At 39.0% G+C, this 57,671-nt stretch carries 58 protein-coding genes (1 of these 58 running past the window's edge); 45 read left to right on the forward strand and 13 right to left on the reverse strand.

All coding sequences use genetic code 11. The features are described 5' to 3' along the window. The 4 genes from IEU90_RS06055 to IEU90_RS06070 all read left to right on the forward strand — a co-directional run. Positions 1–195 (forward strand): LPXTG cell wall anchor domain-containing protein (locus tag IEU90_RS06055; protein WP_188357880.1); only part of this gene is annotated, 195 nt, incomplete at its 5' end. Between the two features lie 929 nt (positions 196–1,124). Then, the gene (locus IEU90_RS06060) at positions 1,125–2,306 is read left to right on the forward strand and encodes a PTS sugar transporter subunit IIC (protein ID WP_153709822.1); all 1,182 of its coding nucleotides are present in this window, start codon (positions 1,125–1,127) and stop codon (positions 2,304–2,306) included. Between the two features lie 253 nt (positions 2,307–2,559). Next, positions 2,560–3,117 (forward strand): elongation factor P, encoded by a 558-nt coding sequence (efp, locus tag IEU90_RS06065; protein WP_003674998.1) that lies wholly within the window; start codon positions 2,560–2,562, stop codon positions 3,115–3,117. A gap of 62 nt (positions 3,118–3,179) precedes the next feature. Next, positions 3,180–4,229: a hypothetical protein gene (locus IEU90_RS06070; protein WP_153709823.1), complete on the forward strand. Its 1,050-nt coding sequence runs from the start codon at positions 3,180–3,182 to the stop codon at positions 4,227–4,229. 76 nt (positions 4,230–4,305) lie between these two features. On the opposite strand, the gene IEU90_RS06075 is transcribed toward IEU90_RS06070, so the two are convergent. Together IEU90_RS06075 and IEU90_RS06080 are read right to left on the reverse strand one after the other, a co-directional pair. Further along, a complete protein-coding gene (locus tag IEU90_RS06075) occupies positions 4,306–4,584 on the reverse strand; it encodes a hypothetical protein (RefSeq protein ID WP_153709824.1) in 279 nt (92 codons plus the stop codon). 219 nt (positions 4,585–4,803) lie between these two features. Further along, positions 4,804–5,334 carry a GNAT family N-acetyltransferase gene (locus IEU90_RS06080; protein ID WP_153709825.1) on the reverse strand — a complete coding sequence of 177 codons (531 nt, stop codon included), beginning with the start codon at positions 5,332–5,334 and terminating at the stop codon, positions 4,804–4,806. A gap of 114 nt (positions 5,335–5,448) precedes the next feature. Between IEU90_RS06080 and IEU90_RS06085 the strand changes: the two genes are divergently transcribed. From IEU90_RS06085 to IEU90_RS06160, 16 genes are all read left to right on the forward strand, one after another. After that, on the forward strand, positions 5,449–6,450 hold the full coding sequence (locus IEU90_RS06085; protein ID WP_153709826.1) for a hypothetical protein: 1,002 nt from the start codon (positions 5,449–5,451) through the stop codon (positions 6,448–6,450). A 179-nt stretch (positions 6,451–6,629) separates the two neighbouring features. Beyond that, positions 6,630–7,022, forward strand: a complete 393-nt coding sequence (locus tag IEU90_RS06090) for a winged helix-turn-helix transcriptional regulator (RefSeq protein ID WP_153709827.1) — start codon at positions 6,630–6,632, stop codon at positions 7,020–7,022. Between the two features lie 285 nt (positions 7,023–7,307). Further along, positions 7,308–8,486 (forward strand): ammonium transporter, encoded by a 1,179-nt coding sequence (locus tag IEU90_RS06095; RefSeq protein WP_225431281.1) that lies wholly within the window; start codon positions 7,308–7,310, stop codon positions 8,484–8,486. Between the two features lie 47 nt (positions 8,487–8,533). After that, positions 8,534–9,052 carry an AmiS/UreI family transporter gene (locus IEU90_RS06100; protein ID WP_153709829.1) on the forward strand — a complete coding sequence of 173 codons (519 nt, stop codon included), beginning with the start codon at positions 8,534–8,536 and terminating at the stop codon, positions 9,050–9,052. Positions 9,053–9,085: 33 nt separating this feature from the next. After that, a complete protein-coding gene (locus IEU90_RS06105) occupies positions 9,086–9,388 on the forward strand; it encodes an urease subunit gamma (protein ID WP_035154116.1) in 303 nt (100 codons plus the stop codon). 30 nt (positions 9,389–9,418) lie between these two features. Further along, entirely contained in the window at positions 9,419–9,793 is a 375-nt protein-coding gene (locus tag IEU90_RS06110; RefSeq protein ID WP_035154118.1) for an urease subunit beta, read from the forward strand. Positions 9,794–9,808: 15 nt separating this feature from the next. Further along, positions 9,809–11,530 carry an urease subunit alpha gene (gene ureC / locus IEU90_RS06115; protein ID WP_153709830.1) on the forward strand — a complete coding sequence of 574 codons (1,722 nt, stop codon included), beginning with the start codon at positions 9,809–9,811 and terminating at the stop codon, positions 11,528–11,530. Between the two features lie 85 nt (positions 11,531–11,615). After that, a complete protein-coding gene (locus IEU90_RS06120) occupies positions 11,616–12,065 on the forward strand; it encodes an urease accessory protein UreE (RefSeq protein WP_153709831.1) in 450 nt (149 codons plus the stop codon). Positions 12,066–12,078: 13 nt separating this feature from the next. Beyond that, complete coding sequence (locus IEU90_RS06125; protein WP_153709832.1) at positions 12,079–12,789, forward strand: urease accessory protein UreF; 711 nt, start codon at positions 12,079–12,081, stop codon at positions 12,787–12,789. Positions 12,790–12,815: 26 nt separating this feature from the next. Continuing rightward, positions 12,816–13,442 (forward strand): urease accessory protein UreG, encoded by a 627-nt coding sequence (gene ureG, locus IEU90_RS06130; RefSeq protein WP_153709833.1) that lies wholly within the window; start codon positions 12,816–12,818, stop codon positions 13,440–13,442. Beyond that, positions 13,432–14,286: an urease accessory protein UreD gene (locus IEU90_RS06135; protein WP_153709834.1), complete on the forward strand. Its 855-nt coding sequence runs from the start codon at positions 13,432–13,434 to the stop codon at positions 14,284–14,286. Before ureG ends, IEU90_RS06135 begins: the two co-directional genes overlap by 11 nt. Before the next feature lie 20 nt (positions 14,287–14,306). Continuing rightward, complete coding sequence (gene crcB, locus IEU90_RS06140; RefSeq protein ID WP_182602755.1) at positions 14,307–14,687, forward strand: fluoride efflux transporter CrcB; 381 nt, start codon at positions 14,307–14,309, stop codon at positions 14,685–14,687. A gap of 16 nt (positions 14,688–14,703) precedes the next feature. Then, positions 14,704–15,114, forward strand: coding sequence for a fluoride efflux transporter CrcB (gene crcB / locus IEU90_RS06145; protein WP_153709835.1), 411 nt, complete (start codon positions 14,704–14,706; stop codon positions 15,112–15,114). Between the two features lie 30 nt (positions 15,115–15,144). After that, a complete protein-coding gene (gene cbiM, locus IEU90_RS06150) occupies positions 15,145–16,158 on the forward strand; it encodes a cobalt transporter CbiM (RefSeq protein WP_188357881.1) in 1,014 nt (337 codons plus the stop codon). Further along, entirely contained in the window at positions 16,127–16,972 is an 846-nt protein-coding gene (locus IEU90_RS06155) for an energy-coupling factor transporter transmembrane component T (RefSeq protein ID WP_188357882.1), read from the forward strand. Before cbiM ends, IEU90_RS06155 begins: the two co-directional genes overlap by 32 nt. Continuing rightward, positions 16,969–17,694, forward strand: a complete 726-nt coding sequence (locus IEU90_RS06160) for an energy-coupling factor ABC transporter ATP-binding protein (RefSeq protein WP_153709837.1) — start codon at positions 16,969–16,971, stop codon at positions 17,692–17,694. The genes IEU90_RS06155 and IEU90_RS06160 overlap by 4 nt, the downstream gene beginning before the upstream one ends. 84 nt (positions 17,695–17,778) lie before the next feature. Here the strand turns inward: IEU90_RS06160 and IEU90_RS06165 are convergent, their stop codons facing one another. After that, positions 17,779–18,489 (reverse strand): winged helix-turn-helix transcriptional regulator, encoded by a 711-nt coding sequence (locus tag IEU90_RS06165; protein ID WP_153709838.1) that lies wholly within the window; start codon positions 18,487–18,489, stop codon positions 17,779–17,781. A 125-nt stretch (positions 18,490–18,614) separates the two neighbouring features. Between IEU90_RS06165 and IEU90_RS06170 the strand changes: the two genes are divergently transcribed. The 11 genes from IEU90_RS06170 (at position 18,615) to IEU90_RS06220 (ending at position 30,270) form a co-directional block, all read left to right on the forward strand. Beyond that, positions 18,615–19,487, forward strand: coding sequence for a phosphate ABC transporter substrate-binding protein (locus tag IEU90_RS06170; protein WP_153709839.1), 873 nt, complete (start codon positions 18,615–18,617; stop codon positions 19,485–19,487). Positions 19,488–19,492: 5 nt separating this feature from the next. Then, positions 19,493–20,392, forward strand: coding sequence for a phosphate ABC transporter permease subunit PstC (gene pstC / locus IEU90_RS06175; protein WP_188357883.1), 900 nt, complete (start codon positions 19,493–19,495; stop codon positions 20,390–20,392). Further along, positions 20,392–21,273 carry a phosphate ABC transporter permease PstA gene (pstA, locus tag IEU90_RS06180; protein ID WP_153709841.1) on the forward strand — a complete coding sequence of 294 codons (882 nt, stop codon included), beginning with the start codon at positions 20,392–20,394 and terminating at the stop codon, positions 21,271–21,273. The genes pstC and pstA overlap by 1 nt, the downstream gene beginning before the upstream one ends. A 10-nt stretch (positions 21,274–21,283) precedes the next feature. Then, positions 21,284–22,039 carry a phosphate ABC transporter ATP-binding protein PstB gene (gene pstB, locus IEU90_RS06185; RefSeq protein WP_153709842.1) on the forward strand — a complete coding sequence of 252 codons (756 nt, stop codon included), beginning with the start codon at positions 21,284–21,286 and terminating at the stop codon, positions 22,037–22,039. A gap of 12 nt (positions 22,040–22,051) precedes the next feature. Next, positions 22,052–22,756: a phosphate signaling complex protein PhoU gene (gene phoU / locus IEU90_RS06190; RefSeq protein ID WP_153709843.1), complete on the forward strand. Its 705-nt coding sequence runs from the start codon at positions 22,052–22,054 to the stop codon at positions 22,754–22,756. A gap of 15 nt (positions 22,757–22,771) precedes the next feature. After that, entirely contained in the window at positions 22,772–23,938 is a 1,167-nt protein-coding gene (locus tag IEU90_RS06195) for an ATP-binding protein (protein ID WP_225431276.1), read from the forward strand. Positions 23,939–25,169: 1,231 nt separating this feature from the next. After that, on the forward strand, positions 25,170–26,483 hold the full coding sequence (locus tag IEU90_RS06200) for an MFS transporter (protein WP_153709844.1): 1,314 nt from the start codon (positions 25,170–25,172) through the stop codon (positions 26,481–26,483). A gap of 313 nt (positions 26,484–26,796) precedes the next feature. Beyond that, on the forward strand, positions 26,797–27,657 hold the full coding sequence (locus IEU90_RS06205) for a hypothetical protein (protein ID WP_153709845.1): 861 nt from the start codon (positions 26,797–26,799) through the stop codon (positions 27,655–27,657). A 4-nt stretch (positions 27,658–27,661) separates the two neighbouring features. After that, positions 27,662–27,805, forward strand: coding sequence for a hypothetical protein (locus IEU90_RS06210; RefSeq protein ID WP_188357884.1), 144 nt, complete (start codon positions 27,662–27,664; stop codon positions 27,803–27,805). Beyond that, positions 27,805–29,112 (forward strand): glycosyltransferase family 2 protein, encoded by a 1,308-nt coding sequence (locus IEU90_RS06215; RefSeq protein ID WP_153709846.1) that lies wholly within the window; start codon positions 27,805–27,807, stop codon positions 29,110–29,112. The genes IEU90_RS06210 and IEU90_RS06215 overlap by 1 nt, the downstream gene beginning before the upstream one ends. A gap of 27 nt (positions 29,113–29,139) precedes the next feature. Then, on the forward strand, positions 29,140–30,270 hold the full coding sequence (locus IEU90_RS06220) for a glycosyl hydrolase family 8 (protein ID WP_153709847.1): 1,131 nt from the start codon (positions 29,140–29,142) through the stop codon (positions 30,268–30,270). On the opposite strand, the gene IEU90_RS06225 is transcribed toward IEU90_RS06220, so the two are convergent. After that, a complete protein-coding gene (locus tag IEU90_RS06225; protein WP_153709848.1) occupies positions 30,267–31,025 on the reverse strand; it encodes an NADPH-dependent oxidoreductase in 759 nt (252 codons plus the stop codon). The two genes, IEU90_RS06220 and IEU90_RS06225, sit on opposite strands and share 4 nt — an antisense overlap. An 87-nt stretch (positions 31,026–31,112) precedes the next feature. Further along, on the reverse strand, positions 31,113–32,885 hold the full coding sequence (locus IEU90_RS06230) for an oleate hydratase (protein ID WP_153709849.1): 1,773 nt from the start codon (positions 32,883–32,885) through the stop codon (positions 31,113–31,115). Between the two features lie 155 nt (positions 32,886–33,040). On the opposite strand from IEU90_RS06230, the gene IEU90_RS06235 reads away from it, so the two are divergent. The 3 genes from IEU90_RS06235 to IEU90_RS06245 are packed head-to-tail and all read left to right on the forward strand — an operon-like array spanning position 33,041 to position 35,611. Then, entirely contained in the window at positions 33,041–34,384 is a 1,344-nt protein-coding gene (locus IEU90_RS06235) for a TrkH family potassium uptake protein (protein ID WP_188357885.1), read from the forward strand. Continuing rightward, complete coding sequence (locus tag IEU90_RS06240) at positions 34,377–35,045, forward strand: potassium channel family protein (protein WP_153709850.1); 669 nt, start codon at positions 34,377–34,379, stop codon at positions 35,043–35,045. The genes IEU90_RS06235 and IEU90_RS06240 overlap by 8 nt, the downstream gene beginning before the upstream one ends. 17 nt (positions 35,046–35,062) lie before the next feature. After that, the gene (locus IEU90_RS06245) at positions 35,063–35,611 is read left to right on the forward strand and encodes a class I SAM-dependent methyltransferase (RefSeq protein ID WP_153709851.1); all 549 of its coding nucleotides are present in this window, start codon (positions 35,063–35,065) and stop codon (positions 35,609–35,611) included. 53 nt (positions 35,612–35,664) lie between these two features. On the opposite strand, the gene IEU90_RS06250 is transcribed toward IEU90_RS06245, so the two are convergent. The 3 genes from IEU90_RS06250 to hemH all read right to left on the reverse strand — a co-directional run bounded on the left by IEU90_RS06250 (position 35,665) and on the right by hemH (position 39,190). Continuing rightward, positions 35,665–36,825 carry an Rpn family recombination-promoting nuclease/putative transposase gene (locus IEU90_RS06250; RefSeq protein ID WP_153709852.1) on the reverse strand — a complete coding sequence of 387 codons (1,161 nt, stop codon included), beginning with the start codon at positions 36,823–36,825 and terminating at the stop codon, positions 35,665–35,667. A 125-nt stretch (positions 36,826–36,950) separates the two neighbouring features. Continuing rightward, positions 36,951–38,255 carry an Nramp family divalent metal transporter gene (locus IEU90_RS06255; protein ID WP_153709853.1) on the reverse strand — a complete coding sequence of 435 codons (1,305 nt, stop codon included), beginning with the start codon at positions 38,253–38,255 and terminating at the stop codon, positions 36,951–36,953. 2 nt (positions 38,256–38,257) lie between these two features. Next, positions 38,258–39,190 carry a ferrochelatase gene (gene hemH / locus IEU90_RS06260; RefSeq protein WP_153709854.1) on the reverse strand — a complete coding sequence of 311 codons (933 nt, stop codon included), beginning with the start codon at positions 39,188–39,190 and terminating at the stop codon, positions 38,258–38,260. A gap of 307 nt (positions 39,191–39,497) precedes the next feature. Between hemH and IEU90_RS06265 the strand changes: the two genes are divergently transcribed. Together IEU90_RS06265 and IEU90_RS06270 are read left to right on the forward strand one after the other, a co-directional pair. Further along, positions 39,498–40,412 carry a PLP-dependent cysteine synthase family protein gene (locus IEU90_RS06265; protein ID WP_153709855.1) on the forward strand — a complete coding sequence of 305 codons (915 nt, stop codon included), beginning with the start codon at positions 39,498–39,500 and terminating at the stop codon, positions 40,410–40,412. A 192-nt stretch (positions 40,413–40,604) separates the two neighbouring features. Next, positions 40,605–41,141, forward strand: a complete 537-nt coding sequence (locus IEU90_RS06270) for a flavodoxin family protein (RefSeq protein WP_153709856.1) — start codon at positions 40,605–40,607, stop codon at positions 41,139–41,141. Between the two features lie 59 nt (positions 41,142–41,200). On the opposite strand, the gene IEU90_RS06275 is transcribed toward IEU90_RS06270, so the two are convergent. Next, positions 41,201–42,229, reverse strand: a complete 1,029-nt coding sequence (locus tag IEU90_RS06275) for a YeiH family protein (RefSeq protein ID WP_153709857.1) — start codon at positions 42,227–42,229, stop codon at positions 41,201–41,203. A 241-nt stretch (positions 42,230–42,470) separates the two neighbouring features. On the opposite strand from IEU90_RS06275, the gene IEU90_RS06280 reads away from it, so the two are divergent. Then, the gene (locus tag IEU90_RS06280) at positions 42,471–43,187 is read left to right on the forward strand and encodes an alpha/beta hydrolase (protein ID WP_153709858.1); all 717 of its coding nucleotides are present in this window, start codon (positions 42,471–42,473) and stop codon (positions 43,185–43,187) included. A 57-nt stretch (positions 43,188–43,244) separates the two neighbouring features. Here IEU90_RS06280 and abc-f read toward each other — a convergent pair whose 3' ends face one another. Next, positions 43,245–44,717, reverse strand: a complete 1,473-nt coding sequence (abc-f, locus tag IEU90_RS06285) for a ribosomal protection-like ABC-F family protein (protein ID WP_153709859.1) — start codon at positions 44,715–44,717, stop codon at positions 43,245–43,247. 264 nt (positions 44,718–44,981) lie between these two features. Further along, complete coding sequence (locus IEU90_RS06290; RefSeq protein WP_153709860.1) at positions 44,982–45,926, reverse strand: Dyp-type peroxidase; 945 nt, start codon at positions 45,924–45,926, stop codon at positions 44,982–44,984. A gap of 156 nt (positions 45,927–46,082) precedes the next feature. Between IEU90_RS06290 and IEU90_RS06295 the strand changes: the two genes are divergently transcribed. From IEU90_RS06295 to gtfA, 4 genes are all read left to right on the forward strand, one after another. After that, positions 46,083–47,600: a YfcC family protein gene (locus tag IEU90_RS06295; RefSeq protein WP_153709861.1), complete on the forward strand. Its 1,518-nt coding sequence runs from the start codon at positions 46,083–46,085 to the stop codon at positions 47,598–47,600. 12 nt (positions 47,601–47,612) lie between these two features. Beyond that, positions 47,613–48,947 (forward strand): dipeptidase, encoded by a 1,335-nt coding sequence (locus IEU90_RS06300; RefSeq protein WP_188357886.1) that lies wholly within the window; start codon positions 47,613–47,615, stop codon positions 48,945–48,947. Positions 48,948–49,254: 307 nt separating this feature from the next. Continuing rightward, the gene (locus IEU90_RS06305; RefSeq protein WP_153709863.1) at positions 49,255–50,472 is read left to right on the forward strand and encodes an MFS transporter; all 1,218 of its coding nucleotides are present in this window, start codon (positions 49,255–49,257) and stop codon (positions 50,470–50,472) included. A gap of 20 nt (positions 50,473–50,492) precedes the next feature. Beyond that, a complete protein-coding gene (gtfA, locus tag IEU90_RS06310) occupies positions 50,493–51,950 on the forward strand; it encodes a sucrose phosphorylase (RefSeq protein WP_153709864.1) in 1,458 nt (485 codons plus the stop codon). 132 nt (positions 51,951–52,082) lie between these two features. On the opposite strand, the gene IEU90_RS06315 is transcribed toward gtfA, so the two are convergent. Beyond that, a complete protein-coding gene (locus IEU90_RS06315; protein WP_153709865.1) occupies positions 52,083–52,880 on the reverse strand; it encodes a serine hydrolase in 798 nt (265 codons plus the stop codon). Positions 52,881–53,075: 195 nt separating this feature from the next. On the opposite strand from IEU90_RS06315, the gene IEU90_RS06320 reads away from it, so the two are divergent. Both IEU90_RS06320 and IEU90_RS06325 read left to right on the forward strand, forming a co-directional pair. After that, positions 53,076–54,320, forward strand: a complete 1,245-nt coding sequence (locus IEU90_RS06320) for a D-alanyl-D-alanine carboxypeptidase family protein (protein ID WP_188357887.1) — start codon at positions 53,076–53,078, stop codon at positions 54,318–54,320. Positions 54,321–54,503: 183 nt separating this feature from the next. Then, complete coding sequence (locus tag IEU90_RS06325; protein ID WP_153709867.1) at positions 54,504–54,944, forward strand: hypothetical protein; 441 nt, start codon at positions 54,504–54,506, stop codon at positions 54,942–54,944. A gap of 144 nt (positions 54,945–55,088) precedes the next feature. Here IEU90_RS06325 and IEU90_RS06330 read toward each other — a convergent pair whose 3' ends face one another. Further along, a complete protein-coding gene (locus tag IEU90_RS06330; protein WP_153709868.1) occupies positions 55,089–56,126 on the reverse strand; it encodes an aldose epimerase family protein in 1,038 nt (345 codons plus the stop codon). A 145-nt stretch (positions 56,127–56,271) separates the two neighbouring features. Here IEU90_RS06330 and IEU90_RS06335 point away from each other — a divergent pair, with 145 nt between their 5' ends. Beyond that, positions 56,272–56,451, forward strand: coding sequence for a hypothetical protein (locus tag IEU90_RS06335; RefSeq protein ID WP_153709869.1), 180 nt, complete (start codon positions 56,272–56,274; stop codon positions 56,449–56,451). Positions 56,452–56,819: 368 nt separating this feature from the next. Then, positions 56,820–57,671, forward strand: the beginning of a protein-coding gene (locus tag IEU90_RS06340; RefSeq protein ID WP_188357888.1) for a KxYKxGKxW signal peptide domain-containing protein. The gene runs 1,920 nt beyond the window's last position; the window shows 852 of its 2,772 coding nt (coding positions 1–852); the start codon lies at positions 56,820–56,822; the stop codon falls past the right edge of the window.

Below are 57,671 nucleotides of genomic sequence, written 5' to 3' on the forward strand. Positions count from 1 at the left end.
CCGGCAGCGCCTGAAGCACCAGCTGCGCCAAAGGCAGCAACACCTGCTAAGGCAACGCCAGCTGCTAATCAAGAAGCTAAGAAGCTACCACAAACAGGTAACGAAAACAGCAGTTCTGCAGCAGCCCTTGGATTAGCTGCATTAGGATTAACCGGACTTTTGGCTGCTGGAAAGAAGCGTCGGAAAGAAGATTAATAAAACGTTGAACGGATAAGATAAGCTATGCGGAGAGTTGTGGTTAATTTGAAGATGGTTTATTGCAACGACTTAACAACGTAATGCAATGGATATAGTGGCTTAACAGATTCATAGCAACAAACTCGAAGCAGAAGAAAAAGCCCATGCTAGAAATAGCATGGGCTTTTTGAATTGAAGGTATGGTTAAAATAAAAGCAATTCCAATGTCGAAGGGGGCAAGGGAATTGCTTTTAAAATTAGAAAGTTTAATTAAATAGAGATTGCTTTGTAACTGTGTATTAATGAATATTCTATCTATTAGGACTAAACAACAGCGTTTCTAAAGGGTAAGAGAAACACCAAAAGAGATCCCAATGTTAAGTTAATAGTACCGGCCCATGCCAACAAGTAATTTAATCATTTATAAGTAAAGGAAGAAAAGTAGCTTGTGGGGTTAAGATAAATTAAATTAGCTGTAATTGATGCTGCCGATAAGGTTAACAAAACAAAATTAAAATATCTCTTAGATCGACTCCTTTCTAATGAAAAATGATAAATAAAAAACGATGAATGATAGCAGCTAGAAGATAGCTATTAGATTCAAGGCAACTGAACCAAGTGGGGGGATCAGAAAGAATAAATTCATTTCTTTTAAATAAATTTATTAAATTTTATTTATCACCCTTATATTACCTTTTTTTCAACACCAAGCACATAAAAATATTTATTTTTAAAAGTTATATTTACGGGCTGTCGGATATAGCAGAAATTACTAGCTAAACCGATAAAAGTAAATAAAGCATTTCATATTAACATGGCGTTTAAATAAATTGTTAGTTTCTTCTTAAGAAAATATTTACAAAAACGCTTACTTTAACGCTGCAAGAAACCCTAAATTTAATAAAACAAATCCTTTGATTATGATTAAAGTTTAATTAGAAATATAATTGACTTTTAATTCTATCTTAGATAAACTGACAACAATCATTAATCAAAAAATAAATTACAAGGAGGCGTTAATGATGGAAAATCAAGTTAGCAGTTCTAAAGCTAATGCAACTTATCAAAATTCATCAAAAGTCAAGGAAGCGGCTTATCGAATTTTTGCGGCGGTGGCTAACGCTATTTTAGTCGTCCTGGGAGGCGGACTATTAACCCAAACAATTGGTAACTTGACGGGCATTCATGTTCTAACATTAATTGGCGGGGAAGCCCAAGCATTATTAGCGCCTGCAATTGGGGTGGCGGTTGCTTCACAGATGAACACTAATACCCTTGTAACTTTTGCATCAATGGTTGCGGCAACGGTAGGATCTAATGGGGTTCACTTTACTAATGTTGCTGTTAAGGGATTGACGGCAACTGGTCAAGCAACTGTTTCCACAGTAGGAGCACCTGTATTTACCACTGGACAGCCGCTCTCTGCAGTTCTTGCTGCGGTGGTGGCAGTTTTAGTTGGTAAATATTTAACTGGGAAAACACCGTTAGATATGGTTCTGGTACCATTTGGCGCGCTAGCTGTTGGAATTGGTTTTGGACTAGTGGTTGCTGTGGTTGTTACACCAGCATTACTTGCGGTTTCTGCGTACATTGCGCATAGTATGCAAGTTTCACCAGTTCTAGGATCAATGGTAATTTCCGTTGTGTGGGCCCTATTTCTGATGACACCAGCATCCTCTGCAGCCTTAGCCGTTGCACTGATGCTTGATCCGGTCTCCTCAGCCGCCGCTTTGATCGGTACGACTGCTCAATTTGTTGGTTTCACCGCAATGTCATTCCGCCAAAATGATCTTGGCGCAAACATCGCCCAGGGACTAGTTACGCCTAAAGTCCAATTCCCTAACCTTCTCATTAATCCTTATCTCTTGGTTCCAACGGTTGTCTCTGCAGCTGTTTGTGCGCCAATTGCAACGGTTCTGTTTAATTTCCGTTCGACATCTACTTTAGGGGGATTGGGACTAAACTCCTTGATTGCACCAATCGCTTATCTTTCACGTGGCTGGGCTCAGTTCAGCACATACATGGTCTTTGGGGTTGTTGTACCTGCTATCTTATCCGTAACTCTCTATCTTGTCTTAAAACGAGCAGGTTTCATCGGTGAAAAGCAATTACATCTTGAGCTAGTTTAATAATACTGATCAAATAAAAACTGTTTGCTTATTGAAAATTACTCAGTAAGCAAACAGTTTTTTCAATTGATAAAACATGCTGAGAAGCGCTATTGTCGTGGTTAGTGAATGTGATACAATAGACTGTGAATGTAAATTGTGAATGATAATTATTCATAATTAATGGCGGGGAACGAAGCCATAGATTAAGGCTACTCATAAGCATCATTAATCTGTAAAAGAGTTCAGTTTTTATATGAAGGAGTTTTATACTATGATTCAAACAATTGATTTGAAAAAAGGTATGGTTTTTGAACGTGACGGTAAGTTATTAAAGGTTCTTCAAATCAACCACCACAAGCCTGGTAAGGGTAACACTTTAATGCAAATGGACATCCAAGACCTTCGCTCAGGTTCAATTGTCCACACTACAATGCGTCCATCTGAAAAGGTTGAACAAGTTAACGTTGACAAGCGTTCTGCTCAATACCTTTACGATGAAGGTGATTCAGCCGTATTTATGGACCTTGAAAGTTACGAACAATACAGCTTAAGTCATGACTTGCTTGGTGACGACAAGAACTACCTTGTTGAAAACATGAAGGTTATTTTAAACTTTGTTAACGGCGACATTATCGGTGTTGAATTACCAACTACTGTTGAATTAACTGTTGCTGAAACTGAACCGATGATTAAGGGTGCTACTATTGATGGTGGTGGTAAGCCTGCAACCATGGAAACTGGTTTGGTTGTTAACGTTCCTGCATTTATCAAGAACGGTGACAAGTTGATCATCAACACCACTGATGGTAGTTACAAGTCACGGGCTTAATTAATAAGTAGAAATGCTCTTTGTACACGTTACAGAGAGCATTTTTTATGGGGAGAATCGGTATGGATAAGAAAATAGGTTTTTTAATGGTTACCGGGCTTAGTCTATTATTGGCTGGTTGTGGCAATCAAAATAATAGTAAGAGTGTTTCTTCATCTTCATCAAGCAGTAGTCTGTTGGTTGCTAAGAGTAATGTTAAAATTAATAGTGATAACTTAAGTCCGCAGGAAGCAGTTAGCTTGATTAGCACTTATTGCGGATTACGCTATGGCGGAAATTGGGCAGCTATGGTTAAACAAGCTCAAAAAGATGGACTACAAGTGAATCTTTATCCGAGTTCCAAATATCAATTGAGTGATGGCGGTCAGGGAGTAGCTTATGATGTAACAGCTGGCGGCGCGTCACAGGGATTGATGTACACTGTTAACAATGATAATGTAAATATCTACCAAAACGTTAAGCAGAATAAGAAGAGTACGAAGCTCGCGACTATTTCAAAGGCGGAAATGGCTGAGTATGTTAACAAAAATGGGCAGGGGAAGCTCGTTAATGATTTAGCCGCCCACGCCCAGGTTGTTGACAAGCGGAGCGGGAATAATAATGCTTCATCAAGCATAAGTAGTACAGAAAATGATCACAAGTATGGCCGCGCAGGAATCATTGATGTGCCAAGTGAGATGCAGGGTACATGGTACTCGGCTGATAATGATTCTGATTCGACGATTGTTTTTGGTGCCCATTCGCTTACATTTGCAGAAGGCGACGATCATGAAACAACCCAGCTTTATAAACAAGATCCACAATTTGGCGAAGATGAGGATAATTACACAAGCGAAGATGTCCAAAACGCCACAAAGAACTGGGGAAAGGTAAGTTTTTATAATGTTAATGGTTCACGGTGGCTAAATCTCCGTGGCTGGACACAATCGGCAGGGGATGGCTCATCTTATACTGTAAAAATTGAAACAATTGATGGTAAGCAGGTTAAGGTTTTAGTCCAAGCAGGCGGTGCTGAAAATTGGACGCAAGCGGTATATTACCAATCCAAGGATATGGCGCAACAAAACGCAGATAAGAAATTTGATGACCTTCATTATGAAGACGATGATTAAATAACAAAGCTTGGTAAAACACAAATAAGGGCTTCACTGCTCGGTAAAACCGAACACTGAAGCCCTTTTCTGCATCTTACTTAATTGTTTGCTCCTGTTCTAGTTGTCTTTTAGAACGTAAGTCAACATAATTGTTTTTTAAGAGATCATTAGTGTGAATAATTTTGATAGGGGAAACCTTGGATTCAAATGGCTTTGCAACCGTAATCTTTGCAGGTTCGGCAGTAGTTGTATCAGCAGAAGCACGTTGACTGGTACCGAAGATGATAAAAAGACTTAGCGTAATTGAAACGATAATAAAGCTTACTTTGTTTAGGAAGCCTTTATGGTTTTGAATGTTGTTGCTAGTAGTCATGAGAATCCCTCCTTGTTTATTGAAGAAACTAAGCTTTTTGAGTTGTTTTCTAGAATATCATTTTCTTAGTTAGTGGGGTAGGTTATTGTTGGTGGTTAAACTAATTATTAAATCTTTTAGGATATCCTTAAAAGATTTATCCACAAAAATTCTTAAAGTAAATAAAAAGCTGAATTAGACCGCTTATCCTTAGTCCATTCAGCTTATATTAAACATCTTCTATTGAATCAACCAGCCTAGTGGCCAAGAGAACCATTCAAAAATCTTGTCCACTTTATGTTGGCTGATTTTTTTATTTGTTGCTAAAACTTGAAAAGTGACTTTTTCCTCTTTGAATAGTTTTGGAGTCGGGAAGAAGCCATTGCGCTTATAGAAGTTAAGCCGACGTAATCGTTGCTGATTATTAGCGGCATGGGGATCCGGCTGCTCAATATCGAGGGCAAGCGAATCTTCAGGGTAAAGGTCACGAAGCTCATCGATAATCCGTGTCCCGTATCCTTGTGAACGAATCTGATCATTAACTGCAAGATATAAAATATAGTGCATACCATGACTGTGGATAACGTAAGCAAAGCCGACAAACTGGTCTTGGTCATAAAAAGCCATGAAATCAGCTTGGCGGTACCTGCTCTTAATGCGGAGCCACGACCATGGTTCTCGTTCATACTTCGGAAACGCGCGCATATATAGTTGTTTGACCTGTCTATATTCTTTTAAACTCAACCTCACGGGCTGTATGTCTAAATCCAAAAAATATCACTCCTTATGAATAAATATTTTACCAGAAAATAAGATAATAAACAATTTGAAATCAAACATTTGTTCTGCTATAGTGGAAAGGTATTTTTAGAAGGGGAGAAAACCATGGATAAGATCATTGCCTTAACGCACCAACAACGAACAGCTATTCTTCGCCAGTTAACGGTTGAACAAATAAAAGCGCTTAGTGAGTTTACCCGCTACGCTATGCTATCACGCTTTCATACTCGTCATTATCTTTCACACACAGATTGGGAATTTCAGGGGATGGTGATCGATCCATGGTACCAACGTTCTCATGATCATTCTGGAGAAAATCTTTATTGTGATTGCGGCCGCCGACTAAAAAATCAATTTATTCTCCGATCACGGACTACGGGACAGCAATTATCGCTTGGCATTTCACACTTTCAACAACATGCAAGTATTCCAGCGAAAGTTACTCGTGAGATCCAATCGGGGATTAACGAGATTAATCTTTATATGGATAGTATTTTATTAGCGTATCAGGCTGGTCAACGGTTTCCCCAGACAATGTTTCAGTTTGTCCTTGATCATCAAGGGTTTAAGAACCATGAGGGGACAGTTTTATATCAACGCTGTAACCTATTCAGCCAGGTTGACCTTCCCCTTCATCGGCGTGATTATGAAGAGTTGAAAGGGCTATCTGCTCGTCTAAATAACGGTCGGCCACATCGGCTTACGAAAGAAGAAATCAATCAGTTACTTGCAGAACTTGCGACTGATTGGCGCCAAATTGACCAGCAGATTACGATGTTTAATTACCTATTACGGCAAAAAGTGATTACTAGTCAGGATATTCACCGGATTAAGAGCAACTCAGTGAATTATGCATTGCAGAGACGCAAAACACGCTTCTTCATTCAAAATTATAAACAGATGTTAAACCTAACATTGACTAAAGCGCGGAGCCAGTTAGCGATTAAATTACGCCAATTATCTTTTTATGCCCAAGTATGCCAAGAATTACCTGCAGCTAAGATTCAGTGTGAACAAGCCAAACAGGTAATGATTGCTCACAAGACACCGAACCCTGTTTCACATTTTTATGGGATAAAAGAAGCGAAGAGTTTACTAAAAAAGTAATTATACTAAAAATATTTATAAGTATTTTTAGTATTACTATAATATACTATTATCCATCTTGTGTACTTTTATTAAAGAGCTGATAAATAAAATAGTGTTATCTTTTGAGCGCTTTCATTTTCCATGATATAATTTATTATATAGTAATATAAATTTTTTTGTTTGGGGTGGAGCTAATAATGGATCAAGAAAATAATCAAGGAATTGCCTATTCATTAAGTTTTTTACGTAAAAATGATTATCCGCGAGCCCTATTTTGGCTTGGTGTTAAACCACTCGATTTTAAGGACCTTCAAGAATTGTTAGCAGGAATTTCTAGTAATCGTTTGATAACAATAATTGAGGACCTACAAGAAAAATATATAATTAGCCCAATTCAAGAGGCTGGCTGCTTTGTTTTAACGACTGGCGGTGAAGAGCTGGCGCGGATTGTAACGGCTCTTGGTGTCTGGGGTCGTCAGCAAATGGATGAATATAATGGTGAAGATAGCGACCAAGTTGTTTTACCTGATTCATCAATGGAACAAAAAGAACTTTTAAGCTATCAAAATGTAATTGGCCGTTATGTTTGATTTATATTTTATTCTTGCTGTTAATAAAACTAAATGTAATATACGGATATTTGCCTATGAAAAATATAATTTTCATGGGCTTTTTTATTCTAATTATATTTTTATGAAAATAAAAGCCTCTTTTCTTGTAATAATTAATATCAATAGTATTATAAAAAGTAAATATTAGTGGAAAGGCTTTAATAATCATTTTGCTTTTTTATGTTTATTATCGGTGCTTCATTAATAAATTATTAGTTAAAGGAGGAATTACATTTGCATATTAATAGTGGTGATACGGCTTTTATGATGCTTTGCACAGCTATGGTTTGTTTAATGACACCAGGTCTTGCTTTCTTCTATGGCGGATTAGCTCGGAAGAGAAGCGTCTTATACATTATGATGCAATCATTTATTTCAATGGGAATTGTAACCTTGATTTGGGTCTATGGAGGCTTTGGCTTGGCATTTGGCAAAGATGAAGGCGGCGTGATTGGACGTATTTCTGATTACTTTGCCCTTGCTCATGTTGGCTTAGTTCCTAACGCTGTTCATGCAGCTTCAATTCCCTTTGCGCTATTTTTCTTATTCCAGTTAATGTTCTGTGTAATTACTGTTCCGCTAATTAGTGGGGCATTTGCAGAACGGCTTAACATGAAAGGGTACATTTTGCTATTGATTTTCTGGACATACCTCGTTTATATTCCGGTTTGTCACTGGGTATGGGGCAATGGATTCCTTGCAAAATGGGGCTTCGTTGACTTTGCTGGTGGTACCGTTATTCACACCACAGCTGGTTTTGCTGCCTTAGCAAGTATTATCGTTCTTGGAAAACGAAAGCTAAAGCAGAGCGGAATGAAGCCAAGCAATCTGATGGCAGCCGCTATTGGGACCGGTCTTCTTTGGTTCGGCTGGTTTGGTTTTAATTCAGGCGGGGCCTTAAAAGCCGGTGCATTAGCAACAAAGGCTTTTACTAATACGGCCATCGGATTAGCGAGCGGAATGATTGTTTGGATCTTATACGCAAAGTTTGTTCGTGGAAAGTTTGACTTTATTGATGTTTTAACTGGTTCAGTAGCTGGTTTAGCGACGATTACACCTTGTGCGGGTTATATTAATCCATCTGCTGCGGTTCTAGTGGGCTTAGCTGCTGGTATTATTTGTAACTTAGCAGTTAGTTTGCAAGAAAAGATTGGCTGGGACGACGCACTCGGTGTTTGGGGTGTCCACGGAATTGGTGGATTTACCGGAACGATGTTAATTGGTATCCTCGCTGATCGAACAGTTAATGGAATCGGTGCTAGTGGTCATCAATTCTTGATCCAAGCTGGCGGTGTTATTTTAGTTGCCGTCTATTCATTTGTAATCACGTTTATTTTACTTAAGTTACTAGGTGCGCTTACTAACATTCGTCCAACAGATAAGGTTATTTCTGAAGGACTCGATCATACGTTGTTAAATGAAACAACATACGATATTAATTAAATTTCTTGATTATCAAACTCGTCTCAACGAAAGGAGGCGAAAATGAATTGTTAGGTTGTATATTGCTTTATGTCGGCATGGTATTAATGAGCAATGGCTTTTATGCTGTTGAGGGCATAAAGGATAAATCGATTGTGGTTATGAACTTCTTTACTGGCGGACTTAGCTTAATTCTTAACGTTGTTGCTTTATCGTGGGGAATTATTAATGATAAGCCAGCAAGTTGGTTCTATGCTAGTGCCACTGGATTGCTATTCGCATTTACTTATCTCTATGTAGCGTTTAACACTCTTTGTGATTTTGACCAGCGTCTGTATGGTTGGTTCAGTCTATTTGTTGCGATTAACTCAATTCCAGCCGGGATCCTTTGTTTCCAAGGTTATGGCGGCAATTGGATTTACGGCATCATCTGGTGGGCCTGGGGAATTCTTTGGTTAACGGGATTCCTAACCAACAATCTAAAAATGAATCTTGGTAAGTTCCCTGGATATTTAGGAATCATTGAAGGAATTTGTACAGCATGGATTCCGGGATTCCTAATGCTCCTAAACTACTGGCCTAACTAAAATCTATTTAGCTAGAGAAAGGAAGGATAGATAATGAGGCTCACAAAGCGTGAACAAGAAAAAATGATGATTAGCTTAGCCGGAATGATCGCAGAAAAGCGGAAGGATCGTGGCTTAAAGCTAAACCAGCCAGAAGCAGTTGCCCTAATTACCAGTCGCCTGTTGGAAGGCGCTCGTGATGGCAAGACTGTTGGTGAGTTAATGAATGAAGGCGCAACTTGGCTAACTAAGGATGATGTTATGGAAGGAATTCCAGAAATGATTCCAATGATTCAAGTTGAAGCAACATTCCCTGATGGCACGAAGCTAATCACTGTTACTGACCCAATTCGCTAATTTTTAGCATCTAAAGAAGGAGGAAACAAAATGGTTCCTGGAGAATATAAGTTACAACCAGACAAAGTACCATACAATGTTGGTTACGATGATATCTCACTCAAAGTAAAAAACGTTGGTGACCGTCCTGTCCAAGTTGGTTCAGAATACCACTTTTACGAAGCAAACGAGCAAGGTCTACAATTTGATCGTAGCCAGGCATGGGGTAAGCACCTTGACATACCAGCCGGAACTGCTATTCGTCTAGAAGCTGGTGAAGAGCGGACCGTTAAACTCATTGACTTTGGTGGAAAACGCCGGGTATTCGGCTTTAACAATAAAGTTAATGGTTGGCTTGATGTTGATAAGAAAGCTGACACATACAATGGGTACCCGCTTGAGAAGAGTTATCCCGAAGAAAAGTAAAGAGGAGGTAAAGTTATGAGTTTTGATATGGATCACGAGCAGTTTGCCTCATTTTACGGACCAACTACTGGCGATAGCGTACGACTAGGCGATACAGACTTATTTGCCAAAGTCGAAAAAGACCTAACAGTTCATGGTCAAGAAAGTTTATTCGGTGGTGGAAAAGTCCTTCGTGATGGAATGGGTGTTAGTGCCACTGAAACCCGTGCCGGAAATCCAATGGTTGCCGATACAATTATTTCTGATGCACTTATTATTGATTGGACTGGAATTTATAAGGCGGATATTGGTATTCGTGACGGTAAGATCCTTGCCATTGGTAAAGGTGGTAACCCAGACGTCATGGATAACGTTGATTTCATTGTCGGGGCAAGTACTGAAGCCATTTCTGGTGAAGGAATGATTGTTACCGCTGGTGGAATTGACCTCCACGTTCACTACATTACCCCATCCATTGCTCAAGCTGCTTTGGATAACGGTATTACAACCTTATTTGGTGGTGGTACCGGTCCTGCTAATGGTACTCGTTCCGCTACTTGTAACCCTGGAGCATGGTACACTCACCGGATGCTTCAAGCGGTTGATAACGCTCCTATTAACTATGGTTTGATGGCTAAGGGTTCTGGTTCACGTCCAGAATTGATTGGTGAACAAATCGAAGCCGGATGTGCTGCCATTAAGACTCACGAAGACTGGGGTGCTACTGCTGCCGGAATTGAAAATTCAATTGCTGCGGCTAATAAGTATGATGTTCAATACGCCGTCCACACTGACTCGTTAAACGAAGGTGGATTCGTTGAAAACACCATCAATGCCTTTAACGGCAATACAGTTCACACATTCCACACTGAAGGTGCCGGTGGTGGACACGCTCCTGACATTATGGTTGTTGCTGGTCAAGATAATGTTCTTCCATCATCAACAACTCCAACTAACCCATATTGTAAGAACACCCTTGATGAATTGTTCTACATGACAATGGTTTGCCACAACCTTAACCCTAAGATTCCTGACGATGTTGCCTTTGCTGAATCACGTATTCGGAAACAAACTGAAGCTGCCGAAGACGTGCTCCAAGATATGGGTGCCCTCAGTATGATGACTTCTGATGCGCAAGCCATGGGACGTGTTGGTGAAGTTGCTATGCGTTGTTGGCAATTAGCAAGCAAGATGAAGAAGGTTCGCGGACCGCTTGAAGGTGATTCCAAGTACGATGATAACAACCGGATCAAGCGTTACGTTGCTAAGTACACAATTAACCCAGCTATCTGTAACGGTATTTCAGATTATGTTGGTTCAATTGAAGTTGGTAAGTACGCTGACTTGAATATCTGGGATCCTAAATACTTCGGTACCAAGCCTGACATGGTTATTAAGAACGGTATGATCACATACGGTATTGCTGGTGATCCAAGCTCAAGTCTTCCAACACCAGAACCAGTTCTTGAACGTTACCTTTACGGTGCTGAAGGCCGTGCTGTTAACCACACATGTGTAACCTACGTATCTCAATATGCTTACGACCACGGTATTAAAGAACAACTTGGCTTGAACAAGACTATCCTTCCTGTTCACAATACCCGGAGCATTACTAAGGCTAACATGAAGCTTAATAATTACACGCCAAAGACAATTGAAATTGATCCACAAACATATGACGTTAAGATTGATGGCAAGCTGATCACCTGTGATGCAGCGCCAACACTACCATTAACTCAACGTTACTACCTATTCTAATCTTAAATTAGATTTACCAAGGGGATTGGGAGCCGTGCCCCAATCTCCTTTTATAAAAATTAAATAAAAAAGAGGTTTTATAGTTATGGTTTTAACAGAAGTTTATCGTAATGTAGATGACATTCCTAACATTGGCAGCTATCATATCGAGACGGCAATGGTTAAGAGCGATGATTTGATGAAGAATATTTTGCGGGTTAAGACTGACCATGGAAATGAATATGGTATCCGGCTTGATAATGAAGACCAAATTCTGGAAAATGGTTCTGCTTTCAAACTTGGCGATAAGAAACTGCTTGTCTTAAGCGTAATCGCTGATGAAATGATTGAAATAACTCCGCGTGATATTAATGAAATGGGTCTCGTTGCCCACTTCCTTGGTAATTTGCACAAGCCGGTTCAAATTAAGGATGGGAAGATTTCATTATTGCTCGATAAAGTCGTTGTTAAGATGCTTGATAAGCATGATATTAATTACGAATTAAAGAAGGTTCAATTAGACCAACCGCTTGAATATTTAGACTTAACAAAGTAAGTAGGGATAGAAGATGGAAAATGAATTAACAAAGAAACTAAATTATCTTGAAGTTTTCCAAATTTGTGATTCTACCTTCCCAATCGGTACTTTTAACCACTCGTTCGGAATGGAAAATTATCTCCGGACAAACGTGATTAAAAAGGCTCCCGAATTTCGAATTTGGCTTGAAAACTATTACCGGTCGCAATTTCGGTTTGGTGAAGGTCTTCTCGTGAAATTGTGCTATGAGGCAATTAAGCAGCATGATTTTGATAAGCTGATTGAATATGATGATCAAATTACTAAATCTACATTGGCTATTGAAACGCGGAATGGTACAAAGCTGATTGCTCACCAGATGATTGTCCTTATTCAAAAAATATATGGTGACAAAGTTCCACACTTAAAGGAATATGCGCAGGCAATTGATGATGGCAAAGCTTATGGTAACCCTGCAATCGTCTTTTCAATGTTTGCTCATTATAAGGGGGTTCCATTGCTCGATGCTTTCTTAATGTATGGCTATAGTGTTGCCTCAACCTTAGTGTTAAACGCAGTGCGGGCAATTCCCCTTGGTCAGCGGCAGGGGCAGGTTATCTTAAATGACCTTATTAAGCTGCTTAAGCCTTTATACAAACAAGTGATGAAGCTTGACGCATCTTATCTTGGTGCAAATGCTCCTGGCCTCGAAATGGCGCAAATTAATCACGAAACACAAGAATCACGGCTATTTATGTCTTAATAATTTTGGAAGGGAAGTTAAAAATTATGAAACGTGCAGTACGAATTGGTGTTGGTGGTCCTGTTGGTTCAGGAAAGACCCAGTTGATTGAACGACTTACCCGGCAAATTCATAATGACTACAATATTGGTGTTATTACCAATGATATTTATACCAAGTGGGATGCTGAATATATGGCAAAACACTCAGTACTTGATGAAGACCGGATTATTGGTGTTGAAACTGGTGGCTGCCCCCACACAGCTATTCGTGAAGATGCCTCAATGAATATGGCTGCTGTTGAAGAACTAGAGCAACGGTTCAACAATGACCTGGACCTAATCTTCATCGAAAGTGGTGGTGATAATCTAGCCGCAACGTTTAGCCCAGAACTAGTTGACTTTTCGATTTACATTATTGATGTGGCTGAAGGGGAAAAGATTCCTCGAAAGGCTGGTCAAGGAATGATTAAGTCTGATCTCTTCATCATTAATAAGACTGACTTGGCAAAGTATGTCGGTGCGGATCTTGACCGGATGAAGGCAGACTCAGAAAAATTCCGTAACGATGGCAACTTCCTCTTTACCAATTTGAAGACTGATGAAGGTCTTGATGGTGTAATTAACTGGTTGAAGAAGGACGTATTACTTGAGGACTTGGAAGATGAAAAGTAAAGATTATGATGGCATGATTGACCTGGAATTTACTCACAAGAATGGTCGTGACTTTGCTAAGCGGACCTTTCGTAAGGGAAATTCATGGTTATCATTTTGCCAACCAAACAAGGACAATATCCCATATTATTTCCTCATCACTACTGGTGGAGGATATGTAGAAGGCGAAAGTTATCATCACCAAATTACTTTAGATGATAACAGTCACGCAATCGTTACTACGCAATCGCCAACTTATGTCTACAAATGTGAACATCATAAAACAACCACGCAACAGGATGACTTCAAGCTTGGCAAAAATGCGATTTTGGAATTTTACCAAGATGAAACAATTCCGTATAAGGATGCCCGCTACCGTCAAAAGACAACAATTGACATGCAAAAGGGTGCTAAGTTAATCCTTACTGATGGTCTTTCAAAGGGTTGGTCTCCAGATGGCGCGCCGTTTCAATATGATGAAGTTGGCTTGCAGACGAAGATTAACTACGATGGTCACCTCGTTTACAATGACTTCCTCCTTGTCGACCCAGAGACTGATCCAATGCAAGAGATCGGTTATTTTGAAGGAAAATTAAACTTCAATTCAGTAGTAATTATTGATGAAAATATTACTCAAGACACGGTTGAGGAATTACGGAAATACTTGTCCCAATTCGATGTTGATATTCACTATGGAATTTCATTGCTTGAACAGGATGGGTTGGTTTTCCGTCTGTTAAGTAATAGTGCGTTTGAAAATCACAAGTTAATGTGGAAGTTCATCAGCTATTACCGTGAAAAGAAGCTTCATCTTTCCGAACTTAACTTACGGAAGAGTGAGCACCTTGAGCGAGAACAGGCATAAAAAAATGAGGAGATAAGAGAATGAATATTATTATTACTGACTTGCTTGCGGCCGGAGTAGGCGCATTCTTTGGTGGTGGATTACGTAGTCTCTTATCTGACGTATTAAACACAGATTATGACCATTACCGTTGGGGCACCATTATGGCAAACTTAATTGGCTCATTACTAATTGGAGTTTTTGCCGGCATGGTAACAAGTGATGAATTGCGGAATACGATGAATGTATTACTAGCAACCGGATTTTGTGGCGGATTAACGACTTTTTCTACCTTTTCCCTAGAAACATTAAAATATTTCAAATCTGGTAAGAAGCTTTTAGCGTGGACTTACTGGGTAGGAAGTGTTATTGCATGCATTTGTTGTGTGTACTTAGGATTATGGTTCCACTCATGGCTGTAGAAAGGAAGAGTGTAGAATGTCAAATGGGTTAAAGTTACTCGTAATCGGTGTCGGTTGTTTCTTCGGTGGCGTTCTCCGGTATGCGTGTGAAATAGTTTCCGACTTATGGATAAAGCCACCTTTTGCTGATCCGCTTGCTGTTTTGATTGTTAACGCGGTTGGTTGCTTCATTATTGGTTTATTTACAGCATGGTTTTTGAAGAAAATTGTCCCTAAAGACTGGCACACGATTATTACGACTGGTTTTTGTGGTGGTTTAACGACTTTCTCATCTTTTGCCCAGGGTATTACCGTTTTATTTATGGACGGTCAAGTTTGGATTGGGATTGTATATATTCTTGCTGATATGATCTGCGGGTTATTTGCAGTATATGCAGGTCTCTTCCTCGTGCTGGGGAAAGATTATGCTAAAGAATTATTAAAGTGACGCATAGTAAATTAAAGGAGCGGGATTTTAGTGCATATTCCAGATAACTATTTGAGTCCGGGAACTTGTGCGGTAATGTTTGCAGTGGCTGCACCGGTTATCGCTGTCTCAGCTAAAAAAGTAAAAGTTCAGTTAAAAGAACATAAGGAGCTTGCGCCGATGCTTGGAATTGCGGCCTCATTATCTTTCTTAATGATGATGTTTAACGTGCCGGTACCGGGCGGAACTAGTGCTCACGCGGTTGGAGGTACGCTGCTTGCAATCCTGATTGGGCCATACGCGGCCAGTATTGCAGTGACGGTTGCGTTAATTCTGCAAGCGTTCCTATTTGGCGATGGTGGAATTTTAGCGTTAGGAGCTAATATCTTTAATATGGCAATTATCATGCCGTTTACTGGTTATTGGATCTATAACTTTTTGCGAAAGCACCACCATCCTAGTATTGGGACAGTCGTTGGTTCCTATTGCGGAATTAACTTGGCGGCTTTGATGGCGGGACTAGAACTAGGGATTCAGCCGCTAATTGCTCATACAGCAAGCGGTGCGCCCTTGTATAATCCATACCCGCTAGCAGTTACGATTCCCGCAATGGCCTTTGCTCACTTAGCTGTTGCCGGTTGGATTGAAGCGTTCTTTACGTACGTTGTTTATTCGTTCGTCAAGCGAGTGGCACCAAATGAGATTTATCAAAATACCATGGTAAAGGATACAAAAAAGGGTTCAATTAAATACCTCATCTATGTAATTATCGGATTAGCTGTTCTGTCACCGATCGGCCTGCTTACAACAGGAACTGCTTTTGGTGAATGGGATAACGCTGAACTATTGCAGCGGTTGAAGGTTGAGCACATTTCTAGTACGGTTCCTACGGGGATGAGCCATGGATTTAACTATACTGCCTTATTTGGAGATTATACGATTCCAGGGACGTCTTTACCGATTGGCTATATTTTGAGCGCTATTACCGCAATTTTAATTTTCTTCCTAATAAGTAAGGTGCTGATGTCAATTTATGGCTCAACAAATAAAGCCGCAAATAAGTAAAAAAAACAAAGCGGTGCCGACAAAATTGCCAGTTTGGTTAATGAATTCAGAGCGGCACCAGGTACAATTAACTAAAGGCCGGTTAGTACAAGATAATTTAACAAGGTTTGCGACACTTGTTGCTTTTCTTACGCGAATAACGCCGGTTTATAAAGCTAAAAATTCACCGTGGGTACGAATTATTGAGCTGATTGGGTTAACGATTTTAATTGTTTTATCATCACAGGTTATGTTTTTATGGCTAATTTTAATTCTTCTATTAACGCACCTCATTATTTTGCCGGGGTCTGTAATTATTACAATCACCAAAAAGCTGGTCAAATTGATGGCGGTTTCGTTGCTTGTATTATTACCGAGTCTCTTATTGCAGGCTAATAATATTAGTTTGCTTCTGACACGAGTTGCATTAATTATGCTAAACATTTCCATATTCTTAAGTATTACTTCATGGCCCCAGTTTATTCAGGGACTAGAGCAGTTACATTTACCGAGTGTCATAATTTTAACTCTTGATATTACAATGAAGTATGTTTATACCCTTGGCGTTTATATTCAGGAGCTGCTCAGCAGTATTAAGTTGCGAACATTTGGACAACATGTAAATCGCCGAGTTCTTGGGGTTATTATTGGTCAGGTTTACTTGTCGGCAAAAAAACGAATGGGCGACCTTTATCAGGCAATGTTATTACGAGGATATAATAATAGCAGCATTGCGAGGAGAAAGCTTAGCTGGAATAAATATGACTTGATTAGTATGGGTGAATTGTTATTTGCAGTGGCAGCATACTTTGTAACACAAGGAGTGGTGGCATGATTAAAATAGCTAACGGTGCGTACACTTATGGAACACAGACCGGTTTTCACGATGTCAATATTGAGATTAATCGTGGTGATGCCGTTTGTATTATGGGCCCAAATGGTTCTGGTAAGTCGACGCTATTAAAAACGATTGTTGGATTATATAGTTTAGAAAACGGCCGGTATACTTTTGACGATTTGGTAATTGATAAGAAGTTCCTAAAAGATTCAACAAAAACAGGGCCATTTTATCAAAAGTTCGGCTTTGTATTTCAAAATAGTGATATCCAACTCTTTAATACTAGTGTGACTGATGAGATAGCATTTGGCCCAGAACATCTCGGCTTACCGCAGCATGAAATTGAACAGCGTGTAAATGATTGTTTAAAGCTATTGAAGATTGAGCGGCTCCGCGACCGTGTTCCTTATCACTTATCCGGTGGTGAGCAAAAATTAGTAGCGATTGCCAGTGTACTAACGATGAACCCGGACATTATGATTTTTGATGAGCCGTTTAATGGGTTGTCGCCCAAGTATCGGACACTGATTACGCAAATAATTAATCAGTTACATCAAGCGGGAAAAACAATTATTATTTCAAGTCACCATTTTAATCAGATTAGGTCGTTGGTTGACCGTGTTTATGTATTTTCAGAGGATCATACGATTACCCGGGAAATAACAGCCGATCAGTTAGAAGAAATGCCGCGATTTATCGATTATTTGGATAATTTATAGAAAAGTAATTTATTATAAGATGTTTAAAATTAAATAGAGAAAATAGAAGACCGAAAAGAGATGTACTTTTCAGCCTTCTATTTTTTAAACAAATTTATAACCGAACCCGCGGACAGTAAGAAGATGGGTGGGATGTTGTGAATCATCCTCAAGTTTATCGCGAAGATGGCTGATATGAATATCAACAATTCGTGAAGTATCAAGGATATCATACCCCCATACACCGTTAACAAGCTGGTCGCGACTTAATACTTGTCCTTGATGGTCAACTAAGTAGGATAATAGTTGGAATTCTTTTGGAGTTAAAGCAATTGTTTCGCCGTTCTTGGTAACTGTATAGGATTCCTGATTGATTTGCCACGCACCAGCAGTCATGACCGTATCTTCCGTTGCCTTTTCCTGGTCGGCTAGTGAATGTAGTTGCGGATAGTGGTAAGTCCATAACCGCTGTTCAATTAAGGGACGGAAAATGGAAGGGATAATAGGGGTGGCGAGGACATCATCGACACGTGCACGGTAGAGTTTACGTTGGATCCGTTCCGTAAGCCGCGGGGTAAAGATAGTAATCGGTCCTTGAACCTGGTGGCGGATAAGGGTCATTGTCGCAATAGTCGTATCCAAACTTACTTCGGTCATATCCCACCAGATACCGCTGATTTTTTCTTTTTCTAAGGCAACCACAAGACCGGTCGGCGTAGTTACTAACTCGAATTTCCAGTGGGCCTTTTTACATATATTTTGTAATTCTTGTACCAGAGTATCTTGCTGACTCATTAGCAAAAATTTATTGGTCATAATATTTCTCCAAAATTTACATAACCTTTACATTATAAAGATTAAAACTTTACATCGACTTGTTATTCTCTATTTGTACCATACGAGATATGCGAAAACAACTAATAAACAGGTAGGAAATAGCAATGAAAAAAATAGTTATCAGCATTGTTTTGCTTGTAATGGGGTGCTGGCTAGGCGGGTCGTGGGTCCTTGCTAGGCAGCAGCCATCACAGGAAAAAATTACAATTGTTGGGTCAACAGCTTTACAGCCTCTTGCTGAAGCAGTTGCCAATGATTATCGGATTAATCACCCGCAAACAAGTATTATTGTCCAAGGTGGCGGGTCGGGAACAGGTCTTAGCCAGGTTCAAGCAGGCGCAGTGAATATTGGATCAGCTGATATCTTTGCTGACCAGCAAGATGGCATTAATGCTGGAAAGTTAAATGATAATATCGTTGCTGTTTCTGGAATTGTACCAATTGTTAATGAGCATCTTGGCATTAAGAATTTGACAATGGATCAGTTACAACAAATTTTTACAGGTCAAATTACTAATTGGCAAGAACTTGGCGGACCAGATTTACCGATTACAGTTATCAACCGGGCGCACGGAAGCGGGACCCGCGTTGCTTTTGAACAGACGGTTTTAAAACCGGGAATGCAAGCTGTTAATGCGCAGGAACAAGATTCAAACGGGACGGTTAAGGAGATTATCAGGAACACGCCAGGAGCAATTAGCTATATTGCCTTTGCTTATCTTAATGACCAAGTACAGGCAATCAATCTTGATGGAGTAGCACCAACTGCAGCGAATGTTACGACTAATAAGTGGCAATTATGGTCGTATGAGCATATGTATACGCAAAAGCACCCATCGAATGCAACGACAGAGTTTATCAAGTATATGCAAAGCGAAAAAGTTCAAAAAACACTTGTAACTGATGCTCACTATATTAGTATTCATGATATGAAAGTTGCAAAAACACCAAGCGGGAAAGTAACTGAAAGGAAATAGATATGATGGAAGACTTACGACAACGGTTGACTCAGCCCTCTGCCGAGAGTAAGCAGGAAGTTTCGGGAAAAATAATTAGCTACCTTGCAATTACCCTAATTGGGGGATTAGTCGCAACGATTTTAATCTTTCTAACCTTAAAAGGAATTGCCTTATTTACCGGCAATCACTACTCTTTATGGAATTTTTTAACGGGAATAAACTGGCAGCCAAGCCACCATTTATTTGGGGCATTGCCAATGATTGCGACTTCTTTTAGCGTTACCCTCTTGTCGGGAATAGTCGCACTGCCGTTAGCACTAGTAGTCGCAATTGCAATTACTGAAATGCTGCCATCAACAGCATACAAATTTTTACAACCAGTTATTGAATTGCTAGTTGGTATTCCGTCAGTGGTCTACGGATACGTTGGTTTGACCATCGTTGTACCTTTCTTACGACAGTCATTTGGCGGAACAGGCTTTGGTATTTTGGCAGCAACATGTGTATTGTTTCTGATGATTTTACCGACAATGACTTCAATGACAATTGATAGTTTTAAAGCTGTTCCTCAGCAGTACCGCAATGCTTCAGCAGGATTAGGGGCAACCCGGTGGCAAACTATTTCCCGGGTAATTATTCCGAGCGCGAAAAGCGGTATTTTAACGGCAATGGTTTTTGGAATGGCCCGTGCGTTTGGTGAGGCCTTAGCTGTTCAAATGGTAATCGGAAATACAACGGTGATGCCAACCGGGCTAATGCATTCAGCTGCTACCCTAACAAGTGTGTTAACGACGGGGATCGGGAACACAGTAATGGGGACAATTTCTAATAATGCGTTATGGTCCTTAGCTTTAATCCTTTTAGTAATGTCCTTAGCATTTAATCTGTTGATGCGGCTTATTAGTCGGAAAGGGGTAAAATAATGCGTCCAGAAAAAATTGATCGGCTAGCAACCGTAATAATTCTAACTTTAACCGGATTAGTGGGGGTGGTTTTATTTGCTTTGTTAGCTTACCTATTATTATCAGGAATTCCGCACATATCTTGGCACTTCCTAACTTCAAGCGCAGAATCATTTAGAAGCGGCGGAGGAATTCGTGATCAGCTATTTAATTCGCTATACCTCGTAGTTTTAACGCTTTTAGTCTCAGTCCCATTGGCGTTGTGTGCAGCAATCTATCTTAGTGAATATGCGCCGGATAATCGTTGGACAAACCTTTTACGATTAGCGATTGAAGTTTTAAGTTCCTTGCCATCGGTTGTTGTTGGGCTATTTGGCTACCTGATTTTTGTATTGCAATGGGGATTAGACTTTTCCCTACTTGCCGGAGCACTAGCATTAACAATTTTGAACCTGCCAATGCTAACGCGAGCGTGTGAAGATGCCCTTCGTCAGGTTCCTTATCTTCAGCGGCAGGCCGGATTAGGACTGGGAATGTCTAAGTGGCGTGTAACGACTAAAATAGTTTTACCAGCAGCTTTACCGGGAATTATCACTGGGGCTATTCTAAGTGCCGGCCGAATCTTTGGTGAGGCAGCAGCATTGATTTACACTGCCGGACAAAGCTCGCCTGCCATTAGTTATACTGACTGGAATCCGTTTAGTCCAACCAGTTTTTTAAATCCTTTACGACCTGCGGAAACACTTGCTGTTCATATTTGGAAAGTTAATAGTGAAGGACTGGTACCGGATGCCCGTGCCGTATCAAATGGTTCGGTGGCAGTTTTGATTTTAACGATTTTGATTTTTAATTTACTTGCCAGATACATTGGTTACTTAATTAAGCGACGACTTGCAAAGTGAGGATAAGAGAATGGAAAATTCAATTGCTCTTGAAGTGAAGAACTTACAGGTACTATATGGCGATAAACACGTTGTTCACGATGTTTCCATGAAGTTCCCTAAAAATAAGATTACAGCGATGATTGGCGCGTCTGGTTCGGGGAAATCAACGTTATTGCGGAGCCTAAACCGGATGAATGATGATTTAGCAACGGTCAAAGGTGAAATTAATTTTCATAATTTGAATATTAACCAGGCAAAAGTGAATGTCTATCGTATTCGTCAGCAGATTGGGATGGTTTTTCAGCAGCCGACTCCTTTTCCGCTATCAATCTATGAAAATGTTATTTACGGATTACGGCTTGCGGGGGTTAAGGATCGTCAAACACTTGACCGGCGAGTGGAGGAAAGTCTTCGCCAAGCAGCCTTATGGGAAGAAGTTAAGGATCATTTAAAAGAAAGCGCCTTAGCATTATCCGGTGGTCAGCAGCAGCGTCTTTGCATTGCGCGAACACTTGCCGTTGAACCAGAGATTATTTTAATGGATGAGCCGACGAGTGCATTAGACCCGGTTTCAACTTCGCAAATTGAAGATACTTTAGTACAATTAAAAGAGAAATTTACTATTATTATGGTAACCCATAACATGCAGCAGGCATCGCGGTCGGCCGATTGGACAGCGTTTATGCACCAAGGAAAATTAATTGAATTTAATCAGACGGCTGAAGTATTTATGAACCCGCAGCAGCAGCAAACAGCTGATTATCTGAGCGGCAAGTTTGGCTAGGAGGTAAAGAAAATGGGAGCAATTTTTGACGACGAGTTAAAACGTTTACGCAGCCATTTTATGGAAATGGGAATTGACGCAAGCGAACAGATCTATCAAGCAACAAAAGCGTTTACTGATCATGACGCGACCCTGGCAGATAAAGTGCTAAATGCTGATATGAAGATTAATGATGAAGAAGTTAGTTTAGAAAAGCAGGCCCTTAAACTGATGGCATTGCAAAATCCCGTTGCAACTGATTTTCGTAAAATCATTAGTATCTTAAAGGCTAGTACGGATATTGAACGTTTAGGGGACTATTCAACCCATATTGCGCGGGCAGCGATTACGTTAAGTAAGTTTGAACATCATGAAGAAATTGAACAGCCGATTGAGCAGATGATGATGATTGTCCGGAAGATGCTGGAACGAATCCTTGATGCTTATGTATATACTGATGAGCAGGTTGCTTATGAAGTTGCTAATGACGATTTGAAAGTTGATTTACTCTATGTGAAGCTTCAAAAAGAGATTATGAAGGCGCTGGTTAAGGGTGGCGAAGATGTCAAAGCTTATGAAAGCTACCTCGCAGTTATCCGTAATTTAGAACGAGCAGGGGACCATATTGTTAATTTAGCCGAATGGATTATTTACAGCGGGTCGGGAAAACTAGTAGAATTGAATCCAGGGAAAGCAGATCCCACATTAGTTCGTCGTAAATTAACAAAAGATAAGTAAAAGAGGTAACTGGATTTGAGTAACGAGCAGGAGATATTTTCATTCAATGATAAGGTAAGCCGGGAAAAACAGCAGCAAATGGTAGCGAGGATTCTTGCCCGCCATCTCCTAATTGTTGGACAAACCGGAAGCGGTAAGACAACTACTACGCTGTCGTTATTGAATTATCTTCAGCACCGTAACCAAACGACAATCGTTCTCGATCCGACAGGCGAATATGCCCAATTACCAAATGCAATTACGTATAAACTGGGAGTTAATGCCTATCTTGAAGCGGGCTCCTTATCAGCTAACGAACTTCAAGAAGTTTTGCAACTAGCCCCTTCGCCTGATTTTCAAGATAAATTAAATCAGGCGATTACTGCTCTTCGGATCCAACATAACCTTGTTGAACAAGATAAAGCCTATATAAAATGCGGACAGAAAATTCAAAATTACCAGCACTATCTTGAACAATTAGGGAGCTGGGCGGTTGATTATGATCTTTCACAATTGGTTAATCAATTAATTGAAGAGTTTATTATTCCGTTCGCGGATGACCGGGCCGATTATCACTTGCTGGGACAACAGTATGACCGCTTAGCTATTAATCATAATTGGGGGATGCTGACAACTCTTCGCGAGCGTATTAATAGTGAAATGTTTAAAACTGTTTTTGATACGGTTTCACATCCGGGAAGTTTCAAAACGGAGCTTAGCTTTATCCTAAAAATGTTCCTAACTCAACGCAGTACCCACCGTACCCTAGTAATTGACCTATCCCTTCTAAAAAGATACGAAGATAGTCAGCGGGCTTTAATCTCGTTTTTAATGAAAAAGATATTAAATATGCGGTTCCAAGCGCCCCAACAACTTCCTGTTAACATTGTGATTGATGAAGCTCACCGCTATTTGCCACAAGACCAGAAGAAATTGCCTGATAATGGGATTTTTCAGGTCTTAAGAGAAGGAAGAAAACTGCATTTAAAGGTGATTTTGACTACTCAATCCCCGCTTGATCTGCCCGCAAAATTGCGTTCACAGTTTAGTAACGGGATTATTCATTGTTTGATTGATGATAATGAAATAAGAAGTCTGGAAATGAATGATTTAGGTGTGAAAGGACTTAATGTCGGAGAAGCGTACTTGAAGGTCAGCGACCAAACTGTTCCAGTGACGGTTACCAAACCTAATTGGTGGTGAAATAAAAGCAATTCCAATGTCGAAGGGGCAAGGGAATTGCTTTTAAAATTAGAAAGTTTAATTAAATAGAGATTGCTTTGTAACTGTGTATTAATGAATATTCTATCTATTAGGACTAAACAACAGCGTTTCTAAAGGGTAAGAGAAACACCAAAAGAGATCCCAGTGTTAAGTTAATAGTACCGGCCCATGCCAACAAGTAATTTAATTATTTATAAGTAAAGGAAGAAAAGTAGCTTGTGGGGTTAAGATAAATTAGCTGTAATTGATGTTGCCGATAAGGTTAACAAAACAAAATTAAAATATCTCTTAGATCCACTCCTTTTTAATGAAAAATGATAAATAAAAAACGATGAATGATAGCTGCTAGAGGATAGCTGTTAGATTCAAGGCAACTGAACCAAGTGGGGGGATCAGAAAGAATAAATTCATTTCTTTTAAATAAATTTATTAAATTTTATTTATCACCCTTATATTACCTTTTTTTTTTTCAACATCAAGCACATAAAAATATTTATTTTTGAAAGTTATATTTGTGGAATGGCAAATTTAGTAGTTGTTTTACTATTGTGATATAAATCACTGGTGATAAATTGATGCTAATGGCTAATTAATCAATTATTACTTTATTATTTTTGAATAATTCAAGATATTAGTTAACTTTTTCACAATTATTGTGATATAATACATAAGAACAAGAAATCCACTTGTTTATTTTAAGTTAGATATTAGAAAAACTCGTCAGTGGAACAGCACATCCCTTTATCCAATTAATATCAACAACATTATTTGTTTCATGATTGAGTTTACTAAGTTGAAGTCTGATCTCTCCTGCACTAAGAGATCAGACTTTTTTAGTTAATTAGAATTTAAAATTAAAAATAAATTAGAAAACTTATTGAAATGTAATTTTATTCATGGTAATATTTTATTCATCGAAAAAAGAAAAGAGGACAAAGATATGCTTTTTGCTACAAACACACAACAAAACATTATTATTATTCGGGTCATTATTTAGGTGATGCGGATAATTTAATGTTGTTCGCATTACCTGAGATTAAAGGCAGTGCGAACAGTGAAACGGTAGCGCAATATCTTTGGCAGCCAGTTAACTGTTTAGCAGTTAGCTGGTTTTTATTTTTGAAAGGGTGATGAACTAAAATGGAAAGCGACATTTTAACTGAAAGAGATGACAGACGCTAGTATTAAATAATTGAGAGAGGTAAGAGAAATGGAAAATACAGTTACAGCAACACAAACTAGACCAAAATTACGACGCGACCCGGTTAAAACAGTTATTTTAGCATCAATGATGGGAACAGCGATTGAATTTTTTGATTTTTATGCTTATGGAACTGCATCAGCTGCCTACTTCCCCAAAGTTTTCTTTCCCCAGATGACGCCATTGTTAGCTACATTACTTAGTCTATTGACATTTGGAGTTGCATTTGTTGCCCGGCCGGTTGGATCATTCCTTTTTGGTCATTTTGGTGACCGCCTTGGCCGAAAAAAGACGTTAGTGGTTTCATTACTCGTCATGGGTGTTTCAACTGTGACAATTGGTTTTATCCCCGGATACCAATCAATCGGTGTATGGGGAGCACTATTGCTATGCTTATGCCGGTTTGTTCAAGGGATCGGACTTGGTGGCGAATGGTCAGGTGCGGTCCTTGTTGCAACTGAAAACGCTCCGGCAGATAAGCGGGCCTTATACGGTTCCTTCCCTGAGGTCGGTGCACCAATTGGTTTCTTCCTATGTAACGGACTCTTCTTCGTTTTAGAACGAGTTTTAACGCCAGCACAAATGATGAGTTATGGTTGGCGGATTCCATTTTGGGCATCAGCAGTCTTAGTATTTATCGGTTTATATGTTCGTCGCCGTTTACAAGAAACCCCATTGTTTAAGTTAGCACAGGAAAAGGATAATACGACTAAGTCTCCATTGCGGGAAGTTTTCCGTACGAATTGGCGAGAAATCCTTAAAGGGACATTTATCATGGCTGCTACTTATGCTTTATTCTTTACTTTAACGACCTGGTCATTATCTTATGCAACGACTGCTCTTGGGTTTAGTCCATCTGAGTTTTTACTTCTTTTAATGGGGGCCATTGTTGAATTTGCGGTTCTTATTGTTTTAACTTCTGTTTTAGCGGATAAGGTTGGCCGAAAGAAAGTGCTATTAACGGCTTCAGTAGCATTAGTAGTTTACTCCCTTGTTTTCCCAATGTTCCTTACCGGACAGCATAATCTTACCGGAATGCTGTTATTCCTTGGTGTTGGTTTCTTAGTGATGGGTACCTTATATGGCCCTGTTGGCGCAGTTTTACCAGAACTCTTTCCAACTAAGGTTCGTTATTCTGGTGCGGGAATTACATATAACCTTGCTGCCGTGGTTGGTGCCGCGGTTGCTCCAACGATGACTACTTGGCTAATCGCACATTATGGTCTCCACTCGGCCGGATACTACATGCTCGCATTAGCTGTATTAGCAGTTGTATCGTGGCTTACGACCAAAGAAACAAAGAACGTTGACTACACAAAGTAATATTTTAATCGATATTATTCATAATTATTATCATGATAGCGGAATCGGCAAATTGGATTGCTGATTCTGTTTTTGTTTAAAACGATAATTTGCTTATCAAACTACAAAAATAAACAAAATTATTTTATTTGTTTATAAATTTAAATATCATCAAAAGGCGATTTTATGATGGTAAATAACGCAATATAAAATGATAAGTAAATTCACAAGGCGGCTTTAAATGCTACTCTACCAAGACTTTAAACTAGTGAAAACTAGCAACAGGTATGCTAATATATTATCTGCTCATTTTATCAGAGAGGAAGAGAGTTATATGATTCGACGCCATGTTGTAGAAGCGGGTCTTGCCACACTTTGTTCACTGGTCATAATTGTTGTCCTGATGATGTGGTGGGCTGGGCAATATGCACATTTTGTTATGACGGCAATGATGGTGATGATTATTTTGGGGTTAGTTGTTGGCAGCCTTATTCCTAGCATTGCCGTTACATGGTTAGTTATCGGTTTGACAACAATTGGCAGTGCAATTTTATTGTTAGGATACATAGTAATGGAGACCCCGTTAAAGCTAATGCTCCTCGCTGCATTTCCCCTGACAGCAGCGTTAGCTTATTTTAGTCGTTATGTGATTGGTGAGTTAGGCTGGTTAGATCGTAATCGTAAAGATATTGAGAGTTATGCTGCCAACTATAACCAGGTTGTAAAACTACAAACGGGGTATAACGCCAACAAAATTTATCAAAAAGAAGTTCGCTTTATTATTAAAGAACAAATAGCGGACTTGTGGATCGATGTTACCGCTATTCATTGGGTTCATAACCAGCAGTTTCGCCAGTTTCATCATGATGATTATAATCAGGCGTTGCAACAAATTGCCCACGTATTAAAAGAGCGCAGGCTACCGTCAGAGGCATTATATTTCCTGGGAAATGGTACTTTTTTAATTTTGTCGTATCATTTGCCCAATATCACATTTGCCTATCAAAACCAAAGTACCCGTGAAGGCCTAGCAGATTTACTAATCGGTAAGGCAACGCCGCAATTTAAATGGGGACACTTAAAAGTAGATGATATTAACGTAACGTCGTTTGAGACATTAGAAAGTGTAATGCGCCATATTGAGAGAGATATGGAAACAGATATCGTTGTTGAATACTTAAGAAGGGAGTCATAAATAAATGGTACGGACGTTTTTTTGGTTGGCAATTGTTGTTACCCTTATCTTTTTTATCCTCGCAATGGTTTTTGCGGTTCTTCAATGGATAATTTATTTCCGTATTGAGCAGACAACCTTAAATACTGATAGAAACGAGAAAAGATAATGCAAGAATTTGTAATGATTGTGACACTGCTATCAATTTGGAGTTCATTACTAATGGCTTCGCTAACCCTTGCCGGGGCTGTTCATTTTTGGCTAACACATAGCAAAAAAGTAGTTGATATTGAACCATTAGAACATTATCCATCAGTTACGATTATTGTTCCTGCGCATAATGAAGAAGTTGTTATCGCACAGACAACTAGGGCAATTCTGGACCTAAACTATCCGACAGAAAAGGCCGAATTGTTGATTTATGCTGATAATTGTGGTGATCAGACTGCTAGACGTGCACAGGCTGTATTACAGATGATCAAATATAAGCACCGTAATGCACGTGTGATTGAACGTCACGGTCAGGGTGGCAAGGCTGGTGTCTTAAATGATGCTCTCAAAGTTGCCAAGGGTGAATACATTGCAGTTTATGATGCCGATGCGATGCCAGAAAAAAATGCCTTGTACTTCTTAGTGCGTAAAGGGCTAGAAAATCCGCTAAAATATGTGGCAGTATTTGGTCGTAATAAAACGAGAAATGCTAAGCAAAACTTTTTAACCCGTTGTATTAATCAAGAGATCGTTGTCACTCAACGAATCCAACATTGTGCAATTTGGCATTTATTTAAAATTGGTCGGATACCCGGAACGAACTTTATTATTAAACGAGAATACGTGAAGTCAATTGGGGGATGGGAGAATGGCGCTTTAACCGAGGATACGGATATCTCGTTTAAAATTATGCAAAGCGGGAAATTAATTGCGCTAGCTTATAATTCGGAGGCTTTCCAGCAAGAACCTGAGCAGCTTAGGGATTACTATTTTCAACGATTAAGGTGGGCTAAGGGTAATTATCAGGTAGTCTTAAAAAATTTTAGGCACTTATTTGATCGTAGCAATTGGCGGGTGAAACTAGAAACATTTTACTATTCCTGTACATTTTTCTGGTTTAATGCTGCAATTGTTCTTTCAGACATTATTTTTATCACGAATATTATCTTCTGGTTTATTCATCTTTTTAAGCCACACGTACTGATTCCATTTACATTCGGTGAGAGTAATATCCTAATTGCCCAATTATTGCTATTTAACTGGTTGTTAATGATTATTCTTTACGTTTTACAAATTACAACTGCTTCCGCAACTCAATTTGGTCAAGCAACCAATAAACAAATTTGGTTAGCCCTTGCATCATATTTTACATATTCACAATTGTTTATCATTGTTTCAATTAATGCAGTGATTTCAGTAGGAATTGATAAGTTAATGCACCGTGATGGGACCAAATGGGTAAAGACCAAACGATTTGCGGACTAAAATATTAAGTGAGGAGCGAATGCGGGAATGAAACGCCCAGGATATATTTGGCTGCTAGCAACGATAGTAGCATTCATGTACATTACGACATTGGTGCTAGTTCGAGCAAAAAATCCGGAACATATCCAACGACAGGCTTATGAACGATGGCAGAGCGGATACTTGGTAGCAAAGAATGATCAACAGGCTTTTGTTAATACAAGCAATAACAAGACACGGCCAATTGCCTTATCAGAAGCGCAGGGATATGGTCTTCAACTCATCGCCAAAGCCGGCGAGAAGGGATGGGCAAGGCAAGCCGATTTTGAAAAGTTATTAAATTATTATTTAGCCCATCGTGACTATGTAAATGGTCGTCAAACCTATTTAATGGCATGGCGTCAAAAATATAATAAGCATGGAAAGTGGGTAACTGACTATAACAGTGCTACAGATGGCGATTTATACATTGCGGCAGCATTGCATCACGCAGCTGTAGTATGGCCTAATCGGTCGGCCTATTACCAAAAAATAGAACGTAATATTGCAGCGGATATTTTAAGATACGAATATAACCCAACCACGCAAACATTAACTGTTGGTGATTGGGTTACCAAAGAATCAAAATACTATTATTTGTTACGGACATCGGATGTTATGCCAGATGTATTCGACGACCTTTATGAAACAAGTCATGACATTCAATGGCAGATTGTTAAAGACAATATGCTAGACCGGCTTGTTATATTAAGCAGCCAGCATCGGACAGGGCTTGTACCGGATTTCGCGTGGGCAGATGAAAAGACTACTAGTGCAGTAAAGGCACGGACAGTTGCAAGTATTCATGATGGTGATTACGGGGCCAATGCTTGTCGGGTTCCGATGATGCTTGCCCAAAGTGATGATCCCCGCGCTCAAAAGGTCTTAAATAAGATGATGAGGTTTTTTAGTGACCAATATTATGTTACGGCAGGGTATTCGTTAGAAGGTCGCCGCTTGGTCAAGTACCAGTCAAATAGCTTCAGCGCACCGATATTTTATGCTGTTAGCTGTAATCGTAATAAGGGGTATGACAATTTATTTGTTAGTCAAAAGTATATTTTCAGCAAACCAGTGACGACAAGAAATTATTATGATGCGACTTTAACAACGTTAGCTGCCTTAGAGGGGATGAATTAAATCTCTTCGTCAGTGCAGAGACCTTGTTGGTGCAATACCTTCATGATCTCATCACGCTTGGTATAATGATGGTCAAGCTTAGCTCCGGCAATTTGATTGGTGAATGAATCAATCCGCCGATTTGCGTCACGCAAGTCATAGTAAGTAGTAACTTCTTGGTCATAATCTGCTAAGTCAGCAAGTTTAATTTCTCGATGATAATCGTTGTCGAATGCAATAAATTTTAGTGGAAGACGGGGCTTTAGTTGTGGCTGTTGATCAGGAATACCGATTTGCAGACCTAAAACGGGGAAAGTCATTTTAGGAAGATCGAGAACATCAATAATCTTTTGCGGATCATTCTTGATCGAGCCAAGAGGAACCACGCCGAGATTCATACTTTCAGCGGCGGTAATCACATTTTGGGCGGCCATAATTGCATCATCAACACCCTGGAAGAAGATATCAGCAGTATGGAGCCGGCCATCATCTTTACCTTTTTGTTGCCGAATTTGTTGGTTGCGATAAAGGTCAACTAGGAAGATTAAAAGATCGCCATTTGCTCCTACGTATGGCTGTTTGCTTACTTCCCTAATGGCTGCGCGCTTATCTGGATCGGTAATGTGCATGATTGACATTTGCTGCATAAACATGCTGGTTGGCGTATGACTGGCAACGGAATAAAGGGTGGTTAGCTGTTCTTTGGAGAGGGTTGTTGGCTTAAAAGCACGAATTGTCCGGTGGTTTAATTGCTGTTCAACAGTATTATTTTTCATAGTAATAACTCCTCTAAGTGTAATTAGTGAAGGGAGTGGAGCAAAAGTTAAGGATAACTTGCGCCCTACTCCCTTATTTTGATATTTCTAAAGCAGATGTTGTTCTTCCATCAACTCACCAATCCAGTTCTTCTTAACTTTCTTAAGTAATGGTTTCTCAATGACCTTTGGAATTGGCAAGTCCATTTCTTCGAGTGGCTTTTTATCATTCATGTAATACATTGCCCGCATTAATTCCCGAATATCATAGATTGAATTAAATACCTCTGGAACACCGCGATCAACATTAAGGAGACTATAAACGGCTTCCATTGCAGTCCGAACTGAATATTCAGTTGTAAAGACAGTATCACGAGTTGGCGATTCAGCAAAGTTACCAATAAAGGCAAGGTTAGCAGAGACTTCTGGGACAACAGCAGGACGGTCACCCTTAACCCGTGGCATAAAGTAACTGGTAACAAATGGCATATAAACTGGAACAGTATTAATCGATTCTTCTTTTGCTAAATCATCAATTAGGGCTTCTGGAACGCCGAGGTGGTAGAGCCATTCTTTAGTAATTTCTTCGCCGGTACAATCAACAATCCGTTTTTTAATGTAATTACCTTCTGTGTCAGAGTAGAGGCCATAGATCCAGACAATTGTTTCATTTGGCTTTTGGCTCTTAAAGTGTGGCTGACGGTGGATTGTCCAGCTTAGCATCCAGTTGGAGTCGGTAACGGTAATAATTCCACCAGTATTTACTTTCCCGTCATGAAGATCACGCTTAGTTAAACGTTCAATATATGGCTCAACTTGTGGATTTTCAATAGTTGCGGTTGCAGAAATAAACCAGCTACGGTTAGGGATGTTTTTGCAGAAGACATCTGGATGACCAAATGCCGGTGATTGTTTAGCGATGTTTTCCCATAATTTCCAGCTGCCGCCCAGTGCACGAGTTGGTTGTGCAATCTGATGATGACTACCATAGTTGGAACTTTCGGTAATCGATCCATTAGTGACAAATACGAGGTCATTATCGGTTAAATCGATAGTTTTATCTTCGCCATTTTGTTTGAGGATGATCTTTTTGGCGTGCTTCTCACCATTCTTGGTATCAACTAGGACATTTTGAACCTGTGTATCATACTCAAACTTTACGCCGTGGTCCTTGAGGTAGGCAAGCAATGGTTTAGTCATTGATTCATATTGGTTATATTTATTAAATTTAAGAGCTGTAAAGTCGGGCAAGCCGTCAATATGGTGGATAAACCGCATTGCATATCGGCGCATTTCAGCTAAAGAGTGCCACTTTTCAAAGGCAAACATGGTTGACCAGTAAATCCAAAAGTTACTCTTGAAGAAATTCTCAGAGAAGTAATCACCGATAGTTAAGTCACCAAGCTGATCTTCAGGTGTCAGAATTAGTTTCATTAATTCCTTAGTAGATTTGCCAAGAAGGTACTTACCATCTGTTGGAACTTCATTACCGCGCTTGTAGGTTAGTCGGCAATTTGAACTGTTTGGATCATCCTTATCTAACCAGTAATATTCATCAAGGTAAGAGGCACCTGGAATCTCTAGTGATGGTATTGAGCGGTACATGTCCCACATACATTCAAAGTGATTTTCCATTTCACGACCGCCACGAGTAACAAAGCCAACGTCTGGACGATCTTGACCATCTAAAGAACCACCAGCAATTGGTAATTCTTCAAAAATATGGATATTTTTACCTGGCATTTGTGCGTCCCGAATTAAAAAGACGGCAGCAGAAAGACCAGCTAAACCAGCACCGACAATATACGCTTTCTTATTATCAACTCCCGCTGGTTTACGCGGACGAGCGAATGCTTCATAGTTCCCGTTTGAATAGTACATAAAAACGTCTCCTTTCAAGGAAAAGCAATATTAATAATCCTACTTATATTGTAGCGCTTTCTCAAGATGATTTCCTGGGAAATAAAAAAGGGTTTAGAATTTAACAAAAACGCTTATAATTAGTTGAGTAATCTTTAATACGAGGAGGGATAAAAGTGATTGAAATAAATAAACACAAATATACATTTCCCAAAATTCTTACATTCGGTTTTTTAATTGTTATTTTTATGGGAACAATTTTGCTCTCCTTACCGTTTGCAACACGACCTGGAGAAACAACCAACTTTATGACCGCTTTCTTTACGTCAACCAGTGCAACTTGTGTAACGGGATTAACATTAGTTAGCACCGCCCATCATTGGACATTATTTGGGCAAATTGTAATTGCAATTTTAATGGAAGTTGGTGGTCTGGGATTTATGACATTTGCGGTTATGATGTCGCTTCTTGTCCGTCAACGAATGCGGATGTCCACGAGACTTTTAACTCAGGAGGCACTCAACCTTGACCATCTCTCTCAGTTAAATATTGTATATCTTATTATTCGACTATCATTACTGATCCAGTTAGCAGGAGGGATTTTTCTATTTTTTGATTTTTACCCTCGCTATGGTCTGAGGAAGGGGATTTGGTTTAGCATTTTTCACTCGATATCGGCGTTTTGTAATGCTGGCTTTGACCTGTTTGATAACAGCATGGCAAACTACGCGAATGATCCGTATATGTTATGTGTATTAGCGGTCTTGATCATTGCGGGTTCACTTGGTTTCTTGGTATGGAAAGATATCCTTAATTATCCTAAATACCACCGTTTATCATTACATACGCAGTTAGCATTACGAACCGGAGCGGTTTTATTTGTTCTATCGGTTATTGTTTACTTTATTACGGAGAAAAATTTAGCTCAGTTAAGCGATAAATTAACTTTTACTAACCGTATCATCAATACCGTTTTTATGGCAATAACTCCCCGTACTGCTGGGCTGGTTACTTTTCCTTACACTGACCTAAGTGCTGCTGGTATTGCTTTTACAGTTATTTTAATGTTTATTGGTGGAACGCCGGGATCAACTGCCGGGGGTGTTAAAACAACTACTATTGGCTTATTAACTATTCAAAGCTTTGCAACGTTAAGAGGACGACGCGATACAACGTTTGCTCATCGTCGTTTTACACAAGAAAATATTTATCGTGCTTTGACGTTGTTGTTTGTTGCTTTATTTATTCTGCTTGTTGCAATCTTGGTTCTTGTAGAAACTCAAGATTTACCAAAGCATGATTCATTGGCTTATGTTACCTTTGAAGCGGTGGCAGCGTTTGGAACAACAGGAATTTCTCTAGGGATTACCACGCACCTGAATTTATTAGGACAATTTATTATTATGTTTCTAATGTTTGTTGGACGGGTGGGAATTTATACTGTTATGTTCTCAATTTTGAATGCTAGTACAACAGCGAAAAATTATCGTTATCCAGAGGAGAGTGTGTTAATTGGCTAAAAAAGAAAGTTACGCAGTTATTGGAATTGGACAATTTGGCGCATCAATATGTGAAGCGTTAGTACAGGCAGGACAAGAGGTATTAGCGATTGATTCCAGCGAAGAAGTGGTTAACGAGTTTGCTGGTTCTGTTATGCGGGCAGTAATTGCGGACGCACAAGATGAAGACGCCTTGCGTGACCTTGACATTGGTAGTTTTGATCATGTATACATTTCAATCGGAAAAAACGTCGAAGCTAGTATCATGGCGACCCTGATTGCTAAGGAACTAGGTGCACCGGATGTAATATGCCGGGCAGAGAATGTGAACCATGCGCGAGTTCTTGAGCGAGTCGGCGCTGACATGGTGGTTCGTCCTGAACATGACTTGGCAGAACGGCTGATTTTTCAGCAATTAAATCCCAGTGTGATCGACTATGTAACCCTTAGTAAGGAGATTACACTGGCAGAAGTTAATATCAATAATCCTAAGTTTTTTGGTAAGACCCTTGATGATTTAGACTTTCGTAACCGATATAATGTTAATGTGATTATCATCGTTAGCCAAGATGATGAAGTCAACCAGATGCCGCAAGCTAATGATGTAATTCAACCACATGATAAGATTACAGTCGTAGGGAATTTAAAAGATATTCGAAAATTAAACGATATTGTTAGTTAAATAATAGGTGAAGAGAATTGAGAGTTGTAATTGGAATAGTTATTGTTGTAGTTGCTTTGGGAATAATTTATTGGTTTATCCAACGGCGACGCGAATGGGATAGAATAGGTGCTGACCTAAACATGACGGGGAATGTTCAGGTCCTTGATATGAGTGTCAGCAATGGAAAAGCTTTTATTAATTTTGCCAAGCGATTAACTAATCCGGGCAAGATCATTGGTGTCGTAGCAAATGAGAAACAGGAGCAAAGATTGAAAGGGTTGATCAAAGAAGCTGCAGTAGCTGATCGTGCTAAAGCTGTGTTGACTGATGTTACTAATTTATCATTTGCCGATCATTGTTTTGATTATGTGATTATTACAGGACTTCAACAGGTAAAGCCTGCGATTACACGAGGCCGTGTTCTTCAGGAAGCAGTACGGGTATTGGCAGCCCGCGGCACGTTAGCGATTATTGATTCTGGTAATATGCAGCGGTATGAACAACTCTTGGAATATTATGGCATTAAGAATATTTCAGTTAGAAAAATTAATGGGCAAAAAGTAATAGTGGCGAAAAGAATTTAATATTAAAAATGGTGGTTAGTAATTGGAAGATTCCAAGCTAACCACCATTTTATTTAGTTGCTAAAATATTTCTGTAATTGTTTATTATCCAGCTTATAACTAGTTTTGACACACTCTTTTATCGCTGCCTCATTAATTCCTATTTTTTGTAATTTTACAATAAGCGCTTTAATATCCTTCTCTTGAACATTATTTATTTCATGCCACTTGCTCTTTAGCTTATCTTGTTCGTTTTGTAATTTAGCTTGATCTTCAACTAGTTTGCTTTTACTCTCATTTAGTTTAGTTTGATCTTCAGCCAATCTACTTCTATCTTCATTTAACTTAGCTTGATTTTCAGCTAATCTACTTCTGTCTTCATCTAACTTAGCTCGGTTTTCAGCTAATCTACTTCTGTCTTCATTTAATTTTGCTTGATTTTCGGCTAATATACTTTTGCCTTTATTTAACTCGATTTGCCCTTCTTCTAACTTGGCTTGTCCCTCTTTTAGTTTACTTTTCGCTTCGTTAACTTTTGCCTGCATTTCCTGTATCTTTCGTTCTCGAATTTGCTGGTCCATTTCATACATTGAGAGTCGCATATATTCCGCCCTCCATTTCCGATTTTGCTTGACTTTTCGCATCCTTTCCCTTAATTTTACGACAAAAGCATCAGGTTCTTCAATATTCCGCTGGGCAATCATATCAAGAACTGCCTGCATTTTAGGGGTTACGTCATGGTTGGTTGATGGAATGTTGAATAAGATGTCAGTTTGCCCATCTCTAATGATATGTTCTGGGGCATTATCGATATGCTTATGCAGTGTGTAACATTGAAAGCCGAGATTAAAGGGATCGAAGTTGCAAAAGAAAATTACATAGGAATCATCAGCAAAATCATATGTTTTTCCCTTATCATATGCTTCCATTGTGCTAGCGGCTTGGTAATAACGAATTCGCTTAGCAAGGTTATGTTCGTTAACGACTTGCATTTCAATGTCGTAGTGATTATTCCGCTCATCAGTTGTGTAGATATCAAATCGTACTGCTTTTGCATCCGGTGCGAGTGAGAGTTCTTGCTGGTTATTGGGATATTGAATATCTTTTATATTTAAGTCTGGTAAAATCCTTCGCAATAGCTCTAGACAAATCTCCTTATCTAGCATCACCTTATTAAAGATATAGTCATCTGTTAAATCGGCATCGTCCCACTTTTTGCGTAATTCGTTGTTCATGCTTATTCTCCTTGAATAAAAATTCGGATGAGATCTCTCCTATATTTTATATACGCAATAAATTGGAGATTGCATTATTTTATTTAAGGATTATTTACTGAAATTAACGATAGAACAGTGAAAAACTAAAATAGAACAAGTAAATTTAGTCCTGTTACTACACTAGCTAAAACATATCCAAGCACAGTTTGCCAAGGTGCATTAACGTGTTGCCCCATCATCTTTTTGCTGCCGGTTAGTGCGACTAGTGGATACAAAGTGAACGGCAGGGCGATACTTAAAACAATCTGCGCGTAAATGATTAATTGCTCAAACTGTTCCTCATTAAAGTTAATCATAAAGCCGATAATTAAAATCGGCACCAGGGTAACTGCCCGCGTCAATAATCGCCGTTGCCATAATGGTAAGCGGATATTAATAAAGCCTTCCATTACAATTTGCCCAGCTAGCGTACTAGTGATGGAAGAAATTAGCCCCGTTACTAATAAGGCAAAAGCAAAGAGCCAACTCATTAATGGACTGGCAAGGCTACCAACAATATGCGGATTCTTAAGCCCATAAAAGACATCTTCCAGGCTGCCGAGACTGGCAGCATGGAAGAAAAGGGTGCCACCAAGGACAAGTAATAACGCATTGACGATAAAGGCAGCAAAAAGGTGAATTAAAGAATCCCAATTAGCAAAACGGAGCGTTTCCTTAACTTGTTTGGGGTCATGTTCATCATAGCGGCGACTTTGGGCGAGAGATGAGTGCAGGTAGATATTATGGGGCATAATTGTCGCTCCAACGATTCCGAGACTGATTAGTAATTCACTGTGATTGGTAAAGATAACAGATCGTGGAATAAATCCATCCATAATTGCAGCAAAGTGGGGATGGGCACGACATACTTCAATGGCAAAGATTATCCCGACAATCAAAATTGCACTAAGGACGATAAACTCAATCCGTCGAATCCCAAAGTGGAGGAAAAAGAGGACTACTAAAACGTCTGCAATTGTTAAAATCACCCCAATTAAGAGCGGCAATCGGAATAACATATTTAACGCTACAGCTGTCCCCACAACTCCTGTTAGGTCGGTAGCCATCATTGCGACCTCATTGAGTAGCCAGAGTACAATTCTAAGTGGTTTTGGCAACCGACCGGCAATAGCTTGTGCAAGGTCAGTACGGGTGGTGACACCAAGTTTAATTGACAATGATTGCATGAACATGGCAATTAGAATCGCGGTGAATAGGATTACAAGTAGCTGGTAGCGGTATTGGCTTCCCCCAGCAAGGGATGTCAGCCAGTTACCAGGGTCCATATACCCGACCGCTACTAAGGCTCCGGGGCCGCTATATGCAAGAAATTTCTGCCAGAATGCACTTTCGTAAACATTTGGTACGTCAACACTCCCGTTGATTTCATCTAAGCTTTTATGTTGCATTATTATCTCCTTTGCTTTACTAATCCCGCTATAAATTGTGCAAATTCCGATGAATCGTTGAGAGAAGGAACCATTGTTAAGTTATCACCGCCGTTTTCCCGAAAATACTGATAATTTTGAACTTGATCTTCTTCGAGGGTTTCTAAACAGTCAGCAACAAAGGATGGTGCAACAACTAACACATTGCGGTGGCCGAGTTGGGCCTCATTAAGCAGGGTGTTACGTAGGTAGGGTTTGAGCCATGGCATTGGGCCGAATTTTGATTGGTAGGCCATTTTAATTTTTTCTTCTGGAATATCAAGGCGTTTAACTAGTTCAGCGGTTGCTGCTTCTGTTTCATCACGATAAGGGTCGCCATGATTAACCATTGCCGTTGGAATACCGTGGTATGAGATAAGCAGCTTATCATAATCTCCTTTATCCCAGGCAGCTTGAATTTGCTTTGTGAGTAACGATAGGTATCCCTCTTCAGTCGAAAACCGGTCGATAATTTTAGCGCTGGGATCGGTTGCGGTAACCTTATCAATAACGGTTTGAGTTGTACTTTTAGTGAAGAATGGAAATAACGGAAGAACGGTTAAGTGCTGACATTCTTTTTTCATTGCTGTGATTGTATCGCTGATTGCCGGGTGGCCGTAATTCATTGCCATTTTGACCGTCCAATCGGGCAGCAAGGCTTGTACTTTTTTAACGAGCCGTTCAGTATGGACAATTAGTGGTGAGCCTTCTGTTGTCCAACAATTTCGGTAAAAGGTTGCTGACCGCCATGACCGCATTGGAATGATAATCCCGCGTAGTAAAGGCTGCCATAATGCAGGTGGCATTTCAATAACGTTGCGATCGCTTAAAAATTCTTTTAAATAACGTTTAACATCGGGCGTGGTCGGGGTGTCTGGTGAACCTAAATTAACAAGTAACAGTCCGTTTTCTTTCATGAATCTCGCTCCTGGGTTATAGAATAATTCTTTTTTATTTTACACCTGTCAACATAAATTTTCTTGACAACTTACTTTTTGCTAGTTATGATAACTATAATTTGAAATACGAGGGAATACTGATGAAAAACAATTATTTTGTTAACGCAAATACTTGTTGTTGTGAATCGCGTCTTATGCGACTCACTTTTTGGTATACTCATTTTTAATTGAATTACTATTAAGCTGATATCACATAAGGCACAGATCCAAGAACATTTCTTGAGTTTGCGCCTTTTTCGTATACTTTGAGAAAGAAGGATTTTTGATGCTAGTTGAAAATACGTATGATTTGATTGGTCACACCCCGTTAATGCACTTGCCAATGGAAACACCTAATAATGTTAATATTTATGCCAAACTTGAAATGTTTAACCCTGGAGGCAGTATTAAAGATCGTTTAGGAATGGCCTTGATTCAGCGCGGGATTGAAGAGGGAAAAGTAAAATCAACAACGACGATTATTGAACCAACTGCGGGGAATACGGGAATTGGTGTTGCACTAGCGGCGTTAAAGCACCATTTATCAGTTAAACTAGTAGTCCCAGAGAAGTTTAGTTATGAAAAACAAACTTTGATGCGGGCATTGGGAGCAGAAGTAGTTAATACGCCAAGTGAGGAAGGAATTAAAGGGGCAATTGCCAGGGCAAAGGAACTAGCAGCTGAAATTGGGGATGCTTATGTGCCATTGCAATTTCAAAATCAGGCAAATCCAGATGTATATCAGCATACCCTTGGACCAGAAATTTTAGCTGACCTCGCTAATAAGCCAATTGCCGCCTTTGTTGCTGGTGCCGGAAGCGGGGGAACGTTTGCCGGAATTCAAAAATCGTTAAAGGATGCCTATCCTGACCTTAAAGGCTATGTTGTTGAGCCAGCGGGATCAATACTAAATGGTGGACCCGCTCACAGTCACCGGACAGAAGGAATCGGCGTTGAATTTATTCCGCCTTTCTTTAAGAGTTTGGACTATACAGGGGTAAAGACGATTAGTGATGATGATGCCTTTTACTATGTACGGTGGGCTGCTAAACATCTTGGCCTATTCATCGGTAGTTCTAGCGGAGCAGCCTTAGCGGCAAGCCTAGAAGTAGCAAAGGAATTACCAGCAAAGGCTAATTTGGTAACTGTTTTCCCTGATTCTAGCGAACGCTACTTGAGTGAACATATATATGAGGTTTAGAACATGAATATTTTTCATTTCATTACGGACCGCTCATATATTAAGGAAGGGCGAAATTCTTACCATTTTGATTGGCTAAAGCTTCTCATTTGGTGGCGTTAATGCACTTTAACTATGCTTTCATATACAGGTTTTCTATTTTTAATTTAACTTGATTATTACTATAATTAAGTAAGAAAGGATGCGGTAGTAATGAAAATTGTCGTACTAACAGGAAGTCCACACCCTCCGGGCACCTCGGAACAATTAGCAGATGCCTTTATTAAAGGAGCTTCTGAGGCTGGAAATGAAGTTTATCGATTTGATGCAGGTCGGCGAGTCAATGAATTTTCGATGATTAAGTTAGCGGATAACCACCCGGGACAAGAGGTGGCGGTTGAACCAAAAGATATAATTACCAGTGAAGTGATGCCGAAGCTACTAGACGCCGATATGGTTGTCCTCGTTAGTTCGCTTTATTATTATGGGATTAACGCAGCACTAAAGGCGGTAATAGATCGTTTTTACAACTATAACCACGAACTTCATGGTAATAAAAAAGCAGTTACTTTAGTGAGCGGGTATGGTCAAGAAGACGCCTTTGCTTCCCTTAATCTCTATTTTGACCAATTATTAAATTATATGCGGTGGGACAAAGTAGGCAGTGTTTTGGCAGCCGATTCATGGAATGAACAAAAATTGGCTAAACACGTTGAAGAAGCGTATGACTTAGGCAAATCAATTAGATAATGAAAAAACGTTAAATCGGGGGACTAATAATAATCCTTGATTTAACGTTTTGTTAGTTTTTAGAAGAATAACTTGCTCATTACAATCATAAATACTAATAAGCAAACTGAACTAATTGCGGCAGCTCCGAAAACAGCACCGCCACGCTTAAAGATAACCTTAAAGTTAACGGAAACACCAAGAGCAGCCATGGCCATTCCCAAGAAAATATAAGCAGCTTGTACAAGCGCGTCGAGAAAGGCAGGAGAGAAAGGAAGAAATGTTCCTAATACACTCGTTAGGATAAAACCGCCTAAGAACCATGGAATAGGAAGTTTCTTTGGTTCTTTAGTGTGTTCTTCTTCACTTTCTTTGACTAGGCGATGTTGATACCAGTAACCGACAATTAATGCAACCGGTGCAAGTAAAAGGACCCGTGAAAGCTTCATAATTAAAGCATTATCGAGACTTGCTTCGCCAAATGCACCACCGGCAGCAACAGCATGAGCAATTTCGTGTAATGATCCTCCGGCAACGATTCCAAATTGCGGATCACTTAGTCCAAGCAGTGGCTTTATTCCAATTTCGATTAGGGTAAAAACTGTTCCCATTACACAAACAACGGCAACTGCAAGAACTTCATTTTCGCGTTTTCGTTCTTCATCAGTTGTTTCAATTTGTGGTGAAACTCCCATTACGGCAGCAGCACCACAGATTCCGCAACCACACGCTGATAAGATAGCCAATTCATCTTCAGCACCAAACTTACGGCTTAACCAGTAAGTAAGGATAATGGTTCCAGTAACGCCGACAGCTGCAACTAAAATCGTTTTAACACCTGCAGCAGCTAGTTTTTCAAGGTTCAAACGAAAACCGAGTAAGATAATTCCCAGTCGTAAGAACTTATTTGAGATAAACCCAATTCCGCCTGCAGCTTCAGTCCTAATACTCGATGGTACTACTTGCATTGCAATACCTAGGAGTAAGGCGATAACCAAGGCCCCAATAAGATTAACGTAGGGGAGCTTAGCTAAAAGTACTCCCGCAACGGAACAGATTAAAGTCATTACAGCAGCTAGCCAAAATGACCTAGTCTTCATGATACTCATAAGATTCTCTAACCCCCATAAAATAATGTCCTTTATAACTTTAACAAAAGTGGCTTAATAAACAAGGGGAAAACAAGGAGAAAGCCTTTTCATTGCAAATAAAATTTACTAGTAGATTGTTAATATAGTTAAATTATTTTTTAGCAATGTGTTTTACTAATCTTTACCGATTTTATGTTTATACTATAAGGTATAGTATTGCTTTGTGCTTAAAATAGTAGAAATAAACAGAGGTGTAAAAATGGATTTTCAAAATATAAAATTGACACAACCACACTCTTCTCTTGATATTTACCATAGTAAAACGGACCGTGCATTGCCAGCAATCGTGATTTTGCCTGGTGGGAGCTATAACCAGATTATGGAACGTGACTCTGAACGTGTTGCGTTAACTTTTGCAACTCATGCATGGCAATCATTTGTCGTTCGCTACCCAGTACTTGAACATAAAAATTATGAACAAGCAAAGATTGCTGTTGCTCAAGCGTTTGATTATATTACAACTCATGCGGAAGAATTAGATGTTAACACTCAGCAACTGGGGATCATCGGTTTCTCGGCTGGTGGGCAGGTTGCAGCGGCTTACAGTAATGCGTCAGCTTCAAAAGCAAAATTTGCTGCATTAGGATATCCGGTTATCCAACCTACAATTGATGAACGGATGGGGGTAACAACGGAGAATGTTGCAAAACTAGTTACGACTCAAACACCGCCAACATTTATGTGGGGATCAATTAAGGACAAGGTGACACCATTTGTGGATCATTTACACGTTTACGTCGACGCCTTGGTTAAGCATGATGTGCCATTTGAACTTCACGAATTTAGTACGGGCGGACACGGAATTGCCTTGGCTAATGAGTATACGGGAATCGTTAATAATGACCGTGTTGATGAACACATGGGTAAATGGTTCCCGCTGTTTTTAGAGTGGTTTGCAGAATTACATTTAGGATAAGGAAAAGAGATTGGGATAATAAGCACTATTCCAATCTCTTTATTATTTCCTGGGAAATTAAATTTGAATTTTCCGTGTTGCAACATGATCAATAAAGTGTTTATCGTGCTCGATGATTATCATTGGCGGACGAACTTCTTGAATTAATTTTATAATTTGCTCTTGATTATAAGTATCAAGGTAGTTTAGTGGTTCGTCCCATAAGTACAGGTGGGCGGGTTGCGCCAAAGAACGGGCGAGTTCAACTTTCTTTTGCTGCCCCATACTCATTTGCTCAATCGGAACATTAAATGTTGATCGCGCCATTCCGAGTTTACGGAGAAGGTTAAGAAAGGTATCATAATCAATCTTGTTATTTTTGGCAAAATCTTGAAGGCTGCCATGGTTATATAGATAATTTTGCCGAACAACACTAATTTTAATATTACTGCCAATGGTGATTTGTCCATCCTGCGTACCGTTAAAATCACCAAGAATAGCATGAAATAAGCTTGATTTCCCATTTCCATTGTTACCGCAAAGGATGACTTGTTCATGATTGCCGACTTTTAATGAAAGGTTGTTATAAAGAGGATGTCCAGGAAAGCTTAGGGAAAGTTTATCGATACTAAGTAAAGTCTGATGATGAGTAGGCTGAAGGTTGATTGTAAGCGGGACGACCTTTTCAACCTCTTGCAAAAGGCCTTGCCGATCTTCAATTGCTTTATCAAGGCGGCCCTTCATAATTGTTGACTTTTTCATCATCTTAGCAGCTTTCGCACTAATGAACCCCTTATCTGCGTGTGAATTATTTTTCTTTTCGTTTTCGGCTTGTTGGGCCCATTGCTGTTTTGTTTGGCGGACCTGTTTAAGATGGTGGATATCTTTTAAAAGCTGTTCATTAGTACTAATTGCTGTATTATCCCGTCGTTGTTTTTGAGCAAAGTAATTACTGTAATTTCCCTTGGCGAGAACTAGTTGATGCTGCTCAATCACTAATGTATGATCAATAATTTCATCGAGAAATGTTTGATCGTGACTAGTAATAATGAACCCGCCCTTCTTTTGTTTAAGGTACTGGGCGATCAATGACCGTCCTGCTTGATCAAGGTGATTTGTCGGTTCATCAAGCAGGGGGAAGATCCCTTCTTGAGCAAATAAGCAAGCGAGCATTACTCGTGTTTGTTCACCGCCACTAAGGGTGTTAAATGGCTGCCATAATAAAGCAGAATCGGTGTGCATCAAATTAAGCTCTCGTTCGACTTGCCATTGTTCAAGCTGGGGAACCATGTTGCTTAGGTTATTCCAAACAAAATCATCAGGATCTGCAACATCAAATGGATAATAACCGAATTTTAAATTTGTTTGAACCTGACCTCGATAGTCAAGGCAGTTTTGTAATATCTTGAAAAAGGTTGTTTTGCCGCGCCCATTTCGTCCTAATAGCCCTAGCTTCCAATCACTGCTGAGATTTAAACTGCAATCCTTAAAGAGCGGTGCTTGTCCGGGATAGGCAAAAGTTAAGTTGTTAATCGTAATTGGTTCTATCAAAAAAATCACCCTTTCATGTACGCGGAGAAAGGGTGGGTAGTAAAAAAAGCCCACCACTCTGGGCAGACTTTTAAACTAGTGGTAATTAATATCGCACTAGGTTCATTACGATCAGTCATTGAATTTAATTCTACCCAGAGTATCTCCCCGTGTTAATCCACAGTAAGCGATACGTTAAATTGTGTAGAATTAAAATTTCAATGGATGATCCCTCCTAAAATTCAATGCACTAAATATAGCAAGTTAAAAATAAATTGTCAATAATTAATTTAATTCGCCATCAGCAATTTGATCTAACATCGGGCGTGATGGGATAAAGAATAGTTGTCCGCCAAGAATGTTAGAGAAAGTTAATAAGTAGTCATTTTGATCCAGCATGTTTTCCAGCATTTTCTTAGTAACATTCCAATGACGCGAGTAACCGATGAAGAATGTTCCGGTGTTACCTGATGCAGGGTCAGAATATGGGACGTTCATACGAACAATCTTTTGCTCAACGCCGTCAATTTCAGCTTGGGAAGCGACATTGTGGGCGTTCTTAAACTTTTCTTGTTCACTTAGTTCAAGATCGGAAAACTTCTTTCGGCCAACTGCTTTTTCTTGATCTTCAGTAGTTAGTTTATTCCAAATATCCATGTTATGGCGCCATTTTTGTGCAAAGGCATATGAACCATTCTCAAAAGTGGGATCTTCATCGCCAATAATTGCGTAATCAGCAGCATCTTGCGGCTCAGGATTTTCGGTACCATCGATAAAGCCAATAATTGCGCGGCCTTCAAAATAGCGGAATCCTTTTGTTTCATCAACAACGTTAGTAATATCTTTAATAAAAAGCATAATTTGAGCCATAAACTCATAAACAACTGCTTCATCATTAGCACGAATGTGGAGGAAGATATCTCCTTCAGCTGCAGGCATTTTATATTTTGGACCGGTGAGTGTTTGATATGTCTCTAGTTCCTTAGGCTTAGGGGCGTTAGGAAAGAGGTAGTCCCATGCATCGCTACTAAAACCAAGAGCGACTTTTAAATTACCTTTATTATCACGAATCCGAAGAGAACGGGTAATAGCCTGGAAACGATCAACGAATTCCTTAATTGCTTCCTGTTCTTTTGCCCGATCCTGGCGCTTTAATTCTAAAACAGTGAATTGAACATGCTCACCAGCATCTTTCCAAACATCTTGAGCTTTATTTGGGTTCATTACCATGAGATGATCTCCTCCTTATAAAGAGTATTATATTATCACAAGACAATTATAGCATTCTTTCACGATTTAATTGTAATAGTTATCACATTAAGTTGAAGCCGCTTTCAAACTGCCTTAAAATAAAGGGTGTAATTATTTTTATAAAGGGGTGGTTTTATGCAGGAAACACAGGCAAAGAAAAAGCATCGGTTCCATATGCCTACTGCGTTTACGATTTTATTTTTAATTATTATTTTAATTGCAATTTTAACGTGGATTATTCCAGCAGGGACATATGAGACAGATAAGGCAGGAAATATTATTTCCGGTACATATAAGACGGTGGCAAATAAGCCTCAAGGAATTTGGGATATCTTTATGGCACCGGTTATCGGGATGGTTGGTGACAAGCAAACTGATGGTGCAATTTCTGTTTCGCTTTTTATTCTCGTTATTGGGGGCTTTTTAGGGGTCATCAATAAGACAAATGCTCTAAATGAAGGAATTACTTCAATTGTTCGGCGCTATAAAGGACGTGAAAAACGATTGATTCCAATCCTCATGCTTTTATTTGCCCTCGGTGGTTCAACTTATGGAATGGGTGAAGAAACGATTGCGTTTTATCCGTTATTAATCCCTGTTATGATGGGGGTAGGATTTGACTCAATTGTTGCCGTGGCGATTGCCTTAGTTGGAAGTCAAGTAGGGTGCTTGGCTTCAACCGTTAACCCATTTGCCACCGGTGTTGCTTCTCAAACGTTGAATATTTCACCGGGTGATGGCTTAGTTTCCCGGGTAATACTTTTAATTATTACAATTACTATTAGTATTCTTTATGTTTATCATTATGCTTCAGTAATTGAGAAGGATCCGACTAAGTCTTTGGTTTACAATCAACGGGCAGAAGATGAAAAGCATTTCTTAGTAAAGGCTAGTCCAAATGATGACCACAAAATGACTGGTCGGCAAAAGACCGTTATCTGGTTATTTGGGATTACTTTTGTTGTAATGATTCTTGGTTTGATCCCATGGTCTAATCTTAATAGTCATTGGACATTCTTCGATAAATTCACAAAGTGGCTAGTTAACATTCCGTTTTTAGGTGATTTATTGGGTCACGATATGGCACCTCTTGGGACATGGTACTTCAATGAAATTACAATGCTATTTCTTTTTATGTCAGTCTTAATTATGGCGGTTTATCATATGAAGGAAAGCGAATTTGTTGATGCCTTTATGTCTGGAATGAGTGATTTCTTGAGTGTTGCAATTATTGTTGCAGTTGCTCGGGGAATTCAAGTAGTAATGAATAACGGGATGATTACTGGGACTGTCCTTCACTGGGGAGAATTAGGCCTTCATGGATTATCGCAAACAGTATTTATTATTCTGACATATATTTTCTATATTCCAATGTCATTCTTAATCCCATCAACATCCGGCCTAGCAGCAGCAACAATGGGAATTATCGGACCAATGGGACATTTTGCTCATGTTTCGGGGAGCCTGGTAATTACTGCTTACCAAGCGGCTTCCGGTTGGGTTAACTTAATTACGCCTACATCAGGAGTTGTTATGGGAGCTTTAGCAATTGCCCACATTAATGTCGGTATTTGGTGGAAGTGGATGCTAAAATTAATGATTTATCTCTTTATTGCTACTTGTGTATTCTTAGGAATTGCAGCATTACTGTAGGAGGAGAATTTAATGGATAAGATTATTACAGAAGATGAACAGAAAGCAGCCGTTAAGACTTTAGAACGATTGATCTCTGTACCATCATATAATCAACAAGCAGAAGATGGTGCGCCATTTGGACGGGGGATTCGCAATGCCCTTGATGAAATGATGAAGATTTGTGACGAACTAGGATTTAAAACTTACGAGGATCCTGACGGGTACTATGGTTATGCAGAAGTCGGCAGCGGCGATAAGCTCTTTGGGATAATTTGTCACCTTGATACGGTTCCGGCAGGTGATTTAGGAAAATGGCAACACAATCCGTTTAAGGGAACAGTAATTGATAATGCGGTTTATGGACGTGGCTCGCAAGATGATAAGGGTCCTGGAATTGCAGCTTTATATGCTGTTAAAGCACTAATGGATCAAGGGTACCATTTTAACCAGCGGATTCGGTTTATTTATGGAACTGATGAGGAAATCTTGTGGCGGGGAATTGCTGAATATAATAAGAAGGAAGCACCAATTGATAGCGGTATTTCTCCAGATGCAGAATTCCCGCTAATTTATGCCGAAAAAGGCCTTCAGCAGTCTTATCTTGTTGGTCCGGGAACCAATCAGTTGAAGCTTAAATTGAAGAATGCTTTTAATGCTGTTCCAGATAGTGCAGTATATGATGGACCAAAACAGGATGAGGTTAAAGCAGCCTTAGATAAGCATGGTTTTGAATATACTAGTGATGATAATTCAATTACTGTTATTGGTAAGTCAGTTCATGCCATGATGGCCCCTGAAGGAACAAATGCCGTATTACGGTTAGCAATTGCCCTTGATGATGTTTTTGATTTTAAGCCTCTTGACTTTATCGGAAAGCTATTTAAGGAAGACGCAACAGGAAGCAATGTGCTTGGCGATGTTCATGATGAATCCGGACAACTCACTTTCAATATCTCTAGTCTCGAAATTAATGAAGATGAAACGCGGATGCAAATTGATTTGCGGATTCCGGTAACAGTTGATCGTGATAAATTATTGGAGAAGTTAAGTAAGCAAGTAGCTGAATATGATCTTAAGTACGTCCACTTCGATTATTTAGCTCCGTTGTATGTTCCTAAGGATAGTAAATTAGTTCAGACATTAATGGAAGTTTATAAAGAACAAACAGGTGATGTTGATGCTGAACCACAAATTTCAGGCGGTGCAACATTTGCGCGGACAATGAATAACTGTGTTGCCTTTGGCGGAATGTTACCGACAACGCCAGACTACATGCATCAGGCAAATGAACAGTGGCCATTACCGGATATGTATAAAGCGATGGAGATTTATGCACAGGCAATTAAGAAATTGTGTGTTGACTGATTGTTAAATTTAAGGAGAGTAAAGCAGTAATTTACCTGAAATGCTTTACTCTTTTTTAATAAATTAATTCCAAAGCGATAATGTGTATCTTTGCACAATTTTTTAAAAAGCAGCCCGAAATAGCGCCACCATCTGTTTTCATTTACTTTCATTTAAATCGCGTTACAATAATAATGAAATGGATTACAATTTTTAAGGAAAAATCTTTGTTAATCGTTTGACATTTTGAAATACTCATTGTATATTATTGATGTACAGTAATGATAAACGTTTATCAATAATCCTATAGAAAGAGTACCTACTAATTATGAATAACAAAAATTCTATTGTTACAAAATTGGCATTCTTGTCAGTTTCTTTCATGGTTACGAGTGCTTATGCCATTCAAGGTTCTTTACCGCAATTAAAGGCGGCACTCGGAATCTCACAAACACAGTCAGAATATTTAGTTACAACCCCATCATTTGCCGTAATGATTTTCGTTGTTCTTTCACCATTACTCCAACAATGGTTTAACATTTCTGATAAAAAGATCATTATGGCCGGAGTTACTATCGTTGGTCTTGCAGGGATTGTACCGATGTTTGCTAACGACTACACCACGATTTTAATTTCCCGGTTAGTCTTGGGAGCAGGATTTGGTTTATACAACTCTCAAGCTATTTCAATGATTTCGGTTTGGTATGAAGGTACTACCCGCGCTCAAATGCTTGGTTGGCGTGCTGCTGCTGAACAAATTGGTCAGGCATGTACCCTTGCTATTGCTGGTTTAATCCTTAGCTACGCCGGCTGGCATGCATCATTTGCCGTATATCTTCTTGCCTTTATCGTTCTCTTCTTCTTTGCAATCCGTGTTCCTGACGACAGTAAAGCTCAAGATAATCATGTTGCTGAAGATGACCTTGCTGCAGAATTAACTGAAGAAGACGAACCGATTAAAAAGATTAGTCCGGTAGTTTACTTGCTTGTTCTCTTTGCTTTCTTGCTAGTTGTTGATTATGTTGGAATGGAAAATCGTTTCCCTGGTTTAGCAGTTGCAATTAAGGGAAACAACTATACCGGGTCTTCAATGTTCCTTTCGTTAATGTTAATCGGAGCAACACTCGGTGGCTTATTCTACGGATCAATTAATAAGGTTCTTGGTTTTAATACTGTTTACCTTGGTCTCGGATTAATGGCCATTTCAAATTTCTTGTTTGCTTTTGCTAACGGTAACTTTGTAATGCTGGTAATTGGTTTGCTCTTAATCGGTTTCCCATTACAATTAGTTTCTCCATTGATTTTCAACTTGTTGCCAGACCTAGCTCCTGCTAAACGTCAGCCTTTAGTAACATCAATGGTACTTATTGGTTTTAACTTTGGAGCTTTCTTCTCACCAACAATTGCTGAATGGATGAACCGGTTAATGGGACGTCCACTTAGCGGAATGGATCTTGCTGCTCCGTTCCCTATCTATGGGGTAATGCTAATAGTTATTGCCTTGATTATTTTCTTTGCAACTCGTCGCTCAAAACAAGCTAACTAAATTTATTGGAGGTTTTTATTATGCCAATCAAAAATGAAGCAATGTTAATTACTTACTCTGACTCAATGGGTAAAGACATTAAGGAAACTCATGAAGTATTAAAGAAGTACATTGGTGATGCTATTGGTGGAGTTCACTTGCTTCCATTCTTCCCGTCAACTGGTGACCGTGGATTTGCACCTTACCGTTACGATGTTGTTGATTCAGCATTTGGTGACTGGAACGATGTTGAAGCGCTTGGTGAAGATTACTACTTAATGTTTGACTTTATGATTAACCATATTTCAAAGAAGTCAGAAATGTACCAAGACTTTAAGAAGAAGCATGATGATTCTAAGTACAATGATTTCTTTATTCGTTGGGAAAAGTTCTGGGAAAAGGCTGGTAAAAACCGCCCAACTCAAGAAGATGTTGACTTAATCTACAAGCGGAAGGATAAAGCCCCTAAGCAAGAAATTACCTTTGATGACGGCACGACTGAAAACTTGTGGAATACATTTGGTGAAGAACAGATTGACATCAATGTTAAGAGCAAGGTTGCCAATGAATTCTTCAAGGAAACATTAATCGATATGGTTAAGCATGGTGCTGATATGATCCGTCTTGATGCATTTGCTTACGCTATCAAGAAAGTTGGTACTAATGACTTCTTCGTTGAACCTGAAATTTGGGACCTCTTAAATGAAGTTCAAGACATTTTAGCACCATACAAGGCAATCATTCTTCCTGAAATTCATGAACACTACACTATTCCACAAAAGATTTCAGAACATGACTTCTTTATTTATGACTTCACCTTGCCAATGACTACTCTTTACACCCTTTATTCTGGTAAGACTAACCGCCTTGCTAAGTGGTTAAAGATGTCACCAATGAAGCAATTCACTACCCTTGACACTCATGATGGTATTGGAGTTGTTGATGCAAAGGATATTTTGACTGATGACGAAATTGAATATGCATCAAACGAATTGTACAAGGTCGGTGCTAATGTTAAGCGGAAGTACTCAAGTGCAGAATACAATAACTTGGATATTTACCAAATCAATTCTACTTACTACTCTGCTTTAGGTGACAATGACAAAGCTTACTTGCTTTCTCGTGCATTCCAAATCTTTGCTCCTGGTATTCCAATGGTTTACTACGTTGGTTTACTCGCTGGTTCAAACGATCTTGAATTACTTGAAAAGACTAAGGAAGGTCGTAACATTAATCGTCACTATTACACTAAAGAAGAAGTTGCCAAGGAAGTTCAACGGCCAGTAGTTAAGAACCTCTTAGACTTACTTGCATGGCGGAACAAATTTGCAGCATTTGATCTTGATGGCTCAATTGAAGTTGAAACACCAACTGAAACTACTATCAAGATTACGCGGAAAGACAAGGATGGCAAGAATGTTGCTGTTCTTGACGCCGATGCCGCTAACAAGACTTTTACTGTTACTGCTAACGGCGAAAAGGTTATGGAACAAAAATAGTAGTTCATAGTTCATAATCTCTCTCAAAATAGGCAGTGTTCCTTTCCAAAAACGCTTAATTCTCTCTTAATAAACTGCCTATAAAAAGAGCGAGGCTAGAAATTGAAAGTTTCTAGTCTCGCTCTTTTTGCATTAATCTAAAATTGGCTTTGTTACACGGGCAAGCTGCTCAATTACTTGTTGACCGGCTGCCATCGTTTGATTCTTATCGGTATATACAGCAATCGTGTAGTCTGTTCCATTACTATTTTTTACATAACCAATACTATTTACAATCCATTCGTCTTTACCATAATTTAGCCAGCCATTTTTCAAAGCAAAGTTATCGCTGCTAGCTGAGATACCCCAAGATTGATCATTTTCAACATTACTCATTAAGTCGCGGATTTCACTTCTATCCTCATCAGATAAGATCTTAGACTTATAGAAAATGTTGTTTAGCAGTTTAACCTGATCTTTAGGCGTCGTAACAGTTAATCCCCAACTGCTGTTTGCTTTGGACTGGTTCATCCCGAACTTCTCAAACGTTTGTTGAAGGCCGTTTTTTCCTCCGAGGTAGTTTTCAAATAATTCGCTTGTCGAATCATTATCACTTTGTTCAATCATTTTAGTTGCTAATGATTTTTGGTGACTAGTTAACGGTCCTTTTTGATTAGCAATGATTCCCGCTAAGATACTAACTTTAACTGTACTAGCTGTTCGGAATTTATGCTGAGGTGCATTACTAGAAGTATAAATCTGATGGGTCTTAGGGGAATATACCGCAATACTGACGTTGTTATTAGAGGTGAAGATAATTTTATTCCATGCGGATTTTAACCGGGCGTTTGTTGAGGTAAAATGATGGACTCCCATTATAATAAGCAGGATAGCGATAATAATTAGGATAAGCTTACCAGGTTTACGCCGATGATGCTGCGATCTCTGCATTCTTTAACGACCCTTTCTAATTAAAAATTAGCATACTTAATTAATGATACAAGTAATTTAAAAAAATAAAAGATACAATTTATTTTTTTAATGAAAAATAAGACTTTCAGTCAAAATTTAATCAAATCGTCATGTTTTTTGGGGTAAGGATAGGATATGATAGTTAGGTATGTATAAGGAGAGAAAGTAGTTCTAATGAAGAAAGTTAAATCTTTTTTTGCCAAATTATTATTGGTAATTGCAACAGTTAATATAATTTTAGGCGGACTAAGCATCTTTGCGCGAGTTCATGCAGAAACAGCGGCGTTTAATATGGATGCGCGGGCAGCTTATGCAATTGATGCAGAAAGCGGTCAAGTCCTCTATCAAAAAAATGCGACAAAATTGTACCCGATTGCTTCAGTTATTAAAATTTTGACTTTAGGGGTAATTGAACAGGATGTCCGTAACCATCATTTGAAATGGGATCAAAAAATTAAAATAACGCCAGCAGTTGCCAAAATGGCCGATGACTGGCATTTCTCAAATGTGCCCTTAGTAAAGGGACAAGAATATACGGTCCGCCAGCTGGTTGATTCTATGATGCTCGTGTCAGCAGATGGCAGTACCGAAGCGCTTGCCTTAGCAGACGCTGGTAGTACTGAGGCGTTTAATAAAAAGATGCAGGCTTTTGCGAAAAAAGCTGGTGTAACTGATGCTAAGATTTATAATATGATCGGGTTGCCTAATGGTGATTTAGGAAAGCATAAGCTTAAGGACGTCGATAAAGATGCGGAGAACTTATTATCTGCTAAAGACGTAGCACTTATTTCAAAATATCTCGTTGAAAAATATCCGGAGACTCTTGAAATTACAAAACAGAAATTCGCTAACTTTGATGTAACAAAAGATCAGCAATATCTAATGACAAATGTAAATGCTTTGTTACCCCAAAATGGTTTTGCCCCTAAAGAGGGAGAAATTGATGGGTTAAAGACAGGTAATACTGATCGTGCGGGTAAATGTATTGTTTCAACAGGGACATTTTCCGGTCGGCGAGTAATTCTAGTTGCATTGCATACTAAAGGTGAATGGAATGACCAATCAAAGATGCAACAAGATTTTTATAATAAGCTTGTTGATGAATATCAGCCTGTCCAAGCAAAGAAAATTAGTGATATTTCCACCAAAATTAAAGCTGTAAAAGTTACTAACGGCAAGGATAAGAAGAACACTCAGATAGAACTGAACAAGGCAACAACGGTTTGGCTTCCTAAGAACGTTAAACTAGGAGCAACCAAGCCAACCTTAAAATTAAACGGTGGTCAACAAAGCCTTGAAGCACCAATTAAAAAGGGTCAGCAGGTTGGTAAACTTGTTTTACATATACCGGGGCTGCCAGACTTTGACATGTCGGTGTATGCAAGTCAAAATATTGCTAAAAAATCAATTTTTAACTAATACTAGGTGTTAAAAGTGAGTAGGGATAAAGCCTGCTCATTTTTTATTATTTATATAATGTCTTTGTAATCTTATTTTACCTTCGCATAATATATAAGCCGTATCATTTGTATAATTTAAATTATAAAAATATAATAAAGATGAATTAGGAATTATAGCTATTGTATTAGGAGGTAATTATTTATGGCTGATTATGCAAAGCGTCAACTTAAGGCTTTAGACCGAATTGCAAAGAAGATTGCAGATGCTGAAGGACACTTAACAAAGATTGAAGATAGTGTTGACAACGAAAAGCACCGTACCGCACAACACGAAACAATCAAGGATATTAAGTCAATTCTTAAGCACGCTTGGAAAGTAGATAAGGACTCAATAAAGCTTGAAGAACGTGCTGGTGAAGGTCACAAAGATCCAGCAGAAAATCATTATGTTTACATGGAAGACGAAGAAGGAGTTATTAAGGACCTTAATAATGCCTTTAAGGAACTCGATGAGAAGTTAGCAGCTCTTACCGATGATGAAGGCGGTAAGATCAAGGCATTCCGTGCAGAACACCATTACCTTGAAAAGGCAAAGGATATTCTTCAAAAGGCTGGTAAGTACAATCCAGATGAAAAAGATTAATTTATAATTCCTAACAACTAATAAAAGAGGTCAGAGTAAAATCCGACCTCTTTTATTAGTAACATTGAAAGATAAAAATAGTTGAGGCCGAGAAAAACTTTTTGCTTTCTCAGCCTCTTTGTGTATTTCACTATTATTTACTAATTAATATTCGACATGCCACTTAATAGTGTAAGTTTTTTCTTCACCAGGATGTAGTGTGATATCACCAAATTCTGGGTGGTGTGGTGCATCTGAAAGATTTTGTGCTTCCATGGCGAGACCTAAGTGGGGATGAACTTGTCCATGATTGTAAACAGCAGCGTCATCCGAGTTCATTGTGTACATAACCAATCCATTGCGGTCAGAGTAAAGGCTCATTTTACGACCGCTTTCTGGATCTTCAAGTGTAGCAACGGGCTTTGTAAGACTAGGAGTTACTTCCCAAATATCATCAAAACCGTTTTCTTTTGTAGAACTCATCTTTTCTAGGGCATCACCTAGGCGGGTAGGAGTACCAAAGTCAAATGGAGTCCCTTCATTAGCAACCTTTTCACCAGTTGGAATCTTTCCATCATCAACTGCTAAGTGATTTTCTGAGTTAACATAAAGCTTTAATTGGTCAATGGTTGGAACATTCGCTGCTGCCATATTCCAGTATGTGTGATTAGTAGGGTTAAATAATGTGTCAGCGTCGGTAGTTGCTGAAATCTTAAGTGAAAGATAATCGTCATTATTTAAGGTATACGTTGCAGTTATATGCATTTTACCAGGATAAGTATCAACTTCTGGGCTTAATGTTAAACTAAGAGTGATTGAAACAGAGTCGGCAGTTGCTTCAGTACTATCAACGTGCCAAATATGACTGTAAAAGCCATTCGTACCACCATGCAAGGCATTTTTTCCTTCGTTTTGTTCAATCTGATAATCTTTACCATTGATACTAAACTTACCGTCAGCAATTCGTCCTGCAACCCGACCAATTAAACGATTAGTACAGAAACCATTGTTGGTAAAGTTGTCAAGATTTTCAGATGTTAAGATCATATCTGCTTTTCCACCATCTTTTGTCGGCACTTTGAAAGATTGTAATAGACCAGCAAAATCTAAAATTCCGGCTTGAACACCGTTGTCATTAGTTAAAATATATTTTGTTACCGGTTCACCTTTATATGTTCCGAATGGTACTTTAGAAATTTCCATAAATTCGTTCCTCCTTGAAGTAAGCGCTTTATTACAGTTACTATTTTACCACAATTTTATTTTAAAATCGTGCAATCGTTTGCACAAGTTTGAATATGCTAGAATAAAAGTTGAAGTTTACAGTGAAATTTATGAGGGATAGTAAATGACTAAAAATAAGTGGGATAAATTCAAGAAGAGTTTTAGTAAAAATTTTATCGACTTTTTAATGATTTTTGCAGCTGAGCAAGATTTTATTAACAAGCACCGCCATAAGAGCAGTATTATCAAGGAACAAGATCGTTATGGGAACGATCAGCGAAATAAACATGAAAATAAAGGGTAGTATCCTTAATGGCCTTTGGCAAACTTATCTTTAATGCTGAATAAGTAATTTTACATATCGTATGATTTATATATATTGATAGCCAATATTGACTTTATTAGCAATCGTATTGTTATATGAATTATCTCTTTTTTATATTCGGTTATCAATCGATATCAATAAATAGATATTTAATCTATTGAAAAATAAAATTTATCTAATTTAAAAATCGATAATTATAGAATAAACGTTGATACGACAATAATAAGGTCGTTTTTTTTATCAATCGAAAGATAAACGAAAATAGCTTGAAATGGTAAGGACGATTACATAAAATGAGGGTGTTGTAAGACAAATATTTTGAAGTTTTTATTTTGGGAGGGTTATTTATGAAAAATAATCAAGTACATTACAAAATGTATAAAGCTAAAAAGAATATTGTATACGCTGGTTTAATGACCACTGCTACTTTAGCTGGTCTTACATTAGCAAATGTAAATAATAATGAAGTTCACGCTGATGTTGTTGCTCAACCCGCAATTACTGCAACAACTAACACGAGTGCTGCTTCAAACGTTTCATCTGATGTAGTTTCACAAGCTCAAGAAAAAGTAAATGCTGCTAGTGATGCAGTTACAGCTGCTTCTAGTGCTGTTGTTGCCACAAGTGTTGCTAACAGTACTGCTCAAGAAAACGTAGCAGCTGCTAAGAGTGCGGCAACCTCAACTGCTCAAAGTAACGCTAACTCAACTTCTGCTGTTGCAAGTTCAGCATTCAACGATTACAGTGCAGCTAAGTCAACTGCTAGTGCGGCAACCAATGTTTCAACTAATATTGCAAACGCCTACAATGAATTTAAGGATGGCAAAACCGACAATGCCTTAAATGCTGCTCAATCAGCTGTTAGCCAAGCCCAAAAGCTTTATGGCAATAACAGTTCACAAGAGCAAACTGCTGAAAATGTAATTAATGCAATTAACGAATACAACCAAAACCCAACTGTTTCCAACAAGGGTAAGGCTGTTGATGCTCTTAATGCATACGAAAAGTACGCTAATGATCAAATTGTTTCAGCACAAAAGGCACTTGACGAAGCAAATGCTAACCAAGCTAACCTTCAAAAACAATTAGATGCAGCTGTTAGCGCACAAAAGACTGCTAAGACTGCTCTTGATAATGCTAAGTTAGCTGTTAACATCGATGCATTAAAGAAAGCATATCAAGATGCTTCTGCTACTGCT

This window comes from Limosilactobacillus caviae (assembly GCF_014635905.1).
Classification (GTDB): Bacteria; Bacillota; Bacilli; order Lactobacillales; family Lactobacillaceae; genus Limosilactobacillus; species Limosilactobacillus caviae.

Coding starts and splice junctions, on each gene's coding strand:
- efp (WP_003674998.1), top strand. CDS start 2,560: ATGATTCAAACAATTGATTTGAAAAAAGGTATGGTTTTTGAACGTGAC.
- IEU90_RS06070 (WP_153709823.1), top strand. CDS start 3,180: ATGGATAAGAAAATAGGTTTTTTAATGGTTACCGGGCTTAGTCTATTA.
- IEU90_RS06075 (WP_153709824.1), bottom strand. CDS start 4,584: ATGACTACTAGCAACAACATTCAAAACCATAAAGGCTTCCTAAACAAA.
- IEU90_RS06085 (WP_153709826.1), top strand. CDS start 5,449: ATGGATAAGATCATTGCCTTAACGCACCAACAACGAACAGCTATTCTT.
- IEU90_RS06090 (WP_153709827.1), top strand. CDS start 6,630: ATGGATCAAGAAAATAATCAAGGAATTGCCTATTCATTAAGTTTTTTA.
- IEU90_RS06095 (WP_225431281.1), top strand. CDS start 7,308: ATGATGCTTTGCACAGCTATGGTTTGTTTAATGACACCAGGTCTTGCT.
- IEU90_RS06105 (WP_035154116.1), top strand. CDS start 9,086: ATGAGGCTCACAAAGCGTGAACAAGAAAAAATGATGATTAGCTTAGCC.
- IEU90_RS06110 (WP_035154118.1), top strand. CDS start 9,419: ATGGTTCCTGGAGAATATAAGTTACAACCAGACAAAGTACCATACAAT.
- ureC (WP_153709830.1), top strand. CDS start 9,809: ATGAGTTTTGATATGGATCACGAGCAGTTTGCCTCATTTTACGGACCA.
- IEU90_RS06120 (WP_153709831.1), top strand. CDS start 11,616: ATGGTTTTAACAGAAGTTTATCGTAATGTAGATGACATTCCTAACATT.
- IEU90_RS06125 (WP_153709832.1), top strand. CDS start 12,079: ATGGAAAATGAATTAACAAAGAAACTAAATTATCTTGAAGTTTTCCAA.
- ureG (WP_153709833.1), top strand. CDS start 12,816: ATGAAACGTGCAGTACGAATTGGTGTTGGTGGTCCTGTTGGTTCAGGA.
- IEU90_RS06135 (WP_153709834.1), top strand. CDS start 13,432: ATGAAAAGTAAAGATTATGATGGCATGATTGACCTGGAATTTACTCAC.
- crcB (WP_182602755.1), top strand. CDS start 14,307: ATGAATATTATTATTACTGACTTGCTTGCGGCCGGAGTAGGCGCATTC.
- crcB (WP_153709835.1), top strand. CDS start 14,704: ATGTCAAATGGGTTAAAGTTACTCGTAATCGGTGTCGGTTGTTTCTTC.
- IEU90_RS06155 (WP_188357882.1), top strand. CDS start 16,127: ATGGCTCAACAAATAAAGCCGCAAATAAGTAAAAAAAACAAAGCGGTG.
- IEU90_RS06160 (WP_153709837.1), top strand. CDS start 16,969: ATGATTAAAATAGCTAACGGTGCGTACACTTATGGAACACAGACCGGT.
- IEU90_RS06165 (WP_153709838.1), bottom strand. CDS start 18,489: ATGACCAATAAATTTTTGCTAATGAGTCAGCAAGATACTCTGGTACAA.
- IEU90_RS06170 (WP_153709839.1), top strand. CDS start 18,615: ATGAAAAAAATAGTTATCAGCATTGTTTTGCTTGTAATGGGGTGCTGG.
- pstC (WP_188357883.1), top strand. CDS start 19,493: ATGGAAGACTTACGACAACGGTTGACTCAGCCCTCTGCCGAGAGTAAG.
- pstA (WP_153709841.1), top strand. CDS start 20,392: ATGCGTCCAGAAAAAATTGATCGGCTAGCAACCGTAATAATTCTAACT.
- pstB (WP_153709842.1), top strand. CDS start 21,284: ATGGAAAATTCAATTGCTCTTGAAGTGAAGAACTTACAGGTACTATAT.
- phoU (WP_153709843.1), top strand. CDS start 22,052: ATGGGAGCAATTTTTGACGACGAGTTAAAACGTTTACGCAGCCATTTT.
- IEU90_RS06200 (WP_153709844.1), top strand. CDS start 25,170: ATGGAAAATACAGTTACAGCAACACAAACTAGACCAAAATTACGACGC.
- IEU90_RS06205 (WP_153709845.1), top strand. CDS start 26,797: ATGATTCGACGCCATGTTGTAGAAGCGGGTCTTGCCACACTTTGTTCA.
- IEU90_RS06210 (WP_188357884.1), top strand. CDS start 27,662: ATGGTACGGACGTTTTTTTGGTTGGCAATTGTTGTTACCCTTATCTTT.
- IEU90_RS06215 (WP_153709846.1), top strand. CDS start 27,805: ATGCAAGAATTTGTAATGATTGTGACACTGCTATCAATTTGGAGTTCA.
- IEU90_RS06220 (WP_153709847.1), top strand. CDS start 29,140: ATGAAACGCCCAGGATATATTTGGCTGCTAGCAACGATAGTAGCATTC.
- IEU90_RS06225 (WP_153709848.1), bottom strand. CDS start 31,025: ATGAAAAATAATACTGTTGAACAGCAATTAAACCACCGGACAATTCGT.
- IEU90_RS06230 (WP_153709849.1), bottom strand. CDS start 32,885: ATGTACTATTCAAACGGGAACTATGAAGCATTCGCTCGTCCGCGTAAA.
- IEU90_RS06250 (WP_153709852.1), bottom strand. CDS start 36,825: ATGAACAACGAATTACGCAAAAAGTGGGACGATGCCGATTTAACAGAT.
- IEU90_RS06255 (WP_153709853.1), bottom strand. CDS start 38,255: ATGCAACATAAAAGCTTAGATGAAATCAACGGGAGTGTTGACGTACCA.
- hemH (WP_153709854.1), bottom strand. CDS start 39,190: ATGAAAGAAAACGGACTGTTACTTGTTAATTTAGGTTCACCAGACACC.
- IEU90_RS06265 (WP_153709855.1), top strand. CDS start 39,498: ATGCTAGTTGAAAATACGTATGATTTGATTGGTCACACCCCGTTAATG.
- IEU90_RS06270 (WP_153709856.1), top strand. CDS start 40,605: ATGAAAATTGTCGTACTAACAGGAAGTCCACACCCTCCGGGCACCTCG.
- IEU90_RS06275 (WP_153709857.1), bottom strand. CDS start 42,229: ATGAGTATCATGAAGACTAGGTCATTTTGGCTAGCTGCTGTAATGACT.
- IEU90_RS06280 (WP_153709858.1), top strand. CDS start 42,471: ATGGATTTTCAAAATATAAAATTGACACAACCACACTCTTCTCTTGAT.
- IEU90_RS06290 (WP_153709860.1), bottom strand. CDS start 45,926: ATGGTAATGAACCCAAATAAAGCTCAAGATGTTTGGAAAGATGCTGGT.
- IEU90_RS06295 (WP_153709861.1), top strand. CDS start 46,083: ATGCAGGAAACACAGGCAAAGAAAAAGCATCGGTTCCATATGCCTACT.
- IEU90_RS06300 (WP_188357886.1), top strand. CDS start 47,613: ATGGATAAGATTATTACAGAAGATGAACAGAAAGCAGCCGTTAAGACT.
- IEU90_RS06305 (WP_153709863.1), top strand. CDS start 49,255: ATGAATAACAAAAATTCTATTGTTACAAAATTGGCATTCTTGTCAGTT.
- gtfA (WP_153709864.1), top strand. CDS start 50,493: ATGCCAATCAAAAATGAAGCAATGTTAATTACTTACTCTGACTCAATG.
- IEU90_RS06315 (WP_153709865.1), bottom strand. CDS start 52,880: ATGCAGAGATCGCAGCATCATCGGCGTAAACCTGGTAAGCTTATCCTA.
- IEU90_RS06320 (WP_188357887.1), top strand. CDS start 53,076: ATGAAGAAAGTTAAATCTTTTTTTGCCAAATTATTATTGGTAATTGCA.
- IEU90_RS06325 (WP_153709867.1), top strand. CDS start 54,504: ATGGCTGATTATGCAAAGCGTCAACTTAAGGCTTTAGACCGAATTGCA.
- IEU90_RS06330 (WP_153709868.1), bottom strand. CDS start 56,126: ATGGAAATTTCTAAAGTACCATTCGGAACATATAAAGGTGAACCGGTA.
- IEU90_RS06335 (WP_153709869.1), top strand. CDS start 56,272: ATGACTAAAAATAAGTGGGATAAATTCAAGAAGAGTTTTAGTAAAAAT.